The organism is Micromonospora sp. RTGN7, from assembly GCF_033804645.1.
In the GTDB taxonomy this organism is placed as follows: Bacteria; Actinomycetota; Actinomycetes; order Mycobacteriales; family Micromonosporaceae; genus Micromonospora.
The window spans coordinates 229512-286884 of the sequence record NZ_JAPZLF010000001.1 but is presented as its reverse complement, the minus strand read 5'-3'; the positions used below and the strand labels follow the sequence as shown (position 1 = coordinate 286884).

At 72.0% G+C, this 57373-nt stretch carries 52 protein-coding genes (2 of these 52 only partly in view); 35 read left to right on the top strand and 17 right to left on the bottom strand.

Translation table 11 applies throughout. The features are described 5' to 3' along the window. Both SNR22_RS01230 and SNR22_RS01225 read right to left on the bottom strand, forming a co-directional pair. Nucleotides 1-874 carry the 5' portion of a DUF5682 family protein gene (locus SNR22_RS01230; RefSeq protein WP_320064371.1) on the bottom strand. 1499 nt of this gene lie to the left of the window's left edge, so the window shows 874 of its 2373 coding nt (coding positions 1-874); its start codon is at nt 872-874; its stop codon lies off the left edge, out of view. Further along, entirely contained in the window at nt 874-2001 is a 1128-nt protein-coding gene (locus tag SNR22_RS01225) for an ATP-binding protein (RefSeq protein ID WP_413775567.1), read from the bottom strand. The genes SNR22_RS01230 and SNR22_RS01225 overlap by 1 nt, the downstream gene beginning before the upstream one ends. 139 nt (nt 2002-2140) lie before the next feature. On the opposite strand from SNR22_RS01225, the gene SNR22_RS01220 reads away from it, so the two are divergent. Together SNR22_RS01220 and SNR22_RS01215 are read left to right on the top strand one after the other, a co-directional pair. Next, nucleotides 2141-2500 (top strand): hypothetical protein, encoded by a 360-nt coding sequence (locus SNR22_RS01220; protein WP_320064369.1) that lies wholly within the window; start codon nt 2141-2143, stop codon nt 2498-2500. After that, nucleotides 2487-3536 carry a T3SS (YopN, CesT) and YbjN peptide-binding chaperone 1 gene (locus SNR22_RS01215; protein WP_320064368.1) on the top strand — a complete coding sequence of 350 codons (1050 nt, stop codon included), beginning with the start codon at nt 2487-2489 and terminating at the stop codon, nt 3534-3536. The genes SNR22_RS01220 and SNR22_RS01215 overlap by 14 nt, the downstream gene beginning before the upstream one ends. Nucleotides 3537-3610: 74 nt before the next feature. Here SNR22_RS01215 and SNR22_RS01210 read toward each other — a convergent pair whose 3' ends face one another. Then, nucleotides 3611-4093, bottom strand: coding sequence for a MarR family winged helix-turn-helix transcriptional regulator (locus SNR22_RS01210; protein ID WP_320064367.1), 483 nt, complete (start codon nt 4091-4093; stop codon nt 3611-3613). A 103-nt stretch (nt 4094-4196) separates the two neighbouring features. On the opposite strand from SNR22_RS01210, the gene SNR22_RS01205 reads away from it, so the two are divergent. Further along, entirely contained in the window at nt 4197-5108 is a 912-nt protein-coding gene (locus SNR22_RS01205; protein ID WP_320064366.1) for a pirin family protein, read from the top strand. A gap of 350 nt (nt 5109-5458) precedes the next feature. Here the strand turns inward: SNR22_RS01205 and SNR22_RS01200 are convergent, their stop codons facing one another. Beyond that, on the bottom strand, nt 5459-6064 hold the full coding sequence (locus SNR22_RS01200; protein WP_320064365.1) for a hypothetical protein: 606 nt from the start codon (nt 6062-6064) through the stop codon (nt 5459-5461). Between the two features lie 177 nt (nt 6065-6241). Then, nucleotides 6242-7561: a PHB depolymerase family esterase gene (locus tag SNR22_RS01195; protein WP_320064364.1), complete on the bottom strand. Its 1320-nt coding sequence runs from the start codon at nt 7559-7561 to the stop codon at nt 6242-6244. Nucleotides 7562-7844: 283 nt separating this feature from the next. Here SNR22_RS01195 and nhaA point away from each other — a divergent pair, with 283 nt between their 5' ends. Further along, nucleotides 7845-9164, top strand: a complete 1320-nt coding sequence (gene nhaA, locus SNR22_RS01190) for a Na+/H+ antiporter NhaA (RefSeq protein ID WP_320064363.1) — start codon at nt 7845-7847, stop codon at nt 9162-9164. 49 nt (nt 9165-9213) lie between these two features. On the opposite strand, the gene SNR22_RS01185 is transcribed toward nhaA, so the two are convergent. Next, complete coding sequence (locus tag SNR22_RS01185) at nt 9214-9780, bottom strand: STAS domain-containing protein (RefSeq protein ID WP_320064362.1); 567 nt, start codon at nt 9778-9780, stop codon at nt 9214-9216. Nucleotides 9781-10090: 310 nt separating this feature from the next. Between SNR22_RS01185 and SNR22_RS01180 the strand changes: the two genes are divergently transcribed. The 6 genes from SNR22_RS01180 (at nt 10091) to SNR22_RS01155 (ending at nt 16773) form a co-directional block, all read left to right on the top strand. Continuing rightward, on the top strand, nt 10091-11632 hold the full coding sequence (locus tag SNR22_RS01180; RefSeq protein ID WP_320064361.1) for an ABC transporter substrate-binding protein: 1542 nt from the start codon (nt 10091-10093) through the stop codon (nt 11630-11632). A 17-nt stretch (nt 11633-11649) separates the two neighbouring features. After that, on the top strand, nt 11650-12594 hold the full coding sequence (locus SNR22_RS01175; RefSeq protein ID WP_320064360.1) for an ABC transporter permease: 945 nt from the start codon (nt 11650-11652) through the stop codon (nt 12592-12594). A 104-nt stretch (nt 12595-12698) separates the two neighbouring features. Further along, nucleotides 12699-13556, top strand: coding sequence for an ABC transporter permease (locus tag SNR22_RS01170; RefSeq protein WP_320064938.1), 858 nt, complete (start codon nt 12699-12701; stop codon nt 13554-13556). After that, nucleotides 13553-14542, top strand: coding sequence for an ABC transporter ATP-binding protein (locus SNR22_RS01165; RefSeq protein WP_320064358.1), 990 nt, complete (start codon nt 13553-13555; stop codon nt 14540-14542). Before SNR22_RS01170 ends, SNR22_RS01165 begins: the two co-directional genes overlap by 4 nt. After that, on the top strand, nt 14539-15576 hold the full coding sequence (locus SNR22_RS01160) for an ABC transporter ATP-binding protein (protein WP_320064357.1): 1038 nt from the start codon (nt 14539-14541) through the stop codon (nt 15574-15576). The genes SNR22_RS01165 and SNR22_RS01160 overlap by 4 nt, the downstream gene beginning before the upstream one ends. Before the next feature lie 78 nt (nt 15577-15654). Beyond that, entirely contained in the window at nt 15655-16773 is a 1119-nt protein-coding gene (locus SNR22_RS01155; protein ID WP_320064355.1) for a DUF3103 family protein, read from the top strand. A 79-nt stretch (nt 16774-16852) separates the two neighbouring features. Here the strand turns inward: SNR22_RS01155 and SNR22_RS01150 are convergent, their stop codons facing one another. The 3 genes from SNR22_RS01150 to SNR22_RS01140 form a co-directional block, all read right to left on the bottom strand. Then, nucleotides 16853-17866, bottom strand: coding sequence for a LacI family DNA-binding transcriptional regulator (locus SNR22_RS01150; RefSeq protein ID WP_320064353.1), 1014 nt, complete (start codon nt 17864-17866; stop codon nt 16853-16855). A gap of 162 nt (nt 17867-18028) precedes the next feature. Then, a complete protein-coding gene (locus SNR22_RS01145) occupies nt 18029-19219 on the bottom strand; it encodes a hypothetical protein (RefSeq protein ID WP_320064352.1) in 1191 nt (396 codons plus the stop codon). Nucleotides 19220-19222: 3 nt separating this feature from the next. After that, a complete protein-coding gene (locus tag SNR22_RS01140) occupies nt 19223-24850 on the bottom strand; it encodes a hypothetical protein (RefSeq protein ID WP_320064351.1) in 5628 nt (1875 codons plus the stop codon). A gap of 321 nt (nt 24851-25171) precedes the next feature. Here SNR22_RS01140 and SNR22_RS01135 point away from each other — a divergent pair, with 321 nt between their 5' ends. The 4 genes from SNR22_RS01135 (at nt 25172) to SNR22_RS01120 (ending at nt 28296) form a co-directional block, all read left to right on the top strand. Beyond that, complete coding sequence (locus SNR22_RS01135) at nt 25172-26125, top strand: ion transporter (RefSeq protein ID WP_320064349.1); 954 nt, start codon at nt 25172-25174, stop codon at nt 26123-26125. Between the two features lie 95 nt (nt 26126-26220). Continuing rightward, a complete protein-coding gene (locus tag SNR22_RS01130; protein WP_320064347.1) occupies nt 26221-26976 on the top strand; it encodes a dienelactone hydrolase family protein in 756 nt (251 codons plus the stop codon). A gap of 119 nt (nt 26977-27095) precedes the next feature. Continuing rightward, nucleotides 27096-27968, top strand: coding sequence for an LLM class flavin-dependent oxidoreductase (locus SNR22_RS01125; protein ID WP_320064346.1), 873 nt, complete (start codon nt 27096-27098; stop codon nt 27966-27968). Nucleotides 27969-28116: 148 nt separating this feature from the next. After that, nucleotides 28117-28296 (top strand): hypothetical protein, encoded by a 180-nt coding sequence (locus SNR22_RS01120; protein WP_320064344.1) that lies wholly within the window; start codon nt 28117-28119, stop codon nt 28294-28296. 52 nt (nt 28297-28348) lie between these two features. Here SNR22_RS01120 and SNR22_RS01115 read toward each other — a convergent pair whose 3' ends face one another. Beyond that, a complete protein-coding gene (locus SNR22_RS01115) occupies nt 28349-29713 on the bottom strand; it encodes a carbohydrate-binding protein (RefSeq protein ID WP_320064343.1) in 1365 nt (454 codons plus the stop codon). A gap of 135 nt (nt 29714-29848) precedes the next feature. Here SNR22_RS01115 and SNR22_RS01110 point away from each other — a divergent pair, with 135 nt between their 5' ends. Then, the gene (locus SNR22_RS01110) at nt 29849-30415 is read left to right on the top strand and encodes a snapalysin family zinc-dependent metalloprotease (protein ID WP_320064341.1); all 567 of its coding nucleotides are present in this window, start codon (nt 29849-29851) and stop codon (nt 30413-30415) included. A gap of 121 nt (nt 30416-30536) precedes the next feature. Here the strand turns inward: SNR22_RS01110 and SNR22_RS01105 are convergent, their stop codons facing one another. Further along, nucleotides 30537-31466 (bottom strand): diacylglycerol/lipid kinase family protein, encoded by a 930-nt coding sequence (locus tag SNR22_RS01105; RefSeq protein ID WP_320064340.1) that lies wholly within the window; start codon nt 31464-31466, stop codon nt 30537-30539. A gap of 93 nt (nt 31467-31559) precedes the next feature. Here SNR22_RS01105 and SNR22_RS01100 point away from each other — a divergent pair, with 93 nt between their 5' ends. After that, nucleotides 31560-33188 (top strand): alkaline phosphatase D family protein, encoded by a 1629-nt coding sequence (locus tag SNR22_RS01100; RefSeq protein WP_320064339.1) that lies wholly within the window; start codon nt 31560-31562, stop codon nt 33186-33188. A gap of 103 nt (nt 33189-33291) precedes the next feature. Here SNR22_RS01100 and SNR22_RS01095 read toward each other — a convergent pair whose 3' ends face one another. Beyond that, nucleotides 33292-34119 carry an amidohydrolase family protein gene (locus SNR22_RS01095; RefSeq protein WP_320064338.1) on the bottom strand — a complete coding sequence of 276 codons (828 nt, stop codon included), beginning with the start codon at nt 34117-34119 and terminating at the stop codon, nt 33292-33294. A 110-nt stretch (nt 34120-34229) separates the two neighbouring features. On the opposite strand from SNR22_RS01095, the gene SNR22_RS01090 reads away from it, so the two are divergent. The 6 genes from SNR22_RS01090 to SNR22_RS01065 all read left to right on the top strand — a co-directional run bounded on the left by SNR22_RS01090 (nt 34230) and on the right by SNR22_RS01065 (nt 40060). Then, complete coding sequence (locus SNR22_RS01090) at nt 34230-35462, top strand: M20 family metallopeptidase (protein WP_320064337.1); 1233 nt, start codon at nt 34230-34232, stop codon at nt 35460-35462. Then, a complete protein-coding gene (locus tag SNR22_RS01085; protein ID WP_320064335.1) occupies nt 35459-36460 on the top strand; it encodes a Gfo/Idh/MocA family oxidoreductase in 1002 nt (333 codons plus the stop codon). Before SNR22_RS01090 ends, SNR22_RS01085 begins: the two co-directional genes overlap by 4 nt. 14 nt (nt 36461-36474) lie before the next feature. Further along, a complete protein-coding gene (locus SNR22_RS01080) occupies nt 36475-37773 on the top strand; it encodes an ABC transporter substrate-binding protein (protein ID WP_320064333.1) in 1299 nt (432 codons plus the stop codon). A 61-nt stretch (nt 37774-37834) separates the two neighbouring features. After that, complete coding sequence (locus SNR22_RS01075; protein WP_320064332.1) at nt 37835-38794, top strand: sugar ABC transporter permease; 960 nt, start codon at nt 37835-37837, stop codon at nt 38792-38794. Further along, nucleotides 38791-39624, top strand: coding sequence for a carbohydrate ABC transporter permease (locus SNR22_RS01070; protein ID WP_320064330.1), 834 nt, complete (start codon nt 38791-38793; stop codon nt 39622-39624). The genes SNR22_RS01075 and SNR22_RS01070 overlap by 4 nt, the downstream gene beginning before the upstream one ends. Before the next feature lie 79 nt (nt 39625-39703). Further along, complete coding sequence (locus tag SNR22_RS01065) at nt 39704-40060, top strand: L-rhamnose mutarotase (protein ID WP_320064329.1); 357 nt, start codon at nt 39704-39706, stop codon at nt 40058-40060. 96 nt (nt 40061-40156) lie between these two features. Here the strand turns inward: SNR22_RS01065 and SNR22_RS01060 are convergent, their stop codons facing one another. Continuing rightward, complete coding sequence (locus SNR22_RS01060; protein ID WP_320064328.1) at nt 40157-41287, bottom strand: mandelate racemase/muconate lactonizing enzyme family protein; 1131 nt, start codon at nt 41285-41287, stop codon at nt 40157-40159. Between the two features lie 131 nt (nt 41288-41418). On the opposite strand from SNR22_RS01060, the gene SNR22_RS01055 reads away from it, so the two are divergent. From SNR22_RS01055 to SNR22_RS01025, 7 genes are all read left to right on the top strand, one after another. Further along, complete coding sequence (locus SNR22_RS01055; RefSeq protein ID WP_320064327.1) at nt 41419-42354, top strand: thiamine pyrophosphate-dependent dehydrogenase E1 component subunit alpha; 936 nt, start codon at nt 41419-41421, stop codon at nt 42352-42354. Next, a complete protein-coding gene (locus SNR22_RS01050; protein ID WP_320064326.1) occupies nt 42347-43327 on the top strand; it encodes an alpha-ketoacid dehydrogenase subunit beta in 981 nt (326 codons plus the stop codon). The genes SNR22_RS01055 and SNR22_RS01050 overlap by 8 nt, the downstream gene beginning before the upstream one ends. Continuing rightward, the gene (locus SNR22_RS01045) at nt 43324-44160 is read left to right on the top strand and encodes an SDR family oxidoreductase (protein WP_320064325.1); all 837 of its coding nucleotides are present in this window, start codon (nt 43324-43326) and stop codon (nt 44158-44160) included. Before SNR22_RS01050 ends, SNR22_RS01045 begins: the two co-directional genes overlap by 4 nt. Before the next feature lie 44 nt (nt 44161-44204). Continuing rightward, the gene (locus SNR22_RS01040; protein ID WP_320064323.1) at nt 44205-45527 is read left to right on the top strand and encodes a hypothetical protein; all 1323 of its coding nucleotides are present in this window, start codon (nt 44205-44207) and stop codon (nt 45525-45527) included. Nucleotides 45528-45552: 25 nt separating this feature from the next. Next, on the top strand, nt 45553-45852 hold the full coding sequence (locus SNR22_RS01035) for a YciI family protein (RefSeq protein WP_320064322.1): 300 nt from the start codon (nt 45553-45555) through the stop codon (nt 45850-45852). Next, complete coding sequence (locus SNR22_RS01030) at nt 45852-47432, top strand: hypothetical protein (protein WP_320064321.1); 1581 nt, start codon at nt 45852-45854, stop codon at nt 47430-47432. The genes SNR22_RS01035 and SNR22_RS01030 overlap by 1 nt, the downstream gene beginning before the upstream one ends. Before the next feature lie 168 nt (nt 47433-47600). Continuing rightward, nucleotides 47601-47870, top strand: a complete 270-nt coding sequence (locus SNR22_RS01025) for a GlsB/YeaQ/YmgE family stress response membrane protein (RefSeq protein ID WP_320064319.1) — start codon at nt 47601-47603, stop codon at nt 47868-47870. Nucleotides 47871-47924: 54 nt separating this feature from the next. Here SNR22_RS01025 and SNR22_RS01020 read toward each other — a convergent pair whose 3' ends face one another. From SNR22_RS01020 to SNR22_RS01005, 4 genes are all read right to left on the bottom strand, one after another. Next, complete coding sequence (locus tag SNR22_RS01020; RefSeq protein WP_320064317.1) at nt 47925-48584, bottom strand: lysoplasmalogenase; 660 nt, start codon at nt 48582-48584, stop codon at nt 47925-47927. Further along, nucleotides 48581-49408: a sterol desaturase family protein gene (locus SNR22_RS01015; protein ID WP_320064316.1), complete on the bottom strand. Its 828-nt coding sequence runs from the start codon at nt 49406-49408 to the stop codon at nt 48581-48583. Before SNR22_RS01015 ends, SNR22_RS01020 begins: the two co-directional genes overlap by 4 nt. Next, on the bottom strand, nt 49405-50133 hold the full coding sequence (locus SNR22_RS01010; protein WP_320064315.1) for a FadR/GntR family transcriptional regulator: 729 nt from the start codon (nt 50131-50133) through the stop codon (nt 49405-49407). Before SNR22_RS01010 ends, SNR22_RS01015 begins: the two co-directional genes overlap by 4 nt. Before the next feature lie 117 nt (nt 50134-50250). Next, a complete protein-coding gene (locus SNR22_RS01005; protein WP_320064313.1) occupies nt 50251-51420 on the bottom strand; it encodes an FUSC family protein in 1170 nt (389 codons plus the stop codon). 216 nt (nt 51421-51636) lie between these two features. Here SNR22_RS01005 and SNR22_RS01000 point away from each other — a divergent pair, with 216 nt between their 5' ends. From SNR22_RS01000 to SNR22_RS00975, 6 genes are all read left to right on the top strand, one after another. Next, entirely contained in the window at nt 51637-51945 is a 309-nt protein-coding gene (locus SNR22_RS01000; RefSeq protein WP_320064312.1) for a hypothetical protein, read from the top strand. Between the two features lie 108 nt (nt 51946-52053). Further along, nucleotides 52054-52692, top strand: a complete 639-nt coding sequence (locus SNR22_RS00995) for a lipoprotein (protein ID WP_320064310.1) — start codon at nt 52054-52056, stop codon at nt 52690-52692. An 89-nt stretch (nt 52693-52781) separates the two neighbouring features. After that, nucleotides 52782-54422 carry an ABC-F family ATP-binding cassette domain-containing protein gene (locus SNR22_RS00990; protein WP_320064309.1) on the top strand — a complete coding sequence of 547 codons (1641 nt, stop codon included), beginning with the start codon at nt 52782-52784 and terminating at the stop codon, nt 54420-54422. Nucleotides 54423-54543: 121 nt separating this feature from the next. Next, the gene (locus tag SNR22_RS00985) at nt 54544-55827 is read left to right on the top strand and encodes a hypothetical protein (protein ID WP_320064308.1); all 1284 of its coding nucleotides are present in this window, start codon (nt 54544-54546) and stop codon (nt 55825-55827) included. Nucleotides 55828-55908: 81 nt separating this feature from the next. Further along, complete coding sequence (locus SNR22_RS00980) at nt 55909-56454, top strand: hypothetical protein (protein WP_320064307.1); 546 nt, start codon at nt 55909-55911, stop codon at nt 56452-56454. 182 nt (nt 56455-56636) lie between these two features. Continuing rightward, nucleotides 56637-57373: the 5' end (the start) of a PQQ-dependent sugar dehydrogenase gene (locus SNR22_RS00975; protein WP_320064305.1), read on the top strand. Its footprint extends 1351 nt past the window's final position; the window shows 737 of its 2088 coding nt (coding positions 1-737); its start codon is at nt 56637-56639; its stop codon lies off the right edge, out of view.

Below are 57373 nucleotides of genomic sequence, written 5' to 3'. Positions count from 1 at the left end.
CGACTGCACCGTCCGCCGCCTCGGCCGGGCCGACCTCCCAGAGCCGCTGGTAGTACCCGGGGGACGGCATGCCGGCCTGATAGCCGTCGAAGGCGTTCAGCCGCCGGAACGAGTACGGCACCAGGTGGCTGCCGCCGTGCGCGCCCGCCGGCAACCCGGGAACCTCGGGCCAACCTGGCGCGGGGGCGTCGGCGCGCTCCCGCCCGGCCAGCCGCCGCCCCACCAGACGCACCAGCGCCGGGCGGTGGAACCCCCCGGTCACCACCACAACCGGCCGGTCGCCGGCCCGCGCGAGGGCGGCGACGACCCAGTCGGCCATGTACGCCTCGCGCGCCGTGTCCTCCGGGCCCGCGTCGCAGTCCCCACGCAGCGCGTCGAAGTAGGCGGCCAGGTGGGCGCCCCACTCGTCGAGGGAGTCGTCAGGGTCACCGGGGGCTGCGGACTCGAACAGGTGGTCCCAGAGGGCGTCGACGTTGTCGACGACGAACGCCGCGCACAGCCGCTCCACGGCGTCGGCGTACCGCCGCTCCGCGTCGGCGTACCGGTTGCGCCGCCCGGCCAGCGCCGAATGCCAGGACGGCAGGTCGACGAGGCGGACCTGGGCGCCCACGTCGCGCCCCACGGTGAGCGCCACCCACTCCGGGGAGTGCTCGCAGAACGGCGTCCACCCGGCGTGCACCCGGTCCCGGTCTCGGTACGCGCTGAAGACCGCGATCGGCAGGTCATGGCCGAGCAGCAGCTCATCGAGCCGATCGTTGACGTCGGCAGGCCCCTCGACCAGCACGTACGCCGGGCGCAGCCGCCGGATCGTGGCGGCGACGAGGCGGGCGCAGGCCGGGCTGTGGTGACGTACCCCGATGAAGGTCGCGGGCATCAGCCGGGGAGCAGGTTGCGGGCCTCGTGGAGCGCCTTCCACTGCGGGCCGTCGTGCAGGGGTGCCTGCTGCTCCAGGTAACGGCGCAGCCGCGCCAGGTCCTCCGGGTCGTCCTTGGCGGCGGTGCCCGCGAGGCAGGCGACGAGGTCGGCGGCGCTCCCCGCGCCCCCACGCAGGAACCAACCCCGCAGGCCGACGGCGTGCGCGACCGAGACCGCCTCGGCGGTGCTCATCACCGAGGAGAGGCGGTCCATGGCGTCCCCCCGCTCGGTCGTGCCGCTGCGCAGCTCCCGGAACGTGGTGACGAGCACCTCCAGCACGTCGCGGCGGGGCGGGGTGCGCACCCCCGAGCGCTCCAGCAACGACCGGGCCTCGGCCTCGACCAGGTCGAGCTCGGTGGCGAGGTCCGCGATCGGGAAGACGGTCTCGAAGTTGAACCGGCGCTTCAGGGCGGCGCTCATCTCGTTGACGCCCCGGTCCCGGGTGTTCGCCGTGGCGATCACGTTGAACCCCTCGCGGGCGAAGACCAACCCGTCCGACCCGGTCAGCTCCGGCACGGTCAGCGCCCGGTCCGACAGCGGCGAGAGCAGGCAGTCCTGCACCTCCAACGGGCACCGGGTGATCTCCTCGAACCGGACGATCCTGCCCTCCGCCATCCCACGCAGCAGCGGCGCCGGCACCAGCGAACGGGTCGACGGCCCCTCCGAAACCAGCAGCGCGTAGTTCCAGGAGTATTTGATCTGATCCTCGGTCGTCGCGGCGCCGCCCTGGATGGTCAGGGTGGAGCTGCCGCTGACCGCCACCGCCAGCAGCTCCGACAGCAGCGACTTGGCCGTGCCCGGCTCACCCACGAGCATCAGGCCCCGGCTGGTCGCCAGCGTGACCAGCGCCCGGTCGATGAGCGACGGGTCACCGACGAACTTCCTGCTGACGCTGAGCGCGTCGTCCCCCACCACGAACCGGCGGGCCGCGTCGAGGCTCAGCGCCCAGCCGGGAGGCCGCTCGTGCCGGTCGCTGTCGCGTAGCCGCGCGAGCTGATCGGCGTACCGGATCTCCGGTGGTGGCCGCTGGATGGCATCGGTGTTCACGTCCCCGCCCTTTCGCGCTCGTGCGGCGAAGGATCTCATCGCGGTACGACACCCCGCCGGGCGGCGTCCGTCCGGTGGGGACGGTGACTTGTGTCGCCCGACTACCGTGGGCAGTGACGTCGACACCCGCGCGGAGGGCGGCGCGGGGGACACAACACTCGATCGCTAGGGTAGGGACGTGTCTCTATGGATGGCCGCGATGTGGGGAATGGTCGGCAGCGCCGTCGCGGAGGCATTGAACCTCTACGGCATGATGCGCCCGACCACCGAGTCCGAGGGCCGGTGGCAGTGGCCGTGGCGGGACCGGCGGGACCGGCCGATCGTTGTCTTCGCCGTCCTGCTGCGGGCGGTGGCCGGCACCGGCCTGGCCGCCGCGGCCGGCGCGGGTGGCCTGGCGGAGACCGCGTTCGCCAGCTTCACCTTCGGGGTGGCCGCGCCGCTGGTGATCGCCAAGATGTTCGACCAGATCCGGATGGTGGGGCCGCCGGCCGACCCGCCCGCCGGCAGCCCGGGCGGTGAGCACGATGACGGCGCGTGACACCCGGTGGAATCGCCTGGTCGCCGCGCTGGCGGCCCGGCCGGCGGCCACCGCCACCAGCGCCCCGGTGCCCAGGCGCACCAGGTTGGCCGCCGCGCTGGCAGCCCGGCCGGTCACCGTTGCGGGCAGCCCGCAGGTGACCGCGCCAGCGGGCCGGCACGCCGGCGAGGGCAAGCTCACGGAGCAGGTGAAGGCGATCCTGGCCGCCGTTCTCGGCGTTACCTCCGACCAACTCCGGGTCGACGCAGACGGCGACGTGGGCATCCGCGCCGGTTCCGCCATGATCTTCGTACGCGCCCAGGACGACCCGCCCCTGGTGGATGTCTTCTCGCCGCTGCTCACCGGCGTCGAGCCGACGGCGACGCTGTACCAACGGCTCTCCGACCTGACCAACGGGCTGGTCGTCGGCCGGGTCTACTGCACCGGCGGCACGGTCTGGGCGTCGATTCCCGTCTTCGGGCAGGACTTCGTCCCCACCCACCTGCTGCTGGCCGTACGGGCCATGATCGCGCTGGCTGACGATCTGGACGACCGGCTGCGCCACGAGTTCGGCGGCAGCCGGTTCTTCGGGTCGGAGGCCACCGGGCTGACCCCCGTGCCCGATCCCACCGGGTACCTTCGCGACCTCGCCGACTCCGGGGACTCCGGCGCGATGGGCGCCGGCCTGGTCCTGGTCGACCTGCTGGCCGACCGGGGGCACACCGACGAGCTGCGGCTACGCGCCGACCACGGCGACGGGCACGCCGCCGCCCGGCTGGCCGCTCTCCTGGCCGGGCGGGGGCAGGCCGAGGAGGCCGAACGGTACTGGCGGCTCGCCGCCGATCACGGCGACGTGCGGGCGTACGACGAACTGGCCGCCCTGCTCGCCGCCGACGGCCGCCCGGACGAGGCGATCGGTCTGCTCCGCACCTCCGTCGACCAGGGCAACCGGCGCTCCCTGCCGCTGCTGGTCACGCTGCTCACCGAGCACGGCCGGCTCGACGAGGGCATCGACCTGCTGCGCCGCTGGGCGGCCCGCAGCGCACCCGAGGGCTGAGCCTGCGGGCGGGCGGCACTCCCACGACAACGGTACGAGGTGAACGGCCGTGCCTCCTGGTGTCCTTGCCGCAGCTACTCCCGCTCGGCGGTTTCAGGTGCCGGGCGATCCGTCGCCCGATCGAGGACCCGGGTCGCGATCGCCGTCATCGTGTCGACCTCCTCGGGGCTGAGCAGGTCGACGAAGTGCCGTCGGACGTTATCCACGTGCCCGGGGGCGGCGGCCTCGATGGCGGCCCGGCCGGCCTGGGTCAGGTCGATCACCGTGCCGCGCGCGTCCGTCGGGCACTCCCGGCGGATGAGCAGGCCCCGCTGCTCCATCCGGCGGATCTGGTGGGAGAGCCGGCTGCGGTCCCAGCCGACGAGGTTGCCGAGGTCGCGTGCGCGCAGCCCGCCGGGCGGCGCCTCCGACAGCGGGCTGAGCAGGTCGTAGTCGGCGCTGGAGAGGCCGGTCTCGGCGAGCTGGCGTTCGATCACCCGGTCGAGGTGGCGGCGCATCTCATAGAAGGCACGCCACATGCGTGATTCCCGATCGTCCAACCACCTCGGTTCGTTCACCGCGTCAGCCTAGCCGCTTGTTGCTGACACGTCAGCGTCACGAAGTTGTTGACGTGTCAACGGCGGCGCGTTGTCTTTGCTGACAAGTCAACAAAATCGTTCGATGGGGAAGGAACCGCCGCTCATGGACGCCCCCAAGCTCACGCCGGCACGCACCGTGGCCCGGGTCGAGACCAGACGCCGGCTCGGTCCGGATGCGCAGGTGGACGACAAGGCGCTGGTCTTCGCGCCGAGCGACCCGGCGCTGACCGACCCCTTCCTGCTCCTCGCCGAGGACTGGTTCTCCTCGCCCGGCTTCGAGTGGCATCCTCACCGGGGTCTGGAGACGGTCACCACCGTCCTCGACGGTGTGCTCGAACACGGCGACAGCCTCGGCAACGCCGGTGCGCTCCAGCCCGGCGATGTGCAGTGGATGACCGCCGGGCGGGGCATCATCCACCGGGAGCTGGCGTACCGCAACGAGCACGCGCACACACTGCAACTCTGGCTGAACCTGCCCGCCGCGCGAAAGCTGACCGACACCCGCTACCAGGATCTGCTCGCCGCCGGCCGGCCGCGCGTCCGTCGGCCCGGTGTCGTCATCGACGTCATCTCCGGCACCGTCGACGGGGTGACCGGCCCCGCGCTCAACCACGTCGACGTGCAGGGCGCGCTGGTCCTGCTGGAACCGGCGGCCACGCTGCGCTACCCGCTGCCGTCCCGGCACCGAGCGTTCGTGCACGTGCTGGCAGGCCGGGCGACGGTGGCGGGAAAACGCCTCAATGTCGGGCAGACCGCCTGGTCCGACCCGGTAACCGGGGCTGGCCGCGGCAGCGAGCTGCCGCAGGCAGCCCCGGATGGGGACGCGCCGACCCGGCTGATGGTCTACAGCGGCACCCCGCTGCGCGAGCCGGTGGTCCTCGGCGGCCCGTTCGTGATGAACCGGCGTACCGAGATCACCCAGGCCTTCGCAGACTTCCAGGCCGGTAAATTCGGCCGCGTACCCCGAAAAGCCCGACTAACCCACACCCGCTAACACCCCCACCCCATCTCCCCGCCCCCACCCACCCACCTCGCCGCCTCCACCCACGCGCCGCGCCGCGCCGCCACCCACCCTCCTCGCCGCACAGATTCACGGAAAGTGTGGCTATTCCGGCTTGGATAGCCACACTTTCCGTGAATCTGCGGCCTTGTCCGGGGTGGGGGAGTTGGGGGCGGTGGTGCGCCCAGTCAGGACCGGTGCGGGGGAGGGACGACTGTTGGCTGAGGATTCGAGGGGGAGCGCGACATGCGCGACGGGGAAGTGGAGCGCCGTCGGGTGTGCGGTGGCACGGCTGACTCCCTCCGCAGGAAAGCGATGAGCCCCTGGCGGGGTCGGTACCCGGGTCAGGTCCAGCAGACCCAGCTGCGCGCCTGCCACACCCAGGTCGTGATCTGGGTGGCAGACAGGGCGGCCCCGACGATCCAGACGGCGACGTACCACCCCGAGTCGAGCAGCGGGAACGTCGCGACGAGGCTGACCACCGGCACCGCCGGGAAGATCACCAGGTAGGACAGTCGGCCGGAGAGGTTGCTGCCGATGGTGGGGTAGACCGTCGTGCGGAGCTGGTGCTCCCACGCCAGCACCCGGTCGTCCCCGGTGTACTCGGCCAGCATTGGGCGCAGGTGCTCGTTGATGTAGTCGCCGATCTTCTTGGCGTGCACGACATACCACTGGTAGACCAGCCCGATCGCGCCGGAGATCGGCGGCAGCGCCAGCAGCAGGTGGGGGTCGGCGCGATTGGCCAGGACGAACCCGAGGAGGGCAGCGACCACGGTGATGTTGAGGTGCATCATCGTGCGGTGAGCGCCGGCGAGGTTGTCGATCTCGCTGCGAAGCGCCGTGAATTCGGCCAGCGCCACGTCGACCGGCCCCGGCGACCGGTCCGGGCCGGTGAGCCGCGGACGGCGCGTCGGGCGACGTCGGGCGGTAGCCATGCGTGCAGCATTCATGTCGGAATGGTGACGGTGCGGCGCAAGTCGACTGATCGCCCGGGTGGACTCCTCGGAGTCGTCGCCGTGCATGGTCTGCTGCCGTGCGCCGGCCTCGGGCGTGGAACACCGAACCCGGGTGGCCCGGGTGGCGGGTGGCCCGGGGCGGCGGCCGGCGCCCACCGCCCCGGGCCCGGCTCAGACGACGGAGCAGGCGGCCCCGTTGAGGGTGAAGGAGGAGGGTTTGCCGGTGTTGCCGGTATGGGTGGCCTGGAAGCCGATGCTCACCGATGCGTTCGGCGCGATGGCGCCGTTGTACGAGACGTTGCGGGCCGTCACCGCCCCGCTGGCGGGGGAGTAGGACGCGTTCCAGCCGCCGGTGATGCTCTGCCCGCCGGGGAGGGGGAACGCCAGGCTCCAGCCGTTGATCGTGGTGCCGCCGGTGTTGATGATGGTGACGGCGGTGGTGAGGCCGGTGTTCCAGGCGTTGACCGTGTACTCGACCCGACAGGTGCCGGAGGTGGGCGGCGGGGTGGTCGGCGGGGGAGTGGTCGGCGGGGGAGTGGTGGGCGGCGGGGTGGTCGTGGGCGGCGGGGTGGTGCCGTCGAGGCCGAAGAAGCGGACGGCCTGGGCCGCGTCCACGGGCAGGTTGTGCGACACGCCCTGCATGCTGATCGCCTCGATCGGCGCGGTCGGGCCACTGCCGCCGTAGCGGGTGCGGGTGTAGCCCGACTGCGGGGTGTCGGTGTATGTCGGGGTCTGGCTCAGCCCATGCACGTTGGTCCACTGCTTGATCGCCTCCCCGAAGTTGGGGTAGCGCAGCGTCTCGTCGTTCGTGCCGTGCCAGAGCTGCATCCGGGGGCGCTTGCCGGTGTAACCGGGGTAGGCGTTGCGAACCAGGTCGCCCCACGCCTGTGGGGTTCTGGTGATCTGCCCGTTGGCGCACTCGCTGTTCCACTCCGAGCCGTTCGTGGTGGCGAAGCAGCCGAACGGGACGCCGGCGAACGCGGCGCCGGCGGCGAACACGTCGGGGTAGAGACCGAGCAGGACGTTGGTCATCATCGCGCCCGAGGAGATGCCGGTGGCGAAGATCCGGTCCGAGTCGACGGGGTAGCGCGCCCGGACGTAGTCGATCATCGACTTGATGCCCACCGGGTCGCTGCCGCCGTCGCGGCGCAGCGCCTGCGGGGAGGAGACGTCGAAGCACTGACTGCTGCGGGTCACCGACGGGTAGATCACGATGTAGCCGTACCGGTCGGCCAGGGCGGCGAACTGGGTGCCGGAGTACATGGCCGGGCCGGTGCCGGTGCAATAGTGCACCGCGACCACCAGCGCCGGGCGGGGCGCCACGTTGTCCGGGACGTACATGTACATTCGCAGGTTGCTCGGGTTGGTGCCGAAGCCGGTGACCTCGGTCAACGCCGCCGCCGAGGCGGGCGTGGGAACGGTCAGCGCCGCCAGCGCGGTCACTGCGGCGGCCGCGAGGGCGGCGCAGAGAAATCTGATCTTCGTTCTCATGGACAGGTTCCTTCGGAGCGCGCGGATGGGGCAGGGGTTCCGATCGAGGCTGCCCGGCGCCCGATCATGTCCGGCTCAGGAATATCCATCAGTATGGATAGGTGGGGGCCGCCTGGCAACCGTGCGTCGGCGGTGTCCGCCGTCGGGCGGAGGAGGCCACCGCCCGACGGTTTCCGCCTCCGCCGATACGTGTCGGACCGAACCGGCTATCGTTGCCCCTGGTGTGCCGGGAAGTCTGGTCGGCGATGGATGACGCGACCCCGCCGACGAGGAGACCCCCCCCGTGACCGACGCTCCCCCACGCCGTACCAGCCTTTTTGCCCGACGCTCCTGGGGCGAGACCAGCCGCATCTCGGCAATCCTGCGCAAGGAGACCGTGGGCGGGGCGCTTTTGCTCGCCGGGGCGCTGCTGGCCCTGATCTGGTCGAACTCCCCCTGGTCCGACGGGTACCAGGCGTTGCGGGACCTCCGGATCGGGCCGGCTGCGGTGCACCTGGACCTGAGCCTCGCCACCTGGGCAGCCGACGGACTGCTGGCGATCTTCTTCTTCGTCGCGGGGCTGGAGCTCAAGCGCGAGTTCGTCGCCGGGGACCTGCGCGACCCGCGCCGCGCGGCGGTGCCGGTGGCCGCAGCCATCGGCGGGGTGCTCGTACCGGCCGTCCTCTACTCCCTGATCGCCGGGGGCGACGCGGCGAAGGGATGGGCGATCCCCACCGCGACGGACATTGCCTTCGCCCTGGCCGTGCTCGCCGTGGTCGGCCGGTTCCTGCCCTCCGCACTGCGCACGTTCCTGCTCACCCTCGCCGTGGTCGACGACCTCCTGGCCATCGTCATCATCGCCGTGTTCTACACCTCCGACCTGAACGTCGGGCCGCTGCTGGGCGCGCTCGTTCCGCTGGCGGTCTTCGCCCTGCTGGTGCAGCGCCGGGTCCGCTCCTGGTGGCTGCTGCTGCCGCTGGCCGCGGCGACCTGGGTGCTGATGCACGAGTCCGGGGTGCACGCCACCGTGGCCGGCGTGCTGCTGGCCTTCACCGTCCCGGTGATCCGCAGCCGGGCCGCCGGCGGCCCGGACGCCGGCCCGGGGCTGGCCGAGCACTTCGAGCACCGGTTCCGTCCCCTCTCCGCCGGGGTGGCGGTGCCCGTCTTCGCGTTCCTCTCCGCCGGCGTCACGGTCGGCGGCCTCGCCGGGCTGGCCACCGCCCTGAGCGACCGGGTGGCGGTCGGCATCGTCGCCGGCCTGGTGCTCGGCAAGCCGATCGGCATCATGCTGGCCACCTGGTTGGTGTCCCGGTTCACCCGGGCGGACCTCGACGAGGGGCTGAACTGGCTCGACGTCCTCGGCCTAGCGCTGTTGGGCGGGGTCGGCTTCACCGTCTCGCTGCTGATCGGGGAACTCGCCTTCGGCCTGGGCAGCGAACGCGACGGCCACGTCAAGGTGGCCGTGCTCACCGGCTCGCTGCTCGCCGCCGCCCTGGCCGCGGTGGTCCTGCGCCGCCGCAGCCGGCTGTACCGGCGGGTCCACGAGGCCGAGAGCGTCGACCGTGACCGCGACGGCGTGCCGGACATCTACCAGCCGAGGCCGGAGTCCTCGTCCGGTCAGTGAACTCCCCGCCCGGGCCCCAGACACGGCGGCCCGGGGGTGGCGGCGGGGCTCAGCGCGCGGAGGAGACGGTGGGCCGGGCGGTGTCCAGCAGGGCCTCGTGCTGGCTCTCGAAGACCGGGAAGACGCCGTCGAGCCGCATCGTGTGCAGCACCGTGCGGACGAACCGGGACGGGGCGGCGAGGCACAGCACGACCCCCCGGTTCCTGGCCTGCTGGTGTGCGCGCACCAGCAGGCCAAGCCCGGCCGGATTGATCTGCTCGACGCCATGCAGGTCGACCACAACCCGCCCGTCGAACTCGACCGCGTCGTGCAGGGCGGCGCGCAGGGCACCGTCGTCCCGGTCGGTCCCGTCGTGGCAGTCGTCGACCTGGTCGAGCCCGAGGGCCGGCCCGGTGCCGGCCGCCCTGGCCCGGCGCGGGCCGCCCTTCGGGCCGGCGATGCTGCACGGCGGGCAGCGGTGCGGGCCGACGGCGAAGGGTGAACCGCTCCAGCCGTGTTCCGACACCAGCGTCCAGACGACCTCGGCATCGGGCAGCACGCAGGCCGTGCCGGTGGTCGTGTCGCCGCAGTCGTTGCAGATCAGCGTCATCAGGTGATCGTCCGGTACCACCGTCATCCCGGACTCCTCTCGTTGTCTGCCGGCGCGGTCGGGCGGCGCCGCTTGTCGGGGCCCAGGCCCGTCGCGCCCAGATCCCGGGCAGGCCGGAAGGCGACGCCGCGTCCGTGCCTTGTCACCCTGCTACGCGGTCGTGGAGGGGGTGGCCCGGTTCGGTGACAGTTGTGTGACGGATTCGCCGGGCGCCCGGGTGGGCCCGCCGCCGGTCTTCGGCGGGCGAGGCAGGTTTGGCCGTCGGGGGGCCGCGGGCAAGCAGGAGAGGGCCCGTCGAGAGTGGACCACGGGTCAGCGACGGAGGGGGACCGGGTCCATGACCAGATCCAGAGTGGTCGTCAGCGTGCTCGTGCTCGCGCTCGCCGCAGCCGCCGGGTGCAGCTCCGGCGAGAGCGTTGACGTGGGCGGTGCCGGCGACACCGGCGGCGGGGGCACCGGGGGGACGCTCACTGCGGCCATCGGCGGCGAGCCGGACCAGCTCGACCCGCACCGGACGTCGGCCTACTACAGCTTCCAGGTGCTGGAGAACGTGTACGACACTCTCGTGGAACCGGGTGCCGACCTGCGGATGGGCCCCTCGCTGGCGACGAAGTGGGTCACCAGCGACGACCAGCTCACCTGGACCTTCACCCTCCGCCAGGGGGTGAAATTCTCCGACGGCTCGCCGCTGACCTCCGAGGACGTCACCTACTCGTACAACCGGATCATTTCGGAGAAGCTGAACCAGGCGTACAAGTTCGAGACCGTGAAGGCGGTGACCGCGCCGGACCCGAGCACCGTGGTCGTCACGCTCACCAAGCCCACTCCGAACCTGCTGGCCAACCTCGGCGGCTTCAAGGGCGTCGCGATCGTGGAGAAGGCCAACGTCGAGTCCGGGGCGGTCAAGACCAAGCCGGTCGGCAGCGGCCCGTTCGCGGTGGCCGGCTACACCTCCGGGGACAACATCAAACTGGTACGCAACGACGCGTACTGGGGTGGCCGGCCCAAGCTGGACGGGGTCACCTTCACCTTCGTCAAGGACCCGACCGTGGCCCTGCAGAACCTGCGCGGCGGCGAGGTCCAGTGGACCGACAACCTTCCGCCCCAGCAGGTCGCCGCGCTGAAGAAGAGCGGCGGGGACGTCACCGTCGAGTCGAAGTCCTCGACCGACTACTGGTACCTGGCGCTCAACCAGAGCCGCAAGCCGTACGACGACGTGAACGTGCGCCGGGCGATCGCCTTCGCCCTGGACCGGGAGGCGATCACCAAGGCGGCCAAGTTCGGGCTGGCCAAGGCGAACCAGACCGCCATCCCCGAGGGCAGCTCCTGGCACTACGGGTACGCGCCGTACCGCCACGACCCGGGCCAGGCCCGGCAGCTGCTCGGACAGGCCGGCGTCACGGGGCTGACCATGGACCTGATGGTGACCACCGAGTACCCGGAGACGGTCAGCGCCGCCCAGGTCATCGCCGCCCAGCTCAAGGACGTCGGGATCACCGTCAAGATTCGTACCCTCGACTTCGCCCAGTGGCTCGACGAGCAGGGCAAGAGTAACTTCGACGCGTTCCTGCTCGGTTGGCTCGGCAACATCGACCCGGACGAGTTCTACTATGCCCAGCACCGCACCGGGGGGACGTTCAACTTCCACAAGTACAGCAACCCCGCCGTTGACAGGCTTCTCGACGCCGGCCGGACCGAGACCGACCCGGCGGCCCGCAAGCGGACCTACGACCAGGCCGCGAAGCAGATTGTCGACGACGCCAGCTACCTCTACCTCTACAACCCGGAGGTCGTGCAGGGCTGGTCGAAGGGGGTGACCGGGTACCAGGTCCGCTCCGACCGGGCCGTCCGGTTCCGCGACGTCGGCCTCGACCGGTGAGCTGACGGGAGTCTCGCGTGGCGCGCTTCGTCCTCCGCCGGCTGCTCCAGTCGGTCATCGTCCTGCTCGGGGTGACGCTGGTCGTCTTCCTCCTGCTCCAGCTCGTCCCGGGCGACCCGGTGCGGGTCGCCCTCGGAACCCGCTTCGACCAGCAGACGTACGACGCCCTGCGGGCCCGGGCCGGGCTCGACCAGCCCCTGATCACGCAGTACCTCAGCTACGTCGGCCAGGCGTTGACCGGTGATCTCGGGGTCAGCTTCCGCAGCGGCCAGCCGGTCACCACCACCGTGCTGCAACGGCTGCCGGCCACCCTCTCCCTGGCGGTCACGGCCGTGCTGCTCGCCCTGTTGGTCGCCTTCCCGCTGGGGGTGCTCTCCGCCGTGCGCAGCGGCTCGGCCCTGGACCACGTGGCCCGGGTGTTCAGCCAGATCGGGGTCTCGGTGCCCGACTTCTGGATGGGCATCATGGGCATTCTGCTCTTCGCCGGGGTGCTCGGCTGGCTGCCGCCCTCGGGTTACGTCGCGCTGACCGAGGACCCGGCGGGGTGGGCGTCGCACGTTCTCCTCCCGGCTGCGGCGGTGGGGCTGGTCACCGCCTCGATCCTCACCCGGTTCATCCGCTCCTCGGTGCTGGAGGTGCTCTCCGAGGACTACGTGCGCACCGCCGAGGCCAAGGGGTTGCGCCCCCGGATCGTGGTGCTGCGCCACGTGCTGCGCAACGCGCTGATCCCCGTGGTCACCGTGGTGGCGGTGCAGTTGGCCAGCCTGGTCGGCGGGGTGATCGTGATCGAGGTGCTGTTCGCCTGGCCGGGCGTCGGCCGGCTCACCTACGACGCGGTCCAGGCCCGCGACTACCCGGTGCTCCAGGGCGCGGTGCTCTTCGTGGCCGCGCTGTTCCTGCTGATGAACCTGCTGGTGGACATCCTCTACGCCCGCCTCGACCCGCGGATCGGCGTCCGGTGAGCGTCCGGAAGAACGCCCCGGCGAACGCCCCGGCGAGCAGCCGGGAGGACGCCCCGGCGAGCGGCCGGGAGGGCGGCCCCGCGAGCGGCCCGGGGGACGGCACGCTGCGCCGCGCACTGGCGGCGTTGCGGTACGACCCGCCGGCCGTCGTCGGCGCGGTCGTGCTGGCCCTGCTGCTGGTGGTCGGGGTGGCCGGCCGGTGGCTGGCGCCGGACGGGGTCAACGACGTCGACGTGGAGGGAATGCTGCGCCCGCCCAGCGCCGACCATCCCTTCGGCACCGACGAGCTGGGCCGGGACGTGCTCAGCCGGGTGCTCGTGGCCGCCCGGGTGTCCCTGCAGGTGGGCCTGGTCAGCGTCGGGATCGCGCTGCTGGTCGGGGTCACCGTCGGGCTGCTCGCCGGCTGGTACCGGGGTTGGGTGGACAACGTCCTCATGCGCGGCATGGACGTGCTCTTCGCGTTCCCGGTGCTGCTGCTCGCCGTCGCGATCGTCGCCGTGCTGGGGCCGGGTTTGCTCACCGCGATGGTCGCCATCGGGGTGGTCTACACCCCGATCTTCGCCCGGGTCACCCGCGCGGGCGTGCTTTCCGTGCGGGAGCAGGTCTTCGTCCGGGCGGCGGTGTCGATCGGCGCGTCCGACGCGCGGATCATCCGCCGCCACGTGCTGCCCAACATCGCGGCCCCGCTGATCGTGCAGACGTCGCTCTCCCTGGCCTTCGCCATCCTCTCCGAGGCGGCCCTGTCCTTCCTCGGCCTCGGCATCCAGCCGCCCGACCCGGCGTGGGGCCGGATGCTCTACGACGGACGCGGGTTCGTCACCGAGGCGTGGTGGCTCGGCGTCTTCCCCGGCGCCGCCATCTTCCTCACCGTGCTCGCCTTCAACCTGGTCGGCGACGCACTGCGGGACGTGCTGGACCCGCGTCAGCTCACCGTCGACGAGGCGAGAAGGAGCGGAGCATGAGCGAGCGGACCGGACCCCCGGTGCTGGCCATCGAGGACCTGACGGTGACGCTCGGCACCCGCCGGGGCCCGGCCCGGGCGGTCGCCGGCGTGAGCTGGTCGGTGCGGGCCGGGCAGACCCTCGCCCTGGTCGGCGAGTCCGGCAGCGGCAAGAGCATGACCGTGCTGGCCGCCACCGGGCTGGCCCCCCGCACGGCCCGGGTCACCGGCCGGGTCCGGCTGCTCGGCGAGGAGTTGACCGCGCTGCCCGAGCCGCGCCGTCGCCGGCTGCGCGGCCGGCATGTCGGCTTCGTCTTCCAGGACCCGATGACCTCGCTCAACCCGGTACTGACCGTGGGCCGGCAGGTCTCCGAGGGCTGCGAGGAGCACCTGGGCATGACCCGCCGCCAGGCCCGGGAGCGGGCCGTGGAACTGCTCGACCTGGTCGGCATCCCGTCGCCGGGGCGGCGCGTGGACGCGTACCCGCACCAGTTCTCCGGCGGGATGCGGCAACGGGTCGTCATCGCGATGGCCCTGTCCTGCGAGCCGGCCCTGCTCATCGCCGACGAGCCGACCACCGCGCTGGACGTCACCACCCAGGCGCAGATCGTCGAGCTCGTCACCGACCTGCGCCACCGGCTCGGCACCGCCGTCGTCTGGATCACCCACGATCTCGGCGTGGTCGCCGGGGTCGCCGACACCGTCGCCGTCATGTACGGGGGGCGGATCGTCGAGCAGGGGCCGGTCGACGCCGTGTTCGAAGCGCCGTCGCACCCGTACACCCGGGCGCTGCTGGCGGCCCGGCCCGGCCCCGGCGTTCGGGACGGGGACCTGCCGGCGATCCAGGGGGCGCCGCCGAGCCCTCTCGAACTGCCCGCTGGCTGCGCCTTCTGGCCCCGCTGCCCGGTCCGCGGTGACGTCCGCTGCGAGCACGAGCTGCCGCCGCTGATCCCGGTCGCCCCCGGACACCAGGTGCGCACCTTCTACCCGCTCTCGGAGGACGCATGACCGCCGACACCGCCCGGGGCGTACCCCTTCCCGCCGCCGGACCGGGCGAGCCCGTCGCCGAGCTCGACCAACTCAGGGTGTGGTTCCCCGCGCCCGGCGGCAGCGCCGTCCGTGCCGTCGACGGGGTGTCGCTGCACATCCGGCGGGGCGAGACGCTCGGGCTGGTCGGTGAGTCGGGCAGCGGCAAGTCGACCGCCGGCCTGGCGCTGCTGCGCCTGGTCGACGCGACCACCGGGTCGGTCCGGGTCGGTGGCCGGGACGTGACGTGGTGGTCCCGTCGCCAGTTGCGCGGCCTGCGCCGCCGGGTGGCCATGGTGTTCCAGGACCCGCAGGCGTCGCTGGACCCCCGGCTCACGATCGGCGCGAGCGTGGCCGAGCCCCTGGTGGTGCACCGGCTCGTCGACTCCTCCGACGCCCGCCGTCGGCGGGTTGCGGAGCTGCTGGAGATGGTCGGCCTGCGCGCCGACCTCGCCGGTCGGCACCCCCACGAGCTCTCCGGCGGCCAGCGTCAGCGGGTCGGCATCGCCCGCGCGCTGGCCGGGGAACCCGACCTGATCGTCCTCGACGAGCCGATCGCCTCGCTCGACCTGAGCGTGCAGGCGCAGATCATGAACCTGCTGCGCGGGCTCCAGCGCGACCTCGGGCTGACCTACCTGTTCATCGCGCACGACCTGGCCGCCGTCGAGCACATGAGCGACCGGGTCGCCGTGATGTACCTGGGCCGGATCGTGGAGACCGGCACGCCGGCGCAGCTCTTCGGGGAGCCCGCCCACCCGTACACCGCCGCACTGCTGTCGGCCATCCCGGTGGCCGACCCGAAGGTGGAGCGGCACCGCCGGCGGATCATCCTCAGCGGCGACATTCCCAGCCCGGTCGACCCGCCGAGCGGCTGCCGGTTCCGCACCCGGTGCCCGCAGGCCCGCCCCGACTGCGCCGAGACCGACCCCGCGTTGGTCGAGGTCACCGCCGGGCACGAGGCCGCCTGTCTGTACGCGGGGGAGGCCGTCCACGCGATGCGCGCCGACAGCCATTGATGTTTGCGCCTGCATCGATGTATATCTTCTCTGCGCCGCCGCCACGAGCCGGCGGCCGGTTCACGCAGAGGAGCCCACGTGCACACTCGTACCCCTCGCCGCGCCGCGCTGGCGGTCGGCCTCGCGGTGGCGGTCCTGGCCGCCTCGGTGGCCACCCCCGCGTACGCCCGCCCCGAGCACCGTGACCCGGCGGGCACCGCCGCACCGGCCGATGCCGTATTCCCGGTCACTGACGGGCTGGCCCGTCGGCTCGCCCGGTCCCTCGCCGACCCGGCCACCACCCGGACGGTCGTCGCGGCCACCGCCCACGGACCGACCGACCTGCTCGCCGTGCCGTTCGCCGCCCCGGGTCTGTCCCGCGCCGCCGAGGCCGCCAACCTGCGGGTGCTCGTGGCCAAGGGCCTGCCCGTCACGGCGGGCTCGCTACTACGGCTGCGCTGGGCGCACCCGGACATGCCGGCGGCGCTGGCGCGGGGCGCGGCCCCGCTGGTGGCGGCCACCCCGACCGACGACGCCCCGAGCGGCGTGACCGCCTACGACCGGGGTGGCGCCCCGGTCTCCCTCGACGCGGCCCGGGTGCCCGCCCGCCCGGTGCTGCTGGTCGAGGTCGACATCGACCGGGCGCTCTCCGCCGGCCTGGCGCTGATGCGCGGTGAACTGGCCCGCCGGGGCGTCGCCGACACCGCAGCCATGCGGGCGGCGGCGTCCGGCTACTGGGCCACCAGGGTCGACGCGGTACGGCTCGACGACGACAAGGAACCCTGGCTCAAGGGCGACGCCGAGATCTACAGCATCGTGGCCGGGTTCGGGCTCGACGGCAAGCCCACGGTCGACCTGGTCCAGATGCCGTACCTCGACTCCGACGGCAAGACCTACTACCCGAACCAGCTCCTCGTGCACTTCTCCAAGTACAAGTACAACCTGGCCGACGTGGTCATGATGGAGGACGACGGCGACACCAACTACCAGGCCCTGGTCCAGGCGATCGTGGGCGCGCTGCTGGTGATCGTGGACGGCGGGGTGTACCAGCCGCTGGTGAGCGCGATCCTCGACGCCATCCCGAGCTCCTGGTACACCGACGACCCGGACTACGTGGACTCCTGGTACACCCTCTCGACCGCCAGCAGCGGCCGGCTGCACGGCGCGGCCGGCAACGGCTGGCTCGACGTCTCCCCGTACTTCGTCCAGCCGCTCTGACGGCGGCCGGGACTCGGCGCCCCCGGCCGGCCCGGCCGGGGCGCCGAGCGGCGGCGTGCGAGGGGTGCCTGCTTCGCGGTCAGCGGGCCCGGGTGCTGTGCCGCACCACCAGCGGGGTGGCCAGCTCGATGCGGTGGCTGGCCAGCTCCTCGCCGTCGACCAGGCTGAGCAGCATCCGGGTGGCCATCGCGGCCATCTCGGTCAACGGCTGCCGGACGGTGGTCAACGGCGGCACGGCCCACCGGGCGGCGTCCAGGTCGTCGAAGCCGACCACACTCATGTCCTCCGGTGCCCGCAGCCCCCGCTCGTAGAGGGCCTCGTAGGCGCCCAGCGCCATCTCGTCGGAGCAGGCGAAGATCGCGGTGGGGGGACGGCCCAGGTCGAGCAGGGCGTGCGTCTGCCGGTAACCCGAGGGTGCGAGGAAGTCGCCGGCCCGGACGTAGCCGGCGGGGATCTGTTGCCCGGCGGCGTCCATGGCGGCCCGGTAGCCGTCGACGCGGGCGCGGCTGCACGGCACGGCGGGCGGCCCGCCGATCACGGCGATCCCCCGGTGCCCGAGGCCGAGCAGGTGTTCGGTGGCGGCGACACCGCCGGCCCAGTTGGTCGCGCCGACCGAGGGGATGCCCGGTGGGGGCTGCCCGGCCGGGTCGATGATCACCACCGGGATGCCCAGCTCGTCGAGTTGGCCCCGCTGGTCGGTCGAGATGTCGGAGAGGACAAGGAGCACCCCGTCGCAGCGGCGGGCGGCGAGCTGCTCGGTCCAGCGGCGGTCGGGGCGGTTGCGGTGCCGACTGTGGACGGCGGAGACGACCACGCCGAAGCCGGCCTGGTAGGCCAGTTCCTCGACGCCGTCGATGATCTGCATGGCCCACGGGCTGCCGAGGTCCCGCAGGACCAGGTCGATCAGCCCGGCCCGGCTCGCCGAGCGGGCGGTGCCGCGGGCGGTGTACCCGCGCTCGTCGAGCAGCGTCTGCACCCGCTGCCGAGTGCTCGGGGCGACGTCCGGTCGGCCGTTGAGGACCTTCGAGACGGTGGGGATCGACACCCCTGCGGCCCGCGCGATCTCCGCCAGCGTCGCCCGCTGCCGCTGCATGGCATCTCCCTCATCAGGTCGCCGGCCCGGCCGCAGCATATCCCGAAAGTTTCGACGGCTCGGTTCGGCGGGTCGAGGAGGTCGACGCGTCGGCTCAGCGCAACGCGCCGCACGCGGGGGAACCCCCGCACAGAGAAGGCATGGCGCGCCATCACCTCCTCATCACTGACCTGACTGGAGATTCAGCTTGGCGAATGCGGCGACGAGATCGCGCTGCTCGTTGGTGGTGAGGGCCTGTAGATGAGCGAGCTTGTTCCGCGCCTGGCGGAGCAGATACACCGCATCGCGCAGCGCCGGCCGGGCCCGGCCGGACAAATTGTTCACCGCCACGAAGAGCGGCCCCACTTCGAGTACGTCGGACCCGCCGTCGAGGACGGCCTGCACCGTTGCTTTTCCATGGGTCCGGAGCAGGCTCGCGGCGACCAACTGGCGGCGCGTCTCGATCCAGGGCAGCAGAACCCGGGCCTGGGCCGCCCAGACGGCGTGCCGGACCACCTCCGCCTTGGTGGTGGCGGCTCGGACCGCTGCCACGCACTCGTCGTGCCACAGGTCCACCGTGCCGGCGTCCCAGTAGTCGGCCATCTCGCCGCTGGGCCGCCGGCCGGAGTTTCGCGGCAGACCGGCGGGCGGACGCTTCACGGCGGACGGCGAGGTGGCCTCGTCGATCAAGATCGGCAGGGAGTGGGGGTCACCGTCCCAGCAGTCGGCCAGGTGGGCGGCCAGGCGGATGTCCCACCGGCATACCTCGATCAGGGTCTCCAGGCGTACGTCACGCAGCACCCCGGGCGCAGACCGTGCCTCGATCGCTGGCTGGATCCGCGCCGCGACGTCCCACCTGTTCAACCGGCCCCACCACCAAAGCGGCTCGAACGTCACGTCGGCGTAGTCGGTACCGAGCTGTGGCAGGGTGTCGCGGGTGCAGATCAGCAGCACCCGGGGCCGGTCCTCCGCGCGGCGTGGCCGGGACTCGGCCACCAGGCGGGTGACGATGGCGGAGACCTCCTGGCGGTGTTTCGGGTGCAGCCCGGTGCAGTCGAGAACGGCCGTGCGTCCCGCTGCCTCCGGATCGTCGAGTATTCGGGCCGTGCTGAGCGGGCCGTCTCCGACGTTGAGTGCTTGAGCGAGCCAGAGCAGCGGTCCGCTGTCCTCCCCGTCCGTGGTGACCCACTGTGGAAGCTCGTTGGCCGCCCACAGGGCGGAGCTCAGGGCACCGGTCAGGCCGGCTACGAAGTCTTGGTCGTCGCCGAGGACCACGGGGAGGACCACCGCGGCGTGGCGACCGCGAGTCACCTCCCGGACGGTCTCGGCGATCAGGCGTGCCGGTCCGGGTAGCCGCCAGATGTCATCGTCCATCGCTTATCCGGCACAGCGGAGCAGCGCGGCCGCCACGATGCGGTCCAGGACCCATCCTTTGCCCGTGGCGTCCTGCTCGACGATGTCCAGGTTGACCAAGCGGTCGACCAGGTGTTTCGCGTCATGGTTCCAGATGGCTTCCAGGTCGTCGTGGGTGACCGCCTCCACGACGATTCGGTGGGTGACCGGATCGATCGTGGCACAGTACTGTGCCCACAGAACCGCCTCATCAAGGTGTTCGCCGAGCCCGGCCTGGGACAGGAAGGCTGCGGCCGGCTGCGGATCGGGGAAGGGGACCGCGAGGCTGTCCAGCACATCCTCGGTGGAGCGCCCCTCCGAGACCAGCAGGACGGCGTTCTCGACAAGGGCCGGCCAGCCGGAGGTCAACTCGTGCAGTCGGCCTCGTTCCTGAGGGTTGTCGAACGGGAAGTCGTGCCACGCCCGCAGGCCCTCGACCGACCAGCGGCGCAGACTCAACCGCAGCATCTCGCCCGAGGCCTCGGAATTCTCCTCCGGCACCGGGTACTCGGCTGAGTTGACGACCACGATGGCACGGACGGTGCGCAGCGCGGCGACCGCGCGTAGCGCACGCGCGTACTCAGCCTCGAACTGTTGCTGCCGTCCCGGTGGGCATTCCACCAGGAGGAACCGGTGTCGTCCCCCGCTGTTGTCGGAGAGGAGCCGGGGCACCTCCGCCAGCGTTGTGCTTTCAAATTGGAGCCGTCCGCGGGCATCGGCGCTGATGGTGAGGGCCTGCACCACCCGGTCGATTCCCAGCGCGGATGAGCCGGTCACCAGGGCGGTGGAGTAACGGCTACCGGCACGAAGGACGCGTGAGGTGTTGCCGCTGTCGTGGTTGCGCTCGCCAATCAGGTCGGCGATGTCCGCGTCAGTCAGCGGAGAGCGTCGCGGGGCGGACCGGCGGCTCGCTGCTGGCATCGCCGCGCGGCTCATCGTAGGGTTGTACTCGTAGGGCAGCTCGAAGTGCACGGATGCCTCACGCAGTTCGTGATCGAGCGCGCTGGGCGTGCCGAGCATGGCGACCACGTTCGGCGAGCGCATGCCGTAGGACTCGCCGATGCGTCGCAGCACACCCAGCCCGACCATCTCGTCGAGGTATCGGATGAACTCCTTCCGGGTGAGAACGTCGCTGGAGAACGCCTCCGGCCAGTACGCCTCGCAGTACTCACGCAGGTCTTCCGGATTGAATCGGGCACCGGCCGGTGAATCGTTGCTGAGCAGGGCGACCACGATGGCGATGACCCGATAACGATTGTCCAGATTGATGGTCCAGCGGAAGCGTTGCCCGATGAGGTTGCGGACGTCCCGGTTGGTGTACACCGCATCGATGTCGTAGCTGGTGATGGTGATTCGACCGCCCGAGGGCGGAAGCGAGCGTTCGCGGAGGTGATTGACCAGTGCCTCGCAGAAGATCTGCACCAGACTGGCCTGGTAGTTGGTGAATGCCGCGACGCGCCAGACGAGTTCGTTGCGTTCGAACTCGTACCCGATTGCCCGCAGCGGCTCCACGACCAGCTTGCGCACCTCGGCGGCCCGCAACGGTCCGATGAGAATGTCGGTGCCGCCATGCGCCACGGGGGTGTTCGCCGAGTCGTGGAAGCGCTGGACCTGGTGCAGACCCGCGAACACCGGCTTGAACCTGCGCCCTGAGGATTCCATGAGGTTCTTCAGCCCCTGCAGGGTCTGGAAGCGGGCCCCGGACTCCGAGGGGGTGAAGTCGGCGGTGAGGAACAGGTCGGCCTCGTCCAGCAGCAACAGCAGCCGATTCGCCTCGTCCTGGCCCAACCACTGCTTGATGCCGTCGGAGACGACCTGCGGACCCGCGTTGGCCGGTATCGCGGACGGAAGCACGTCCAGCGACTTGAGGTGCCGATTGAGCAGGGCCCAAAGCTCCTTGGGCTCGTGCGACTCGCCGATGCCCTCGGACTTCAGATCCAGGTAGAGGGCCACCCGGCGACCGGTGGACGGCTGGCTCGTGCTCTCGGTGAAGAGCTTCTCGACGCGGCGCAGCAGTGCCGACTTGCCCAGCTGCCGACCGCCGTAGACGAACATCGAGCCGGTGGGTGACTCCAACTCGGCCCGTTCCCGGTCCCGACCGACGAAAACCTCGTCGGGCACGTCACCACCGGCGAACGGCGTGTAGGGATTGATGGAGCTGAACGGCAGCGTGATGCGCTGGGTGAGGCGGAAGTCGGGCTCCTCCCGAGAGGCCAGCCAGCCGATGACCGCCTCGTCGACGAGCAGCACCATTCCGTTGGTGTCACGGCCGGGGCTGCTCAGGCTCCGCAACTGGAGGCGCTGCTGAGCCGGCAGAGTGCCGAAGTACAGGATGATGTTGGGACCGGTGCGGAGCCGGTCCGGAAGCAGGCCCAGCAGACGGCCGGGCGTCGCCCGCTCCCACATGATCGCCACGTTGTAGCGGCCGTTGGCCTGGGTACCGAACTGCGGGACGTAAGAGCGGCCCGCCGGCTTCGCCCGCACCTGGAAGAGCGCCGATCGGGTACGGGGTGCGTCGGAGAGGGTGTTGAGGTAGTTCCCCTCGGCCGGAACGAGACCCAACATGCGCAGGACGTCGGCGATCGAACGGCGCAGGTGCGGGGTCTGGGTGTTCGCGATCCGGTGCTGGCGCAGCGTTCGCCACGAGGCGATGCCATCCCTGATGATCTCGGACATCGAGTCGCCGGTGCCCTGCTTGCGCCGCAGTTGCGCGATCACGTCATCCTTCGGATCGCTGGCCTCGGCCGTTGCCGCGGTGGCCAGCTCGACGACGCGAGGGAAGAATTCCGTGAAGTCGTCGTCGGTCGACTCGGCATTGTCCTCGGGTAGCGGCTGACCGGAGTCCAGCAGGGTGAGGAATTCCTCTGCGGTGACCTCGTCACCGTTGTCCAGTAGCGCGCTTATCCGGGCCTTGTCGGTGTCCGAGGGGGAGTGCCGATCGATCCGCTCGCGTAGTTCCTCCTGGTGCTGCTCGAGATTCCCTTCGGCCTCTTCGAGTACCCGGTCGAGCTGCGCCCTGGTCAGGTCGAACCGATCGACGTACGTGTCGTGAAGTTCTTCCAGCTTCTCCTCGATCTCGTGTGCGGGTTCGTCCCGGCCCACCGAGCGGAGCTTGGCGATCGCGGCCTCCACCTTGGCGACCTTCTTACCGTGCTGCTGCTTCAGGTCGCGCCTGGCCTGCTGGCACTCGTCCCGAAGCATGTTGGCCTGCTCAAATTCCGGGGCGCCGTCCAGCAGTCGGAGGGCCATCGCGACGTTTCCCCGCTCGAGATGCCCGCGCACCGCCTGGGTGAGCGTCCGCCCGTCGAGCACACCCTGCAACTGGCGCAGCGTCACCCGATCGTTCGGACGGCCCTTCTCGTCCCGGCCCATTTCGAACACGAGTCGGGCGGCGTGCTGTTCAAAGGCCTCAACCGTGTACGCGCCGACCGGAGCCGGTTCCTCGGCGAGCCAGAGTGCGAGCTGGTGCAGTGCCGCAGAACCGACCGTGCGTATCTCCGTCGGCGGCTGGTACTGGCCCGCAGCGCGCCGCAGCGCGTCGATCTGAGTGAAATCGGTCGTCGGTACGGCCTGACGGATCGCTGAGTACAGCCCCAGGCTGCGGTCGATGAATCCACGGACATCGTCGATCGACTCCTCCAACCGGGTCCGGGCGTTCGCCACTATCTCGTTGCGCAGTTGAGAGTTGGTGCTGACGCGGGAGTCCGCCTTGTCGATCAGCGCGCGCAGCTTCGACCGGTCCTGTAGCTGGGTGGCGAGCCGCTGAAGTTCCTTGACCCGTTCGTCTGGACTGCCGCCCGCCGGGGGGCCGGCGTTCGCGAGCTGTCCGATGTGGATCAGGGCGGAACCCAGCTCGTTGCCGTCCTTCACCAGATCGTGCAGGATGCGCGATGCCCGGGGGAGCTTGATGTTGCGCTGCAGCAACGTTTTCCGCAGTTCTTCCGCGGCGGCGGCGAGCCCATCCCACTGCTTGAGCAACTGCGGGAAGCTGGAGTTCTCAACCGTGGGCCGAATCTGTCCCCGGTGAACCGTCTGCACCGCCGGTGCGATCAGGTCGTGCGACGGAGCGGACTCGATGCTGGCCCGATCCACCAGTTGCTGGAGTCCTACCGGGGAGTAACCGGCGGTCAGCCCGAAGCGCAGGCATGCCGCGAGCAGCACCCGGGCCTCGTCGGCACCTGCGGAGTTGAGGTCCTCCTCGTCCGGGACGAGGCCCGCTTGCTTTGCCGCGAGATCGGCCGGATCACAGCTCATCGCGGCGGCGAAGAAGCGGATGGCCTGCCGTCGTACCTTCGACTCGCCCGCCGCCTTGGCCAGCAGGCAGGCCAGGCCGTACTCCCCGGCGAGGACCAGCGAGACGATCCGTGGCGGTTCACCCTCGTCCCAGGGTGACGCTGTCGCAACGGTCTCCCCAGCTTCGCGGGTGGGCAGTTCGGGCGCCTCCACCACGGCGTCGGCCGGCCTCGGTGCTCCGGCCGGGGTTGCGTCCTGGCCGGGTGCCTCGCTCTCGGGGGCGGTGCCGGCCTGTTCGGTGCCCTCGTCCGCTGTCTGCTTCGGGGCGGACGGCGGTCGGTCAGGCTTCTCGACCGGCGGGGGAGCCGACGGCCACTCGGCGACGGCTTCGTCGATCTGCTCGGGCGCAGGGCTGTTCGGCGCATCGCCGGGCACTGCGGCCGTGCCGGATTCTCCGGATGCCGGGGATTCCTCGATGCCAAGCCTCGCCAGAATCTCCTCGGCCTGGTCGTACAGGCCGACTTCGCGCAGCCGGGCTGCGGCATCCGTCAGGATGCGTCGGCCCGCCTCCCGTTTGCGGCGCTCCTCCTCGGCCTGCCGGGAGCGGTGCTCCGCCTCGCGGACCGCTTTCTGTCGGTCATCCAGCGCTGCTGCCATCTCAGCCAGCGATGCCGGTTCCACCCCCAGTAGCGCACCGACGGACCTGGCGGCCCCGTCCGCGCGCGCGAACCAGGCTGTGACGTCGGCAAGCGAGTTCGCCCTCGGCCGCACGGAATCGATGGTGTCGGCCGCAACCTGCAGAGTACGGGCCACCTCGCCGCTCTCGAACCGGATCCGAGCCACGCTCGCGGCGAGGTCGTGAAGTTTCCTGCCGAGATCGGAAGACCCGAGATCCGACGATGTGGACGCGAACGTTCCGGGATCGTATTCATCGGAGGTAGACGCTGTGCCGGTCTTGCCGATCAGGCGTGCCATGACGTCGGTCCAGCGATCCTCCAGGAATTCACCCCCCCGCTCGCTGCGGTCGGCCACTGCGGCGAGGAAGATCAGAGTCACCGCGGATGGCTCATGTCGGCGGAGGTGACCGAGCAGGGCATCCAGATCTTCCTCGGAGACCACCCGTTTTCCCTGCAAGTGTCGCGGTAACCGGTTTTCGACATCGTGCAGGAGCGGCTCCAGCCAGGACCCCAGGCGGTTGGTGTCGGCAGCCATCGCCGCCGACCGGAGCGAGCGCAGTGCACGAGTCCTTCCCTCCGTCAGGTCGGTGGCCATGACTCGTGCCATCGGCGCGACTGCCGAAACGAGCGCCGGGCTGGCGATGAGAAGCTCACGGAGATCATCATCAGTCAGGCTGGTGAAGGCTATTTTCAAGCGCGGCACGATGCGTTTCCTTCGGACTCCAGTTGGCCTCACCATTCGTGAGGCAGTCAAGACTGAGAGGTCGGAGGTTATCCGAGGCCGGTGGAGATCACCAGGGGTGGAAGAGGTGGAAAAACTAAAGATCATGTCGGAGTCCTGAGTGTCCCCGCATTCGTTCCCGACACCTATTTCGTCGGAGGACGCGCATCGAGCGGCCACGACGCTACCGGCAACCCCGGGGAACATGTGCGAATCCTGTCCGGACGCTTCTCCGTTTACACAGGTCGTGGCGCCCGGGGCCGTGCGGCGTCACGCCCCCTCGGCCCCGGTAGGGTGGTGGCCATGCTCGACGCACTCCGGCCGGCGTCGGGCGAGGACCGGCCGCAGCGCTCGCAGCGGCCGTGGGGTCCGCAGCGGCCGTGGGGCCTGGCCGGCCGGTGCGCCCGGATCGCCGGGTCGCGCCCCTTCGAGATCGTAATCGTCGTCGTCATTCTGGCCAACGGGGCGGTGCTCGGCGCCGAGACGTACTCCGAGCTGGGGCCGGGGCGCGGGGTGCTGAGCTGGCTGGAGTGGGCCTTCCGGGCCGCTTTCGTGGCCGAGATCGCCATCCGGATGGCGGCGTACGGTCGTCGGCCGCTGGACTTCTTCCGGCATGGCTGGAACGTCTTCGACTTCCTGGTGATCGCGGCGATCTTCATTCCGGGTCTGCACGGCGACTCCGCGCTGTTGCGAATCGTACGGGTGGCCCGGATGGTGCGGCTGGTGCGCTTCTCGCCCGGTCTGCGCACCATAGTCGCGGCGCTGTGGCGCAGTCTGCCGGGCGTCGCCGGCTTCCTCGCGTTGGCCGGGGTGACCCTCTACGTGTACGGGATTGCCGGCTGGCTCATCTTCGGCAGGGCCCAGCCGGAGCAGTACGGCGACATCGGCCGGTCGCTGCTGACCCTGTTCGTGCTGCTCTCCCTGGAGACGCTGCCGGACCTCGTCGAGCAGGGCATGGCCCTGTCTCCGTGGACATTGGTCTACTACGTCAGCTACGTCATCATCACCGTGAACCTGTTGCTCAACATCCTGATCGCGGTCATCGTCAACTCGATGGAGGAGGCCCGCCGCCTGGAGATGACCGAGCGGCTCGGGCCCGGCTACGACGAGGACGGCGACGGAGTGCCCGACGAGTTGGACCGGATCGCGCTCACCCAGCGGCTGGACGACCTGCGGGCCGTCATCGGCGAGCTGGAACGGGAGCTGCGCATCGACCGGGACGACCGGCCACCCCGACCGCGCCACGGCCCGGGCTGACCGGGCCGGCGGGCCGGAGCGGGGCCGGCGGGCCGGAGCGGGGCCGGCGACCGGGCGGGTAGGGTGCGGCGGGCTGACGACCGATGGAGGATGACGTGGCGCACACGACGACGGTGGACGTGCCGGTGGGCGACGGCGTCGCCGACGCGATTCTGGCCCGGCCGGACGGCGACGGCCCGTTCCCGGCCGTGCTGTTCTTCATGGACGTGTTCGGCCTGCGGCCCCGGCTAATCGAGATGGCCGAGCGGATCGCCTCCCGGGGGCACGTCGTGCTGGCGCCTAACCTGTTGCATCGGGCCGGCCGGGCCCCGCTGTTCGACCTCTCCTGCCTGAACGACCCGGCGGAGCGCGGCCGGGCCGTCGAGCGGATCATGCCGCTCGTCGCCGCGCTGACCCCGGAGGTGGTGGCCGGGGACACGGCGGCCTACCTGGACTTCCTGGCCACCCGGGCCGACGTCGCGCCCGGACCGGTGGCCGTCACCGGCTACTGCATGGGCGGCATGAATGCCCTGCGCGCCATCGAGGCGCATCCCGACCGGATCGCCGCGGTGGCCAGCTTTCACGCGGGCCGGGTCGTCACCGACGCGCCGGACAGCCCTCACCGGGGCGTCGGCTCCGTGACCGGCGAGCTGTACTTCGCCCACGCCGACCAGGACCGGTCCATGACGCCCGAGCAGATCGCGACGCTGGAGGCGGCGCTCGAGGTGGCCGGGGTCCGGCACCGCTCCGAGCTGTACGTCGGTGCCGCCCACGGGTTCACCATGGCCGACACCGCCGCCTACGACGAGCGGGCCACCGAGCGGCACTGGGCCGCCCTGTTCGACCTGCTGGACCGCACCTTCCGCGGCTGAGCGACGTCGAGAAGGTGGGGATCGGTTTCCGGTGTCCCGCGGCACCCGCCGACCCTTCGGACGCCGCGACGAACGTCAGTGTTTGGCTCACCCCGCCGGGCCGGGAGACGATGACCGGCATGACGAATCTCGGCGTGGTGTTCCTGCCGCAGTCGCCGCCGGAGCGGCTGCGCGACATTGTCCTGGCCGCTGACGAGGCCGGGCTGGAGGAGCTGTGGCTCTGGGAGGACTGCTTCCTGGAGAGCGGGGTCGCCATGGCGGCCGCCGCCCTGGCCTGGACCGAGCGGGTCCGCGTCGGGGTGGGCCTGCTGCCGGTGCCGCTGCGCAACGTGGCGCTGACCGCGATGGAGGTCGCCACCCTCGAACGGCTCTTCCCCGGCCGGTTCCGCGTCGGCGTGGGCCACGGCGTGCAGGACTGGATGGGGCAGGTGGGTGCCCGGGTCGAGTCGCCGTTGACCCTGCTGCGGGAATACCTCACGGCGCTGCGCGCGCTGCTGGCCGGGCAGCGGGTGACGACCGGGGGCCGGTACGTGCAGCTCTCCGAGGTGGCGCTGGACTGGCCTCCGCCGGCCCCGGTGCCGGTGCTGGCCGGGGCGACAGGACCGAAGTCCATGCGGCTGTGCGGCGCCGTCGCCGACGGCGTGGTTCTCACCGGCGGCACCACCCCGCAGGGGGTTCTCCACGCGCGCGCCCTCGTCGACGAGGGCCGCGAAGAGGCCGGGCGGCCCGGCCCGTACCCGGTCGTCGTCTACCTGCATGCGGCCATCGGCCCGGACGCCGACGCGCGGTTGGAGCGGGAGCGGGAACGCCAGGGCTACTCGACGATGGCGGACCGGGCAGTCTCCGGCGACGCCGAAGCGGTGGCGGCCGGGCTGCGGCGGTGGGCCGAGGCGGGGGCGGACACGATCGTCCTGCAACCGACCCCGGACGATCCCGACCCGGAGGGCTTCGTGCGCTTCGTCGCCCGAGACGTCCGTCCGCTGCTGGCCTGATCGACGCACCGGCCGGGGCGCGTCCGGGGCCCGGTCCGACGCCGCCTGGCACGACCGGATCGCTGCCGTTGAGCGCGGCCTCGACGCCCGGCTTGTCGCCGAGGAGGCACCCCGGCGGGACTGCTGGCCCGCGGTCCGGCTCGGTGTGATGGCCGCGCTGCTACGGGACAAGTTCGACCGGCATCCGGCGATGGCGCAAAAGCTAAGGGAAACCGGCGACGCCCGGCTGCTCTACCGCGATTGGGGGTCGCGGTACTGGAGATCGGACGGCGCCAACTGGCTGGGGCGGCTGCTGGAGCTGGTGCGTTCGGAGCTCGCGGGGCGGTGAACGGGATCACCGGCCCGGAAAGGTCCGGGCCGGTGATCCCGGAGCCGCTCGGTCAGCGACCCTGGAGGGCTTTCACGTTGTTGCCGAAGGTCCAGCTCTTGGAGCCGTCCCAGTTGATCGACCAGGTCATCAGGCCCTTGATCCCGCTGACGCTGTTGTACGCCTGCGACACCAGCGACGGGCTCATGTAGCCACCGCCCGCTCCGGGCTGCGCGGGAAGGCCGGGCACCTGCTTGTCGTACGGAACCTTGATCGTCACGCCTTGGATCGTCAGCCCGTTGTTGAGGCACTGGGTCTGCACGGTGAAGCCCTGCACGGTGCCGGCCGAATAGGAGTCGCCGGAGCAGCCGTACATCGAGCCGTTGTAGTACTGCATGTTCAGCCACCACAGCCGGCCGTTGTCGGCGTACTTCTTGACGATCGGCAGGTACGCGCCCCAGATCGAGCCGTAGGTGACGCTGCCACCGGTGACGTACGCGGTCTCCGGCGCCATGGTGAGGCCGAACCCGGCGGGCATCTGGGCGAGCACGCCGTCGATGATGCGGATCAGGTTCGCCTGCGACGTCGAGAGTTGGTTGATGTTGCCGCTGCCGGTCAGGCCGGTCTCGATGTCGATGTCGATGCCGTCGAAGTTGTAGCGCTTGAGGATCGGCACGATGGTGGCGACGAACCGGTCGGCGACGGTCGCCGAGCCGAGGTCGATGCCGGCCGCCGCGCCGCCGATGGACATCAGGACGGTGAGGCCGGCGGCCTTGGCCCGGCACATCTCGGCCGGGGTGGGCACCTTCACGGTGACGTCCATGCCGTCCTCCCACAGCGCGGTGCCGTCGGCGCGGATCACCGGGAACGCGGTGGTGACCACGTTGTATCCGTGGGCGGTGATCCGGGAGTCGGTGATCGGGATCCAGCCCAGCGGCGGGTGCACGCCGTTGGCCGCGCCGTCCCAGTTCTCCCAGTAGCCCTGGAGCACCTTGCCGGCCGGCCTCGGCTTGACCGCGCAGGTCTCGCCCGGCGGGGACGTGGTCGGTGGGGGCGTGGTCGGTGGAGGCGTGGTCGGCGGGGGTGTGGTCGGTGGAGGTGTGGTCGGTGGGGGCGTGGGCGTGGGGGTGGGGGTGGGGGTGCCGTCGCAGACCCCGAGGTCTTTCCAAAGGGCGGGCGCGGCAACGGGGTTCCAGCCCGCGCCGGCCGGCGGGGTGTGCGTCACGAGGGCCTGGTAGAGCCGGCCGGCGTAGCTGACCCGGGTGCCCGCCGGATAGCTGGTGCCCTCGGCCCAGCCGGGGGCGGAGCAGGCCACGGCGGCGGCCCTCGCCGGGTCGGTGGCCGCCGCGGCGAGACCGCCCGTGGCGCTGAGGGCCCCGGTGGCGACGGCCAGCGTCGCCCCCGCCAGCAGGGCGGTGGCCCCGCGTCGAAGTCTCATGACATCTCCTCTCGTCGATGGGCGGGAGCGTATCAGTAAAGAATGTTAAATAAAAAGAGGCGTTGCTATCGATCTATGTCGATGAATACGCTGACCCGGTCCCCGCTCACCCCGTCACCCAGTGGAGCGTGACTCATGCGTCTGTCCAAGGTGTCCCGGATCCTCGCCACCCTCGCCGCTGCCGCGATGGCGACGCTCGGCCTCACCGCCGTGCAGGCCGCGCCGGCCTCCGCCGCCGTCCGCAACGTCTGCTACAACACCAGTCAGGCTGGCCCCTTCGCCAGCTACGCCAACCAGGCCGCCACGATCTGGAACAACTACACCAACAACATCAACATGGCCCAGTGCGGCTCGAACCTGATGATCTACTACACCACCGGCGGCGGCTCGTACGCCCAGCGTACGAGCCTCGGCAACGGCCGCGTAGTCATCGACACCATCCAGGCCCAGCAGTACAGCCCGCTGCGGATCATGACCCACGAGATCGGGCACATCCTCGGTTTGCCGGACAACTACAACGGCAACTGCGCCCTCCTGATGTCCGGCGGCAGCGCCGGCACCTCCTGCACCAACCCGTACCCGAGCGCCGCCGAGGCCGCCAGGGTCGACTCGTACTTCGGCTTCGCGCCCCTGAGCGTGACCGGCGCCGGGGTCTTCACCGGCAGCTGGCCGGCCCCGGCGACCGTCGGCGCCCAGCGCTGACCTGACCCCCGCCCACCCACCACCGGGGCCGGGCTTGGCGCGCCGCGCCGGGCCCGGCCCCACCCCGCTTCCAGCACGTACGGCCGGAGGGCGTGCGGCCTGGGAGCGGTGTGGCGACTGGTCAGCGGTCCGGGCTGTCGGCGGGGGCCATCACCCGCAGCGCGTTGGCGGCCAGGCCGATCCGGATCGGGGTGTGACCGCACAGCTCGCCGTCGACCTCGACGCGCGCCGGTCGGTCGGTCTCCAGCCACAGCTCGCCGACGGCGAGGAACGGGGCCTCGGTCAGCGTGCGGCGGTGACCCGTCGCCGCGTTGCGGGCCGTGTCCCGCAACAACTCGCGTCGGGTCGGCCCGCCGACCGGGTACGCGACCAACAGTCGGTCGTCGGCGTCGGCGTCCGCCGTGATCGGCCGCCCGGCGTGGAAGCCGCCGTTGGCCACGTAGATCTGGTGGGTGTGGAACTCGTGCGTCGTTCCCTGCGTGCGGACGGTGGCCCGCAGCGCCCGGTGCCGGGCCAGCAGCGCCAGCGCGGTGGCCGGGTACGCCAGCCGACCGGTGACCCGCTTCAGCGCCGGTGGCGTTCGGAGCATGATGTCGGCGGACAGCCCGACGCCGACGTGGTTGGCGAACGGCACGTCCCCGGCCAGCCCCAGGTCGACGTCGATCACCTTGCCGTCGGCGAGGACCGCCACGGCGGCGTCGAGGTCGAGCGGGAGACCGAGGGTGCGGGCGAAGTTGTTCGTGGTGCCCAGCGGCAGCAGACCCAGGGCGACGTCGCGGTGGGCGAGCAGCCGCGCGGCGGCACTCTGCGTGCCGTCGCCGCCGCCCGCCACGAGCAGGTCCGGCCCGAGGGCGAGGGCCTCCTCCAGGCTCTGTTCCAGCTCACCGGGGCGGTCGGTCGGGTAGCAGCCGAGCAGGGTGAAGCCGGCCTCCACCAGCCGGGTGCGGGCGTGCTCGTAGAGCCGGCGGCCCTGGCGCGAACGGGCGTTCACCACCAGCGCCGCCCGCCGCTGTCGCCGGATGGCCGCGCCCAACTCCTGCTTCGTCCGCATGGGTGCCGACCCTATCTCCGCCCGGTGAAGACTCGGCAGCTACTCGCGGCACGGGGCAGCGGATCGGCGCTGATGACGGTAAATACATCAGGCATGACGAACACTATCGACCGTCGTACCATCCTGCGGATGGCCGGCGCGTCGGCCGGCACGGCTGCGCTCGTGGGCGCCACCATGTCCGGCCAGGCCCCCGCCCGCGCGGCCGGCGGGGCCTTCCGGCACGGCGTGGCCTCCGGCGACCCGCTGCCCGACGGCATTCTGTTGTGGACCCGGCTGACGCCGACCGACGCGGCGCAGCCCGGCTCCGGTGTCGGCCCCGAGGCGATGGTGACCTGGCAGGTCGCCGCCGACCCCAACTTCTCCACGGTGACGGCGCAGGGCACGCTTAGCACGGGACCGGCCCGCGACCACACCGTGAAGGTGGCGGTCACCGGCCTGGCCCCCGCCACCACCTGGTGGTACCGGTTCGGGTACGCGGGGGCGTGGTCGGCGACCGGGCGGACGATGACCGCGCCGCCGGCCGACGCCGACATCGACCGGCTCCGCCTCGGGGTGGTCTCCTGCTCGAACTGGGAGGCGGGCTACTTCTCGGCGTACCGGCGGCTGGCCGACCGGGGCGACCTCAACCTCGTCGTGCACGTCGGCGACTACCTCTACGAGTACGGCACCGGTGAGTTCGACGCCGGCGGCACGGTGGTTCGCCCGGTCCTGCCGGCGCACGAGGCGCTGACCCTCGCGGACTACCGGATCCGGCACGCGCTGTACAAGACCGATCCGGACCTCCAGGCGCTGCACGCCTCGGTGCCCTGGGTGATCACCTGGGACGACCACGAGGTGGCCAACGACCAGTGGTCCGGTGGCGCGGGGAACCACACCCCGGGAACCGAGGGCGACTACGCCGACCGGGTGGCCGCCGCCCGGCGGGCGTACGTGGAGTGGATGCCGGTGCGCACCGGCGTCGACGAGGCCATCTACCGGCGGCTGCGCTTCGGGAAGCTGGTCGAGCTGTCCATGCTGGACCTGCGGACGTACCGGTCGCAGCAGGCGTCCGGCACAGCCGTCGACGATCCGGCGAGGACGATCACCGGGGACGCCCAGATGTCCTGGCTCAAGAACGGCCTGGCCGCCTCGACGGCCCGGTGGAAGCTGGTCGGCAACCCGGTGATGATCGCCCGGCTGGACGTCGGCGCGCTCCCCGCCTGGCTGCTCGGCCCGCTCGGCAAGCTGCTCGGCATTCCCGAGAACGGCGCGGCGCTCAACGCCGACCAGTGGGACGGCTACAACGCCGACCGCAACGAGCTGGTCAACCACCTGCTTGCCACCGCAACCCGCGACGTCGTCTTCCTGACCGGCGACATCCACACCTCCTGGGCCAACGAGGTGACCACCCGGGCCACCGGCGGGTCCGCCCCGATCGCCGCCGAGTTCGTCGTTCCGTCGATGACCAGCGACAACATCAACGACTTCCTCGGCCTGCCGGAGCGCAACCCGCTCAGCACCCTGGGGGCCTCGCTGCTGCGGGCGACCAACAAGCACGTGCGCTGGACGGAGCTGGACGGCCACGGCTACGGCGTTCTGGAGGTGACCCGGCAGCGGTGCCGGATGGACTGGTACCACCTGGCCGACCGGACCCGGCCGAACAGCGCCAGCCGGTGGGCGGCCGGCTGGTCCGTTGGGGTCGGCTCGTCGGTGCTGCGCCAGGAGGCCGCGCCCCCGGCGTAGAGCCCGTCGCGGGGCGGGCGTGATCGATCCGCCCGCCCCGCATCCCGCCGCCGATCCCCGGCGCCCCGTCCCGGCCACCGGAGGCGTGTCGGGGATCGGCGGGTCAGCGGCGGCCCAGGGCGCGGCGGAGGTTGCCGCCGTGGACGTCGGCGGTCTCGGCGGCGGTGAGCCCGCCCAGCCCGACCGGGTGCAGCGTCTGGGCGAACGACACGTGGTCCAGGCTGGGGGAGAAGTCCGAACCCCAGTACAGCCGCGCCGGGCCGAACCGGTCCAGCACCAGCTCGACGAAGGGCCGGGCGGCGGCGTGCGGGTACGCCTCGGCGGGGTCGCTGACGGCGTACAGGCCGGAGAGCTTGACCCCGACGTGGGGCAGCCGGGCGAGGCCGGTGAGGGGTGCGAGCCGCTCCTCGGCCGCCTCCGGGGTCGGCACTGTCGCGTGCAGGCCGGGCAGGCCGAGGTGGCTGAGAAGCACCGCGCACCCGTCGAGGGCGGCCAGCGCCCGGCCGAGCCGGCCGGTGGCCTCCGGGGTGGCGTTGAGGCTGATCACCGCCGCCGCGTCGTTGAGCGCCCCGGCCGCCGTCGCGGCCCAGTCGGCGAACGCGTCGGCCGAAGCCGGATCGGGCAGGTACGCGGCGATGCCGGCGAACCCGGCCGACCGGAGTCGGTCCAGCCCGGCGGCGTCGGTGCCGGTGGCCGAAACGTACGCCAGCGGTGCGATCCAGTCGTGCGCGGCCGCGAGCCGCGCCAGGTGCCGATTGTTATCGGCGAACTCCGGCCCGCCCTCGTAGCCGACCACGAGCGCCAGGTCGATGTCGTGTTCGCGGCGCAACGTCTGGTAAATGGCGAGTTCGTTTCCCCCGGCCGGTGACCTTCCGTAGCGGCCCGGGTAGCCGTCGGCGAAGAGGTGCAGGTGTGCGTCGGCGCGTGGCATGGCCGGACCCTAACCGATTCCGGCCGGACCATTGACGCCGGAGGAGCCCTCGCCTAGGTTCTTGTCTCAATTAGGTCCGGATTATCGGCCGCAGGCGAGGGGTGGACCGCGTGGTGCAGGCGCACGAGGATGTTGACGACGATCTGGTACGGCTCCGCCGTCAGTTCCATCAACACCCGGAGCTGCGGTTCATGGAGAACCGGACGGCGGTGACGCTCGCCGGAAGGCTCGCCCCGATCGCCCGTGTCCGGTCCGGAATTGCCGGCACCGGCCTCCTGGCCGAGATCGAAGGGCGTGCTCCGGGCCTCTCCGTTTTACTTCGGGCCGATATGGACGCCTATCCGGTTCAGGACGCCAAGCAGGTGCCCTGGGCATCGGGCAATCCGGGTGTCTGCCACGCCTGCGGACACGACGTGCACATGAGCGTCGTGTATGGCGTCGCGGCCCGGCTCGCGGCCGACCCGCCCGCCAACGGCTCGGTGACCGTGCTGTTCCAACCGGCCGAGGAGATCCCGTTCGGCGAGGAGTCCGGTGCCGCCGCGGTGCTCGCCGACGAGGCGCTGCGTGGCCGGCGCTTCGACGCCGTCCTCGGTCTGCACTGCTGGCCCGACCTGCCCGCGGGCACGGTCGGGGTGGACCGTGCGATCGCGATGGCGGCGAAGGACGCGTTCCGGATCGAGGTGCTCGGCCGGGCCGCGCACGCCGCCACCCCCGCGCTGGGTCGGGACGCCATCCTCGGCCTGGCCGGCATCATCAATATGCTGCACGCTGGAGTGGCCCGCTCCCGTAACCCCCACGAGCTGGTCGCCTTCAACATCGGCACGATCGCCGGCGGGGCCAGCCAGAGCCAGGTCGCCGAGCGCGCGGAGGCGACCGGCACCCTGCGCACCCACGACGAGACCATCCGCGAGCGACTCAAGCAGGTCATTGAGCGGATCGCCCGACAGCAGGCCGCCGCACTCGAGCTGGGCCTGCGGTTCACCTGGGCCAACGAGATGCCCCCGGTGCGCAACGCCGCGCCGCTGGTGGCGCTCGCGCACGCCGAGCTGCCCGGTGTGGTCGAGGTCGCCGATCTGACCGAGCCACCGCTGACCACCGATGACTTTGCCCTGCTCGGCGCACTCGGCCCCAGCCTGTACGTCAAGCTCGGCGTTACCGGCGAGCGGGGCGGGGCGTCGCTGCACTCCGGTGCCTTCGACGTCGACGAACGCTGCATCGGTGTGGGCGTGACCGCCCTGGAACGCCTCACCCGGGCCGTCCTCGCCGGCCGGCTCGCTCCGGCCGCTGCGGTTGCTGCTGCTCCGGCCGTGGGCACCGTTGGCGTCGAGGCGGTCGGGGCATGAGCCGCCCGTCCGTCGCGGTGATCGGCGCCGGGGCGTTCGGCGTCCGGCACCTGGCCGCGTACCGGTCGCTCGGGGTGCCGGTGCGGGCCCTGGTCGAGCCGGACGCCGCGACCCGCCGGCGGGTGGCCGCCGAGCACGACGTGCCCGAGACGTACGCCTGCGTGGCGGATCTGCTCGCGGCCGGCCCGCCGGACGCGGCGTCGATCTGCGTGCCGGGCCCGGCGCACCGCCCGGTGGCCGTGGACCTGCTCACCGCCGGGGTGCCCGTGCTGGTGGAGAAGCCGCTGGCGGCGACCGGCACCGACGCCGCCGCCATCGTGGCCGTCGCCGAGCGCACCGGCGTGCTCTGCCAACCGGGCCACATCCTGCGGCACAGCGCCCCGTACCGGGCGCTGCACGACGCGGTACGCGCCGGACGGCTCGGCGACGTGCTCGCCGTCTCGTCCCGCCGCGACCGGCCCCGGACGCTGAGCCGGATCTTCCCGCGCGAACACCCCGCGTTGCTCACCGCCGTGCACGACATCGACCTGGCCCTCTGGTACGCCGGAGCGCCCGTGGTCGAGGTCCGCGCGACGGCCCGGACCCGACCCGGATCGGCGACCCCGGTCCTGGTGTGGGCGGAGCTGCGGCACGCCAACGACGTCGTGTCGTCGATCCGCAACAGCTACCTGCTCCCCGAGCACACCCCCAACCACATCTCGGACCTGGTCGAGGTGTACGGCACCGACGGTGTCGCGCACGTCGACCTCGGCCATCCCACCCTGCTCATCCAGGGCGAGTCGACCGACGCGCCCGACTGGCTCCTCTCCCCGGTCGACGGTGGCGGAGCGCTCGCCGCCGAGCTGCGGCACTTCCTCGGCCAGGTCGACGGCACCGAACCGACGCCGGTCGTCCCGCTCGCCGACGGCCTGCACGTCGTGCGGGTCGCCGAGGCCGTGGTCGACAGCGCCTCCGCCGGCGGCGCCGTCCGCCGGGTCCCCCCGAGCCCTCACTTCTGACAGGAGCTATCCCGATGTTTCGACGGAGATTGGCCGGCGTCCTCGCCGCCGGCATGGCCGCCGCCGCACTACTGACCGGCTGCGGCGGTGACGACGCCGCCGACGGCGGCCCGGTCACCCTGAAGGTGCTGACCTGGGAGCCGGGTGGCACGGAGTACTGGAAGCAGGTCAAGACCACCTTCGAGGCCGCCCACCCGGACATCAAGCTGGAGATGCAGTCCGTCCCGTTCGACAAGTACCCCGAGGTGCAGGGCCCGTACATCACCTCGAAGTCCGGGCCGGACGTGATGGCCAACAACGCCGGGCTGGAGCTGTTCGACCGGCGCGGCGCGTACGTGCCGCTGGGCGACAAGGCCGCCGAGATCAACAAGGACCTGGTCACCTACAGCGGTGCGTGTGAGGGCTTCGACACGGCCAAGTCCTGCTACGGCGTGCCTTTCTCCTACCAGGGCAACGTCCTCTACTACAACAAGGCCGTCCTGACCGCCGCCGGGCTCGACCCGGAGAAGCCCCCGGTGACCTGGGACGAGTTCGGCGCCGCCTGCGACGCCGTGAAGAAGGCCGGCAAGACCTGCCTGGCCCTCGGCCTGTCCGGCACCTTCCCGGCGTACTGGGACTTCCCCGAGATCGCCCGTAACTACCTCACCGAGGATGACGTCCGGGCCCTGCTCGCCGGCAAGCTGTCCTGGAAGGACCCGAAGCTCGTCGCGGTGCTGGAGAAGCTCGCCGAGATCACCACCAAGGGCTGGGCGAACAAGAACGCTCCGTCGATCACCATGCTCCCGGACGGCGCCGACATCTTCCAGCGCGGCGACGCCGCGTTCGCCGGCACCATCATCTCCGACGCGGTGAACTGGGACGCGTTCGGCAAGGCCCTCGGCGAGGAGAAGCTCGGCGTCACCCGGTGGCCGGCGGTCGACCCCTCCGCGCCGCTGGCGCAGAAGTTCTCCGGCATCGAGGGCGCCGTCTACGGCGTCACCCAGTGGAGCGAGAAGAAGGAAGCGGGCCTGGAGTTCATCTCCTGGCTGGCCGGCAAGGAGAACGGTGAGCTCTGGGTGAAGCTCGCCAAGGGCCAGCCGCTGAACAAGAACGTCGACAAGGCGCTGCTGCCCTCGTCGCCGGCATTCCGCAAGATCCAGGAACTGGTCGCCCAGCCGACCCTGCACGCCGGGGTGATGCTCTCCGGCCCGGAGGCCGACGCCCTGGCCCGTGGCTGGCAGCAGGTCACCCTCGGTCAGCTCACCGTCGACAAGTGGGCCGATTCGATGCAGCAGGCGCTGGAGCGCAGCCCCACGAAGAAGCAGACCAAGTAGTCACCTCCGGGCGGGGCGACGTGGTGTCGCCCCGCCCGGTCCCACCCGGGGAAGGACCCTGATGACGATCTCCACCGCGCCGGTGTCGGAGCCGGTGGCCGACGACACCCCGCCCGCGTCGGCCCGCCGTTCGCCACGGCCCGGGCGGGCCCGGGAGTGGTGGCTCGGTGCCGCGCTGGTGCTGCCCGCCCTCGTGCTGGCCGTGCTGTTCAAGCTGGTGCCCCTCGGGCGGGGCGTGATTACCAGCCTCGAGTCGTCCAGCGGATTCGGCGGCAGCGAGTTCGCCGGGGCGGACAACTACACCCGGATGCTCGACGACCCGATGGTGCTCACCAGCTTCCGCAACGCCCTGATGGTGGTGGCCACCCTGCCGGTGTGGATCGTGCTCCCGCTGGTGCTGGCGCTGCTGATCCACCAGCGGTCGCCGGGGTGGAAGTTCTTCCGGGCCGTCTACTTCGTGCCGTACACCATCGCCCCGATCGTGGTCGGCATCATGTTCCGGCAGATCCTCGCCCCCGACGGGCCGCTGAACGCACTGCTGCGCACCGTCGGCCTGGAGCCGCTGGCGCTGGAGTGGCTCAACGGCCGGTACAGCGCGCTGTTCTCGCTCGTGGCGGTCGCCCTGTGGAGCATGTTCGGGCTCGGCGTGATGACCTATCTGGCCGGGCTGTCCACCATCCCCGAGGAGCTGCTGGAGGCGGCGCGCCTCGATGGCGCCGGGTTCTTCCGGCAGCTGTGGTCGGTGGTCGTGCCGATGCTGCGCCCGACCGTGGCGTACTGGAGCGTGCTCTGCGCCTCCGGCGTGCTGATCTGGCTCTTCCCGCTGATCTACGCGCTGACCCAGGGCGGGCCGGGCGACGCCACCATGCTCCCCGAGTACCTGGTCTTCCTCACCACCTTCCAGTTCCTGGACCGCGGCTATGGCTCGGCCATCGGCATCGCCCTGTTCGTCTTCGTCGCCGTGCTGTCGATCTTCAGCGTGCGGCACATGTTCACAGAGGGGACCCGGAAGCCGCGATGAACCCGCGCCACTCCGCCCGGATCGGGCGTTACCTGCTGACCTTCGCGCTGGTCGTCGTCGCCGTCGCGGCAATCTACCCGCTGCTGTTCACCGTGGTCAGCTCGCTGAAGACGCAGTCCGGCTTCGCCAACGACCCGCTGGGCCTGCCGGGCGGGATCACCCTGGACAACTACCTCGAGGCGTTCCGCCGGATGAACATGCCCCGGCTGCTGCTCAACTCGCTGATCACCACCGTCGGCGGGCTGGTGCTGTCGATGTTCGCCGCGTTGCTGGTCGCGTACGCGGTGACGAAGCTGCGGTTCCGAGGCGGGAAGGTGGTCTTCCTGCTGATCATCGTGACGCTGACCATTCCCAGCCAGGCGATCATCTACCCGCTTTACCAGACGGTGCTGGACCTGGGCATGTCCGGGGAGTACCAGGGCCTGATCCTGGCGTACGCCGCGTTCGGGTTGCCGCTGGGGACGTACCAGCTCGCCGGGTACTTCCAGCAGATTCCCGACGAGCTGATCGAGGCGGCCCGAGTCGACGGCGCGGGACACCTGACGATCCTGTTCCGGCTGCTCGCCCCGATCGCCGCCCCGGCCCTGGCGGCGCTGGCCATCTTCAACTTCGTCTGGATGTGGAACGACCTGCTGCTGCCTCTGGTCATCATGGGTGGCTCGGACAGCAAGACACTGATGGTCGGCGTCTCCCTGCTCAGTGGCCAGTACGACGTGTCGGTGCCGCTGGTCAGCGCCGGCCTGATCGTCGCGCTACTGCCGGTGCTGATCATCTACCTGGTCTTCCAGCGGCAGCTCGTCGCCGGCGCGCTCGCCGGCTCCGGCAAGTGACGGTCCCCGGTACACCCAGGGTGGCCTCCTGTCCACCCGGGCCGGTGGCGCCCCTGCCCCCGGCCCAGCGGGGCGTCCGGTGAGTGCGACCGCCGGGCCGGGGGAGCAGGTCTGCCACCTGTACCGGCTGCACCCCGGCGCGGAGGCCGAGTACGAGCGCCGCCACGCCGAGGTGTGGCCGGAGCTCTCCGCGCTGCTGGATGAGGCGGGCATCTACGACTACGCCATCTACCGGCGTGGCCCGCTGCTGATCTGCGTGCTGCGCACCCGCTGGGGTTTCGCCCGCGCCGGCGCGGTCACCGGCGCCTCGGACGTGCAGGCCCGCTGGACGGCGTCGCTGGCGCACCTCTTCGCCGAGATCGCCGACGCCGACGGCGAGCCCCTGTGGGCGTCGCGCGTGTTCCACCACCCCGGTCACCCGCCGCCTGCCCCCTAGCTACGCCACGTGGCCCGGCGCTCGCCCGCCGGGCCACGTTCCCTGCGGTGAGAGGGGTTCCCTTCTCTACCGGAGGCGTTAACAAGGGGCCCTTCCTTACACCGCGTAGGCGATGGAGCCGTCGGCGCGCAGCGGGATGCGGGTCAGCGGCCGGCCGGTCAGGTCCAGCGGACGGGTGTCGGTCAGGTCGAGGGTGACGCCCAGCCCGGGGGCCTGCGGCACCGGCAGGAATCCGCCCTCGCGGCGGACGCAGGCCCGGGCCGGCCCGTCGGCGAGCTGGTCGTCGATCGGGGAGTACTCCTGGGTGACGAAGTTCGGGATGACCGTGTCGAGCTGCACCGAGGCCATGGTCAGCAGCGGGCCGAGGCAGTTGTGGGTGACCACGGCCGCGTGGTACGCCTCGGCCAGTGCGGCGATCTTGCGGGCGTGGCTGAGCCCGCCGGCCAGCCCGACGTCGGGCCGGACGTACTGGGCGCCGCCCTGGGCCAGCAGCTCCTTGAACTCCCAGATGGTGTGCAGCCGTTCCCCGTTGGCCATCGGCACGCCGAGGGCCCGGCGGGCCACCTCGGCCTGGCTGCTCACGCTGTCGATCTGGATCGGGTCCTCCACCAGCAGGGGGTGGTGCCGGGCCAGCGCCGGCACGACCGCCTCGGCCTGCAACGGGGTGAGCTTGCGGTGCAGCTCGATGAGCAGGTCGACGTCCTTGCCGACGGTGTCGCGCACCGCCGCCGTGGTGGCCTCGGCCTCGGCTACGAGGCGGGCCTGCGACAGGTCGGCGTAGTTCGCCGGCAGCGGGTCGAACTTTACGGCGGTGAAGCCGTCGGTGACGGCGGCGGCGGCCTGGCCTGCGAGGGTCTCCGCACCGGTGCCGCCGAGCAGCAGGTGCAGCCGGATGCGGTCGCGCACCCGCCCACCGAGCAGTTGCCACACCGGCACGCCGAGCCGCTTGCCCAGCAGGTCCCAGAGGGCCAGGTCGACGGCGGAGACGGCGGCGGAGAGCACCGAGCCCCGGAACGGGCCCATCCGGTAGAGGTGGTGCCAGTGGTGCTCGATCCGCCCCGGGTCGGTGCCGAGCAGGTAGGGCCGGAACGTCTCGACCACGGCGTGCACGGCCGTCGGGTAGCCCCAGCAGGCGGACTGGCCGACCCCGGTCAGCCCGTCCGACGCGCGCACCTGGACGAAGTGGGCGTCACCGCGCACCACCGACTGCACCTCGGCGATCTCCATGCCTGCTCCCCAAATTAGAGACCAATAACGGCCACAAACTTGCTTCCGCACTCTTCCATAGCCTTGTACTGCTGGTCTAGGCTCCACAACCAACGAGCCAGAATAAGGCTCAATTATCTCTGGGGGGTGTGATGGGTCTGCTGGACGACTTCCGGCTCATGGCCCGGATCCGCCGGTTCGAGGAGCGGCTGACGGCCCTCAAGGACGCCGGCGAGATCCCGGGCTCGATCCACCTGTGCAACGGCCAGGAGGCCATCCCGGTCGGTGCCAGCCGGGCGCTGCGCGACGGGGACTACGTCACCGCGACCTACCGGGGGCACGGCTGGGCAATCGCCCGGGGCGTCGACCTCACCGGCCTCTTCGCCGAGATGATGGGCCACGACTCGGCCCTGTGCGGCGGCCGGGCCGCCTCGCCGTACCTGTCGGACCCGGGGCGCTGGTTCGTCGGCGAGAACTCCATCGTGGGCGCCGGGGTGCCGATCGCGACCGGCGCGGCGCTCACCGCGCAACGCACCGGCAGCGGGGCCGTGTCGGTGGTCAGCATCGGCGACGGCGCGATGAACCAGGGCAACGTGCACGAGGCGATCAACATGGCCGCCGTGCTCGACCTGCCGCTGGTGCTGGTGGTCGAGAACAACGTCTACTCCGAGATGTCGCCGATCTCCGACATGGTGCGCATCCGGCAACTCGCCGAGCGCGCCCCCGGCTACGGCGTTCCCGGCCGGGTGGTCGACGGCAACGACGCCGACGCCGTCGCCGAGGCGGTCGCCGAGGCCGTGGACCGCGCCCGGGACGGCTCCGGACCGTCCATCGTGGAGGCTATGACCGAGCGCCTCGTCGGGCACTACAGCGGCGACGCGCAGCAGTACCGCCCGGCCGGTGAGATTGCCGCCGCCCGGGAACGCGAGCCGCTGGCCCGCATCCGCCGGGCCGCCGACGCCGCCCTGACCGCCCGGCTCGACGCCATCGACGCCGAACTGGCCGACGAGATCGAAGCCGCCGTCACCGCCGCCCGCGCCGTGCCCACCCCGGACCCGGCGACCGCCAAGGAGCACGTCTATGTCTGAGTCGCTGCGCTACATCCAGGCCGTCAACGCGGCGCTCACCTGGGCCCTGGACAGCCGGACCGACACCGTCTACTTCGGTGAGGACGTCGCGCTGCCCGGTGGGCCGTTCGGCGCCACCAAGGGGCTGCACAAGCGGTTCGGCTCCGACCGGATCTTCGACACCCCGATCTCCGAGACCGGCTTCCTCGGCATGGCCCTCGGCGCGGCCATGACCGGGCTGCGGCCGATCGCCGAGATCATGTACGCCGACTTTTCGTTCGTGGCGATGGACCAGATCGTCAACCAGATCGCCACCATTCACTACTCCAGCGCCGGCCGGTGGAAGGCCCCGCTGGTGATCCGGATGCAGCAGGGCTACTCGCCCGGCGCGTGCGCCCAGCACTCGCACTCGCCGGAGGCGTACTTCGCGCACACCCCCGGGCTGCGGGTGGCGCTGCCGGCCACCCCGGACGACGCGTACCAGATGCTGCGCACCGCGATCGTCAGCGACGACCCGGTGGTGGTCGCGGAGGCCCGGATGCTCTACCCGACCCGGGGCGCGGTGCGCATCGACGCCCCGGTCGAGGAGATCGGCGGGGCCCGGGTGGTCCGGTCCGGCGCCGACGTCACCGTCGTCGCCTGGTCCCGGATGGTGTCGGCGGCGCTGGACGCCGCCGCTACCCTCGCCGAGGAGGGCGTGGACGTCGAGGTGATCGACCTGCGCTGGCTCAACCCGCTGGACTTCGACACCGTCGCCGCGTCGGTGGCCCGCACCGGCCGGCTGGTCGTCGCGCATGAGGCGAACCTGACCGGCGGCTTCGGCGCGGAGATCGCCGCCCGGGCGGCCGGCGAGTGCTTCGCCGACCTGCGTGCCCCCGTCGCCCGGGTGGCCGCCCCGGACGTGCCGATGCCCGCCGCGCCTGCCCTCCAGGCCGTCGTGGTCCCGGAGGCGGCCACCGTGGCCGACGCGGTGCGCCGAACGGTCCGGGCGTGAGCGGCACCACCCCGTCGGTCGGTCCGCGCGGCGACGGCACATCGTCGCCCGGACCGGGCCTGGGCGGCGGCTCTCGGCCGACCGTCCCGTCGGTCGGCCTGCTGGCCGGCCGGCGGGTGGTCGTCGTCGGCGGCGCCTCCGGCATCGGCCGGGCCACCGTACTGGCCGTCGCCGCGGCTGGCGCGGCCGTCGCCGTGCTCGACGCCGACGCCGCCGGCGCGCACGCCGCCGCCGCCGAAGCCCGGACCGCCGGGGCGAGCGCCTGCGCCCTCGGCGTGGACGTCACCGTCGAGGCCGAGGTCGCGGGGGCGCTCGACGCCGCCGCTGCCGAACTGGGCGGCGTCGACGCCGTGCTGCACGTGGCGGGGGTCATGCGCGGCCAGGGGCTGGACGTGCGCGACGTGCCCGTCGAGCTCTGGGCGCGGGTCATCGCCGTCAACCTCACCGGCCCGTTCCTGGTCGCCAAGCACGCCGCCCGGCACCTGAGCCCCGGCGACGGGGTGCTCGTGCTGGTCGGCTCGAAGGCAGGCGTGCAGACCGGCTCCGGATCGGTACCCTACGGCGCGAGTAAGGGAGGGTTGCACGGTCTGGCGCTGACACTGGCCCGACAGCTCGGTCCACAGGGGATCCGCGTGCACGCGCTCTGCCCGGGCGACATCGACACGCCGCTGATGCGGCGGTCGCTGGACGAGGCACGGGCCAACGGCAGCGAGGGCGGGCGGGTCGCCGCGATCGAGGCCACGCTGGGCCGCCCCGAGGACGTCGCCTCGGTGCTGGTGCTGCTGGCCTCGCCGGTCAGTGCCGGCCTCGCCGGCACGATCTGCACGGGCTGAGCACCCACCCTCTAGGCCGGCGGCACACACGTGGAGGCAGCATCGTGATCGGGATCATCGGCCCGGAGGACTCGATCCGGCTCGTACGGGAGGTGGCGGCCGGGGAGGGCCGCGCGGAATCGGTGACCACGCGGGCGTACACCCGGCCCGAGCAGGCCCCCGCGCTGGCCCGCGAGCTGGACGAGGTGTGCCAGGTGCTGCTCTTCACCGGGCGCATCCCGTACGCGTTCGCCAGCGCGGGCCACGAACTGCGGGCCGAGATCGACTACGTGCGGCACGCCGGCATCGACCTCTACCGGACGCTGTCGCGGATGCTGCTGGCCACCGGCGGGAAGCTGCCCCGGGTCAGCGTCGACACCATAGAGGCCGAGACCGTCCGGGAGACGTACCACGACATCGAGGTCGAGCCGCCCACGGAGATCCTGCCAATCGCCGACTCCTCCGGGCTGCTCTTCTCCGGCCTCGACGAGATCACCGCCTACCACCGCGAGCGGTACGCCTCCGGCGCGGTCGAGGCGTGCCTGACCTGCCTCGGCGCGGTACACCGGGAACTCGCCGACAGCGGGGTGCCGGTGTGGCGCGTCGAGCACACCCGGGCCTCCGTGCGCGACGCGCTGCGCCGGGCCTGGCTCGCCGCCGAGGTGCGCCAGTCCCGGGGCACCCAGATCGCCGTGATGATGGTCGACCTGAGCTCCTCGGTGCCCCGCACCCAGGACCCGTACCAGGCCGAACGGCGGCGGCTGCGGGTGCGCGAGGCACTGCTGGAGCATGCCGAGCGGATGCGTGGCCGGCTCGCCACCGTCGACGACCGGACGCTGCTCATCACCACCACCCGGGGTGCCGTGGAGAGCGCCATCGCCCGGCACCGTGACGGCCACGCCTCCCTGCTCACCCTGCGCGGGGTCGACGTCGAACACGCCGTCGCTTTCGGTGCCGGCCCCACCATCGCCGCCGCCGAGGACAACGCCCGCAAGGCCCTCGCCCTCGGTCGGCACAACGGCGACACCCACGTGGTCTTCCCCGACGGGGAGGTCTACTCCAGCGGGGAGACCAACGTGCGTCCCCGGCTGCGGGAGACCGGGCCCGGCGTGCTGCGGGTCGCCGAACAGCTCGGGATCGGGCCGCTGTCCACCCGGCGGCTGCTGGAGGCCCTGCACCAGATGGACCCCGACGAGGTCACCGCCCGAGGGCTGGCCGACGCGTACGGGGTGGAGGCCCGTTCGGCCCGCCGGCTGCTCACGGCGCTGCGCGCGGCCGGCTTCGCCGAGGAGGTCGGGGTGCATGTCAGCACCGGCGCGGGCCGCCCGCAGGCCGTCTACCGGGTCGCCATGCAGCGCCTCCTCGGCGCGATCGGGGCCGAGGCGTGAGCCCGGCGAGCAGGGGAGCCCGCCCGTGAGGTTCGAGCCCACCTACCTGGTCACCGCCACCTTCGCTGGCGACGCCGCCGTCACCCGCGAACCCCACCGGGACGCGCACCTGGCGCACATGCGCGCCCTGCTCGCCGACGGCACCGCCCTGATCGTCGGGGCGCACGCCGACCTGAGCGCCTCGGTGCTGGTGCTGCGGGCCGCCAACGCGGCCGCCGCCCGCGCCCACGTTCAACAGGACCCCTACTGGCGGCACGGGGTGTGGACCGCGCTCGACGTGACCCACTACCTCGCCGCCACCGGCCAGACCATCGGGAGAACATGATGTCGTCGTACCGCCAGGTTCCCGGCGTGCGGGTGCTCGGGGCCGAACACGCCCCGTTCGCCGCCGGCCTGCTCCGCGAGGCGTGGGGCGAGGGTGGGGCGGACGCCGTGCCGGTCCGCCTCGCCGTCGACCCGGCGCTGCCCGAGGGCGGCCACCGCATCGACGTGCCCGCCGAGGGGGAGCTCCGACTGACCGGCGACCCGTTCGCCGGCCTGGTGTACGCCGCCCGCCAGTTGGTCGCCTCGGCCACCCCCGCCGGCCTGCCCGTCGGCGCGTCCACCGCCGCCCCCGGGCTGCCGATGCGCAACCTGTGGACCTGGGACCACTCCACCAACTGGGACACCCGCCAGCTCGGCCAGCAGGAGATCGGGGCGCTCAACCCGTACGCGAAGTCCGCCGACGCGTTCGGCGCCGACTACCGGCGGCTGGTCGACTTCTGCAGCCGGGAACGCATCGGCGGGATCGTCGTGTACGGGCTGTTGCGCGACGCCCACGGTGGCGTTGAGGCGGCCCGCGACCTGTGCGACTACGCCAACGCCCGGGGCGTGCGGATCATTGCCGGGGTCGGGATCAACGCCTACGGCGGGATCTACTTCGACGGCCGGCACCAGTTCAACCTGGCCACTTGGCTGCGCCGGCGTCCCGACCTCGCCGCCGAGCTGCCGAAGAAGGTCGGCTTCGACATCGACGACTTCGGCGACCTGCACTTCCCGGCCAGCGAGTACATGATGGCCGCCTGCCCGTCCCAGCCGGACAACCTTGCCTGGCACCGAGACGCCATCGACTGGCTGCTGGACACCCTACCGGTGGGCGGGATCAACTTCGAGACCGGCGACTACGGCAGCTGCGCCTGCGCCCGGTGCACCACCCACGCCGGGGGCGAGCGCACCTCCTGGTCGTACGAGGCGATGCGCTCGGTCTACCCGACCCTGCTGGAGACGGCCCGCCGGCCCGGCCCGGGCGGGGTGCCGCTGCGCCACCTCGTCGAGGTGTACTGGGACAACATCTTCGACCTGGACGCCCAGAAGCCCCTCGCCGACCTGCCCGACGACGTGGCGTACCAGTACTGCGTCAACCGCGGTTTCTGGTACGACCAGCGGGACCGGTTGACCGCCGAGCACGTCGACGGCCTGCCGCACACCACCAATGTGCTGCGCACCCACGCCGGTTCGCAGTGGAACCGGCAGCGCCACTCCTGGGTTCCCGAGATGTACGCCGACATGGCCACCCGGTCCGGGGCGGCCGGGATGCGCGGGCTGACCATCTTCGCCGAGCCGTCCGCGTACCACCCCCCCAACGAGATCAGCTACCTGGCGTACGCCAGGTTCTCCTGGGATCCGGAACTACCCTGGATGGACTTCTGGCGCGACGAGGTGGCCCCCCGCTTCGGTGGGTCGGCCGAGGCCGAGGCGTTCCGCGACGGCGCGGCCCTGCTCGACGACCCGGCGGCCGGCGGCGCGGCCCTCACCGCCGTGCGCGGTGATGCCCTCGCCATGGTCGCGTCGACCGGCGGGGAGGTGCAGCGCCGCTGGTTGTGGCTAGCCGAGCGAGCCGCCCGGTACGCCCACTCGGCCGGCTGACCCGTCGTCCAGCCGACGGCACGGTGGTGCACGGCGGTGCGCCGCGCGGGAGCATGACGGTTCGATGACAAATTCGCCGGATCGGCCGTCGGCGGTTTGGCGGGCCGGCCGAACCGGGCATGTGCAGGGCGCCCAAGACGAAATGAAGCTTGAGAGGAACGGCTTACTGTGGAAGTTACCGGGATCTTCACCGCCATCATCATCGGCCTGATCGTCGGCGCGCTGGGTCGGCTGGTCGTGCCGGGCAAGCAGACCATCCCGATCTGGCTCACCCTGCTGATCGGCGTGGTGGCCGCGTTCCTCGGCACGCTCGTCGCCGCCCTGCTCGGCGTGGACGACACGTCGGGCATCGACTGGATCGAGCTGCTCATCCAGGTTATCTTCGCCGCGATCGGCGTCTCGATCGTCGCGGGCATGTACGGCCGTCGCCGACACTGACCCGTCCCGCCCCGCAGGCCCGCCCCGTTTCACGGGGGCGGGCCTGCGGGCGTTTCAGGACGCGGCGGTCTCGCCCGCCGGGACGGCCGGAACGCCGCCGGCCCGCCGGCCCGCGTCGCGGTCGCCGGCCGCCGCCCACGCGGTGGTGAGCAGCAGCAGCGCGGTGATGTAGGTGCTCATCACGAGCAGGCCGCGGCCGGGCAGCGTGATGCCGGCCGCGTCCACGCCGATCAGCAGGTCGGAGACGAGGAAGAACGCCCCGCCGACCGCCGCGCGGGCCGACACGCCGGCCGCGGCGGCGGCCATCAGGCACAGCGCGAGGCTGTAGCCGAGCACGGGTAGCCGCAGGTCCCCGAGCGGCCCCCAGAGCACGACGTTGGCCAGCGCCCAGGCCGCGAGGTAGCCGGCCACCACCGCCACCGGCGGCCGGCGGTGCCGGGTGAACGCCACGATGAAGCTGATCTGGGCGCCGAGGAAGAATCCCATCCCGACCAGGAACGCGGGCCCGTCGGGCAGCAGCAGCGCCACGTCCCCGGCGGTGGCGAAGATCAGCCCCAGCGCGAAGGTGTCGAAGCGTCGGCCGGAGCGCAGCAGCCAGAGCAGCAGCAGCGGGGCGAGCAGCGGCTTGGCCAGCCACTGCAGGACGGTGTTGTCCGTGGCGACGCCGACGAGTTCGACGGCGGCGGCCACGCCGAAGGGAATGAGGCGCCTCATCGGGCGGGCTGCCAGCCGGGGCGGCCGAACACGTGGCCCAACCGGTGCCGCCAGGACGCCGCCGAGCGCACGTCGGCCCAGATCGCCCCGTACTCGTGGGTCGCCACCCGCAACGGATGGTAGCTGCCGATGTTCGTGGTCAGCCCGTACCGGGCGGGGGCGCGCTCCGGTTCGAAGGTGCCGAAGATCCGGTCCCAGACGATCAGGATGCCGCCGTAGTTGCGGTCCAGGTACTCGGCGTTCGCGCCGTGGTGCACCCGGTGGTGTGACGGGGTGTTGAAGACCCACTCGATCGGCCGGGGCAGCACCCGGACCCGCTCGGTGTGCAGGAAGAACTGGTAGAGCAGGCTCACCGACTGCTGGAGGAAGATCATCCACGGGGGGACGCCGAGCAGGGCCAGGGCCAGCCAGAACGGCAGCGTGGTCATCGGCGTCCAGCTCTGCCGCAGCGCGGTGGAGAGGTTGTAGAACGTGCTGGAGTGGTGCACCACGTGCCCGGCCCAGAGCAGCCGCACCTCGTGGTGGGTGCGGTGGAACCAGTAGTACGCCAGGTCGTCGGCGAAGAAGAGCAGCACCCAGGTCCAGACGCTGGTGGGGGAGAGCTGGACCGGGGCGACCGTCCACACCGCGGCGTAGAGGCCGACGGTGAGCAGCTTCCAGGGGAAGCCGATCACCTGACTGGCGGCGCCCATGGTGAGGCTGGTGGTGGTGTCACGCAGCTCGTAGCCGCGTTCGTCGTCGTCGGGGGCGAACCGGTAGGACACGGCCTCCACCACGATGAGCAGCAGAAACGCGGGTACGGCGTAGAGCACGGCGGGGATCATGCTCGGTATTCCCTTCCGGATGTGGTGGGGGTGGGGGTGGTGAGTGGGGCGGTGAGCAGGGCCCGGGCCTGCTCGGCGGCGGCGTCGCCCTGGCCGGCGGCGATGGCGTCGGCGAGCCGGTGGTGCCCGGCCACGTCGAGCAGTTCGGCGGCGTGCCGCTCGGGCGGCACCTCGCCGACGGCGAGCGCGCCGGCCACCAGGCTGTTGAAGCTCAGCAGGTACGCGGTGTTGCCCGAGCCGCGCACGACGTGCCGCCACAGCGCGATGTTCGCCTCGGCCATCCGGGGCAGGTCGGGCGCGAGCGCGGCGTACTCGTCGGCGGCCCGGACGATGGTCTCCCGGGTCGCCGGGTCGGCCCGCTCGGCGCAGAGCCGGGCCGCGTCGACGCCGATGCAGGCGCGCATCTCCAGCATGTCCCGCACGAGCGTGTCGACCGGCAGCACATCGCCGTGACGCACCAGGGACAGGGCGAGGTCGAGCCCGGCGTGCACCCGCCAGTCCAGCACCCGGGTCGCGCCGCCCTGGCTGACCAGAACCAGGCCGAGCTGTTGCAGGCGGCGCAGCGCCTCCCGGACGGCGTGCCGGTTCACCGCGAAGGCGGCGGCCAGCTCCCGTTCGCCGGGCAGGGTGTCCCCGGGCCGGTACGCGCCGCTGACGACTGCGTCGCGGAGTTGCCCGAAGACGTGATCGGAGACGGAGCCACGGGGGACGGGGACGAAGGCCATGCGGTGCAGTGTGGTCCCGGCCACATCAACCCGTCAACTGGTTGTACCAGCCGCTCGCCCGCGCCGCCGCCATCCTCCTTGATCAGGAGCTTCGCGGTCCGCGCCCAGACCCGGTGGTCACCGGGGGGAGAGGGCCTCGTCCACCCGGGTCAGCACCGAGTCGTCCTCTCCGTCGATGCCGCGGAGCAGGTCGATGGCGGTGGCGCGGATCTGTCCGATGATCAGCACTACCGGTAGCGGGGGATCGGAGCTGAGCAGTCGGGCGGCGGTCCGGACCGCCTCCAGCGCCGTGGCGTCCGCCTGCTCGGCGTGCCGTGCCGCCGCCTCCCGGTCGACGAGGTCGGTGGCCAGCGCCGCCCCGGCGGCCCGTACCGCCTCGGCCAGCGCGCGGATCGCGGCACCCACCTCGGGCGGGGTGGCCCCGTGCAACCGGGCCAGCGTGACCCCGGCGCGGGCCAGCACCCGGATGTTGCGGGCCGCGTAGTCGAGCTGCCGGACGGTGGCCTCGACGTCCCCGACCCGGCCCAGGTGCCGGCGGCGGCGCACGCCCAGCCGCAGCGTCTCGCCGCAGGCCTGCACCGCCGTCCGCAGCCGATCCACGCAGTCGTCGACCTGGCGGGCCCGCTCCAGCGCCGCCCGGGCCGCCGCCTCGTCGCACCGCGCCAGCGCCTCGTCGATGTGGGTGAGCACCTCGGCGAGATCGGCGAACGTCCGCTGCGCCTCGGCGACCAGCGGCGCGAGCGGGTTGCGGCCCACGGTGAGCTGGCTGGCGACGAGCGCCACCGCGCCGCCGATCAGCGCGTCGACGAAACGGAACGGCACCAGGTCGCCCTTCGGCGCGGCCACCGCGACCAGGTACAGCGCGGAGATCGCCGCCTGGACGACGAGGGTGCTGCTCGCCCCGATCGTCACCATCAGACCGATGGTCAGCACCAGGACCGCCAGCAGCGTGCCGCTGCCCGGGCCGAGGGCCTGCACCACCAGCTCGGCGACCAGCACCCCCGCCGCGACCCCGAGGACGATCTCGATCGTCTGGCGGATCCGCTGCCCGCGCGCCTCGCCGAGGACGACCAGGGCCGCGGTCGGCGCGAAGAACGGGTCCGGGTGGCCGAGAAGCCGGGAGGCCACGAACCACGCCACCGTCGCCGCGAGGGCCGCCTCGACCACGCTCATCCAGTCCCGCCGCAACCGGCCCCCCGCCGACCGCGCCCAGTCCCACGGCCGGTTCACCGCCGCCCGCACCCGTTGCGGTGACCGGCCCACCACAGCGCGTACCCCGCTTCGCATCCCCGCGCCTCCTGTCCGTCCGCCGCCACGGCGCACCCGGGGCACGACTCGCCGCAACCCGGCCAACGCAGTACCCCAGAGGAGTGGACGTGACGCGCAAAGTGATCACCCGCACGGCCACCGCCCTGACTGTGAGCAACGCCCCTGCCCAGGGGAGGTTTGCCGAGGCCGCTAGTGGTGAACGTTTATCGTTAGCGACGACGAGAGGGGCTCCGCGTGTCCGGCACAACGCACCACCGGTCCAGTCACGACGCAGTGGCACCGAGCGACGTCACCGACCCGCTGTTGTGGCGCCTGGCGTACGACGTTGCCAACGCACACCAACCCGACGACAACGGCCACTGCCACAACCTTCTGTGCGATGGGCAGGAGGCGCCGTGCCAGACGATGCTGAACGCCGAGCGCGCCATGCAGCTCGCCCGGGGAGCCGCCCCGGCCGAGTCCCGGCGCCCCGGGGCTCAGGACCGGTCCGCCGCGCCGGGCCTGTCGCCGCGTGACACCCGAACCCACCGCAACGCCGCCTGACGACCCCCCGCGCCCCGTCGTCGGCACGGGCAGCCCAGCGGGGCGCGGGCGGGTAGCATTCGTCGGCCGCCGCACCGGCGGCGCGAACCACGACGGGGGCTACGACAGATGTTCCGACGGGTGGCCGTACTGGCCGTGCTGGCCGTACTCACCCTCACCGCGACGGTCGGCTGCGCCGACACGGCAACGCCCGTGTCGCCCTCGCCCTTGCCGTCGGCCAGCCTGACCGCGTCGCCGGTCGCGGCCGGCGCGCCCTGGTACGACGAGGTCACCCCGGCGACGGCCGGCACCACGGTCGGCCCCGAGGGCACCGCCTGCCCGCTGTCGATGACCTTCTCGGTGCCGCCGAAGTGGAAGGTGAAGGCGGTGAAGGCCGGGACGGACTACCGGGCCGGCCCCGCCCTGCTGCTCTGCGAGATCGACGCGAAGCCGGCCGGGAACATCGGTTTCCTCCGGATCTGGCAGATCGAGGGAGCCCGCCCGCTGAACCCGCAGGTCACGGTGGACAAGTTCCTCGCCGAATACGGCAGCAAGGCCGAGGACCAGCAGTACCGCCGGACCAAGGCCGGATCGCTGGACTCGTTCGAGGCGGCCTGGACCGAGGACGGCACCCGCAAGCGGGCGATCATGGTCTCCACCCTGTACGGCCAGCTCATGCTCACCCTCGGCGGTCTGGACAACGAGGAGTTCGAGGAGATGTTCCCGGCGTACCAGTTGGCCAAGTCGAGCGTGAGCCTGCCGAAGTGACCGGGCGTGCGCCCGGGCGGCCCGATAGGGTGATGGCGGTCTACCACGGGTAGCCCCCGGCGGCCCGTGTCTTTCCCGAGGATCCCACCGTGTCTGATGCCTGCGTCGTCTGCGCGAACCTGTCGTTCTCCTGGCCGGACGACACCCCCGTCTTCCAGGACCTCTCCTTCACCGTCACCGCCGGCCGCACCGGCCTGGTGGCCCCCAACGGTGCCGGCAAGACCACCCTGCTGAGGCTGATCGCCGGCGAGCTGCGCCCCTCCGGCGGCACGATCACCGTCGACGGGGTGCTCGGCTACCTGCCGCAGAACCTGCCCTTCGCCGGTGACCTGACCGTCGGCGACGTCCTCGGGGTCGCCCCGACCCTGGCCGCCCTGCGCGCCGTCGAGGCCGGGGACGCCAGCGAGGAGCATTTCACCACCATCGGCACCGACTGGGACGTCGAGGAACGTACCCGGGCCGAGCTGGACCGGCTCGGCCTGGGCGACGTGGCGCTCGACCGGTGCCTCGACACGGTCAGCGGCGGCCAGGCGATCACCCTCGGCCTGGCCGCCCAACTGCTGGCCGGGCCCGATGTGCTGCTGCTCGACGAGCCGACGAACAACCTCGACCTGACCGCCCGACGCCGCATCCACGACGTGGTCGACGGCTGGTCCGGCTGCCTGCTGCTGGTCAGCCACGACCGGGCGCTGCTGGACCGGATGGACCGCATCCTCGAACTCGACCGGGGCGAGGTCCGCTCCCATGGCGGCAACCACGCGGCGTACGAGGAGGCGGTGCGCGGCGAGCGGGAGGCCGCCGAGCGGAACGTCCGCCACGCGGAGCAGGAGGTGAAGCGGGAGCGGCGGGACATGCAGCTCGCCCGCGAACGCGCCCAGCGCCGGGCCGGCACCGCCTCGCGTAACCTGAAGAACGCCGGCCTGCCCCGGATCGTCGCCGGAGGGTGGAAGCGCAGCGCCCAGGAGTCGGCCGGCCGGGCCGCCGACACGCATGCCGCGCGGGTCGGCGAGGCCCGGTCCCGGCTCGACGAGGCCGGCCGGGCCCTGCGTGACGACCAGCGGATCGTGCTGGAACTGCCCGGGACCAGCGTGCCCGCCGGGCGTACCGTCTTCGTCGGTGAGCGGATGCAGGTGCGCCACGACAGGCAGCCCCTGTTCGCCGAGGGCGGGGTGGACCTGACCATCCGGGGGCCCGAGCGGATCGCGCTGACCGGCCCGAACGGCGTGGGCAAGTCCACCCTGCTGCGGCTGGTCAGCGGCGACCTGACCCCGCATGCCGGCGGGCAGGCGCGGCGGCACGACGGGCGGATCGCGTACCTGTCCCAGCGGCTGGACCTGCTGGAGCTTGACCGTACGGTGGCGGAGAACCTGGCCCGGTCCGCGCCCGGGCTCGACGCGGCGCAGCGGATGAACCTGCTCGCCCGGTTCCTGTTCCGGGGCGCCCGCGCCCACCTGCCGGTGGCGGCGCTCTCCGGCGGGGAGCGGCTGCGCGCCACCCTGGCCTGCGTGCTGTTCGCCGAGCCGGCGCCGCAACTGTTGCTGCTCGACGAGCCGACCAACAACCTCGATTTGGTCAGCGTCGCTCAGCTGGAGACCGCGCTCGCCGCGTACCAGGGGGCCTTTGTGCTGGTCAGCCACGACGAACGGTTCCTGGCCGACGTCGGGGTGGACCGCTGGCTGCGGCTGGCCGACGGCCGGCTCCGGGAGGTCGCGGGCCCCGGCGGCGACTGAGCACCTTTCCGGCGCTGGTGCCACCTCTTGGCAATAACTGGCAGGGGCGGGTGACATTGCGACTGCGGTGGGTTACGGTCCGACATGGTCGCGGGTTGGAGCCTGGCCGAGGAGGCAGCTCATGCAGCGAGGTGAATGCGGCCTGCTCGTGATCATGGGCTCCGGCGAGACGAGCCCGACCATGGTCAGCGTCCACCGGGCAGTGGTCGACCGGCTCCAGTCGGACCGGCCGAACGCGGTGCTTCTCGAGACGCCGTACGGCTTTCAGGAGAACGTCGCCGACATCTCCGCCCGCGCGCAGCAGTACTTCCACCGCAGCGTCGGGCTGCGGGTGTCGGTGCCACCAGGCATGCGCGGTCGGACCTCGGCGGGGGTGGACGCCGACCGGGGACTGGCGATGGTGCAGACCGCAGACTGGATCTTCTCCGGCCCGGGGAGCCCGTCCTACGCCCTCGACCACTGGCATCGACAGCCCATCGCCGCCACCCTGGCCGAACGGATCCGACACCCACGAGGCGCGGTCGTGTTCGCCTCGGCCGCCGCCGCCACGATGGGGTGCCTCGCCGTGCCGGTCTACGAGATCTACAAGGTCGGTGCCGCACCGCACTGGCGCGAGGGGCTGAACCTCACCGCCTGCCTTGACCTCCAGGCGGTGGTGATCCCGCACTACGACAACACCGAGGGCGGAACCCACGACACCCGCTATTCCTACCTGGGAGAGCGCCGGCTGAGCATCCTCGAACGGGAACTGCCGGCCGACGCCGCGATTCTCGGGGTGGACGAGCACACCGCCGTGATCGTCGACCTGCTCCGCAGCCGCGTCGAGATCACCGGCCGCGGCGGCCTGACCGTACGCCGCGCCGGCCGCAGCCGCGTGCTGACCGCCGGCGCTTCCCTGAGCCTGGCCGAGCTGCACGCGCTGACCCGCGGCGACCGACTCGCCTCGACGAGGGCCGACGGCGTCCCCGCCCCACCGTCACGGACGGCCCGACCGGCGCCCCTGCCGGAGGTGACCCTGGACTGCGAGCGGCGCTTCGAGGCGGCCCGGGTCGCCGGAGCGGCCGACGACATGGTGCAGGCCGTCCTCGACCTCGAGGAGACGATCGACGTCTGGGGCGCGGACACCGACGAGGACGAGGGCACCACGCAGGCCCGCGCGGTGCTTCGAAGCCTGATCGTGCGGCTCGGGCACACCGCCGCGGCAGGTCTGCGAGACCCACACGACCGGCTCCGCCCCCTGGTGGAACCGCTCCTCGCGCTCCGCGAGCGGCTCCGCGGGGAACAGGCGTACCAGGCCGCGGACAGCATCCGGGCGGCGTTGACAGCCGCCGGCCTGATCATCCACGACACCCGGGTCGGTACGGAATGGGACGTCGCCGTCCCCGCCGACGCCTCCGTCGCCTGAGCGGCCCGCCCCGGCCCTCGGCAGGGGTGAATCCTCAGGGACCGACCGAGGTCCGGAAGATCGTCTCCCTAAGCTGATCAGGTGCCACCGTTACCGCATGTCGCCGCCGCACTGACGACGACGCTGCCGCTTCCGACCGTCGTCGTCGAGGTGCTCCTGATCAGCGCCGACCAGGACGGGTTACGGTTCCGGGCCACCTCCGCGCCGCTGCGCGACGAACACCCCGACGTCGTCGCGCGGTCGTTGGCCGAACTGCCGCCGGGGCGCTCCGACGGGCTCCTGCACTCCACCTCGTGGCGCTTCGCCGGCCGCAGCCTGACCGTCACCTACGTGGCATTACCCGACCCTTCTCCAGGCGCTCCCACGACGCAGATCGCACCCACGCCGGTGCTCAATTCCGGCGACCCGCTCGCCCCGTCTCCCGCCGAGATCCGGCCCGTGGACGTCGCCGTTCACGCCTGCCGTCACCTCGCCTTCCTGCGGCAGACCGATCCCACCGTCGCAGCCGTAGCGGCTCCTTCCGGTGCTGGTGCGCCCCTGATCTGGCGGTTCATCAGCGAATTCACGCCCGCCGTGGCAGGCGCGCTCGCTCCGAACGCCACGTCGGTGCTTGCCCGGACTGGTTGAGCACCGACTCCCAGGACCGTGCTGCTCCAGACGCCGGTGTCGGCGATACCGCGACCGCGCGTATCCCCTCACCGGTCCGACAAGTAGCGTGACTACGAGCTACCGACCCTGTCTGTCAAATCGGATCAAGCCCACGGAAACCTATGTAGAGCCGACTGTTTGCTCCTGGAAGGACATCCGAGATGCCCCGGTCCGTCGAACGACGAAATCTGCCCCGGCGGGTGCTGGCGAGCCTCGCCGCGCTGGGCCTGATGACCATGCTGGCTGTTGCCCTGGGCTCGCCGGCCTCGGCGGCGGTGACCACCGTCGTCGGAGTCGGCTCCGGCCGCTGCCTGGACGTGATTGGCAACAACAACGCCAACGGCGCCGGCGTCAACATCTACGACTGCAACGGCCAGCCCAACCAGGCCTGGAACCTCACACCGGCGGGCGAGCTTCGGATCTTCAACGACGCCCGCTGTCTGGACGTCAAGGGTCAGGACACCACCGCCCCGGCCGTGGCGCAGATCTACACCTGCAACGGCGACACCAACCAGAAGTGGCGCATCAACACCGACGGCACGATCGTCGGCACCCAGTCGAACCTGTGCCTGGACGTTACCGGCGCAGGCACGGCCAACAGCACGGTCGTCGGGCTGTGGACCTGCAACGGCCAGAGCAACCAGCGCTGGACGACATCCGTGGGCAGCTCCGACACCCAGCCGCCGACGGCGCCCGGCAACGCCAGGGTCAGCAACCTGCTGTGCGACTCGGTGACGTTCGCCTGGAACGCCTCGTCCGACAATGTGGCGGTCGCGTTCTACGACATCTACCACGACGGCCAGCAGATGAAGTCGGTCAGCGGCGGCACGCTGTCGACCAGCCTCACCGTCGTACCCGGCGCCACCTGGGGCCTGTACGTGAACGCGCGGGACGCTGC

Coding starts and splice junctions, on each gene's coding strand:
- SNR22_RS01225 (WP_413775567.1), bottom strand. CDS start 2,001: ATGAGATCCTTCGCCGCACGAGCGCGAAAGGGCGGGGACGTGAACACC.
- SNR22_RS01215 (WP_320064368.1), top strand. CDS start 2,487: ATGACGGCGCGTGACACCCGGTGGAATCGCCTGGTCGCCGCGCTGGCG.
- SNR22_RS01205 (WP_320064366.1), top strand. CDS start 4,197: ATGGGGAAGGAACCGCCGCTCATGGACGCCCCCAAGCTCACGCCGGCA.
- SNR22_RS01200 (WP_320064365.1), bottom strand. CDS start 6,064: ATGAATGCTGCACGCATGGCTACCGCCCGACGTCGCCCGACGCGCCGT.
- SNR22_RS01195 (WP_320064364.1), bottom strand. CDS start 7,561: ATGAGAACGAAGATCAGATTTCTCTGCGCCGCCCTCGCGGCCGCCGCA.
- SNR22_RS01185 (WP_320064362.1), bottom strand. CDS start 9,780: ATGACGGTGGTACCGGACGATCACCTGATGACGCTGATCTGCAACGAC.
- SNR22_RS01180 (WP_320064361.1), top strand. CDS start 10,091: ATGACCAGATCCAGAGTGGTCGTCAGCGTGCTCGTGCTCGCGCTCGCC.
- SNR22_RS01165 (WP_320064358.1), top strand. CDS start 13,553: ATGAGCGAGCGGACCGGACCCCCGGTGCTGGCCATCGAGGACCTGACG.
- SNR22_RS01160 (WP_320064357.1), top strand. CDS start 14,539: ATGACCGCCGACACCGCCCGGGGCGTACCCCTTCCCGCCGCCGGACCG.
- SNR22_RS01150 (WP_320064353.1), bottom strand. CDS start 17,866: ATGCAGCGGCAGCGGGCGACGCTGGCGGAGATCGCGCGGGCCGCAGGG.
- SNR22_RS01145 (WP_320064352.1), bottom strand. CDS start 19,219: ATGGACGATGACATCTGGCGGCTACCCGGACCGGCACGCCTGATCGCC.
- SNR22_RS01135 (WP_320064349.1), top strand. CDS start 25,172: ATGCTCGACGCACTCCGGCCGGCGTCGGGCGAGGACCGGCCGCAGCGC.
- SNR22_RS01125 (WP_320064346.1), top strand. CDS start 27,096: ATGACGAATCTCGGCGTGGTGTTCCTGCCGCAGTCGCCGCCGGAGCGG.
- SNR22_RS01120 (WP_320064344.1), top strand. CDS start 28,117: ATGGCCGCGCTGCTACGGGACAAGTTCGACCGGCATCCGGCGATGGCG.
- SNR22_RS01115 (WP_320064343.1), bottom strand. CDS start 29,713: ATGAGACTTCGACGCGGGGCCACCGCCCTGCTGGCGGGGGCGACGCTG.
- SNR22_RS01110 (WP_320064341.1), top strand. CDS start 29,849: ATGCGTCTGTCCAAGGTGTCCCGGATCCTCGCCACCCTCGCCGCTGCC.
- SNR22_RS01105 (WP_320064340.1), bottom strand. CDS start 31,466: ATGCGGACGAAGCAGGAGTTGGGCGCGGCCATCCGGCGACAGCGGCGG.
- SNR22_RS01100 (WP_320064339.1), top strand. CDS start 31,560: ATGACGAACACTATCGACCGTCGTACCATCCTGCGGATGGCCGGCGCG.
- SNR22_RS01095 (WP_320064338.1), bottom strand. CDS start 34,119: ATGCCACGCGCCGACGCACACCTGCACCTCTTCGCCGACGGCTACCCG.
- SNR22_RS01085 (WP_320064335.1), top strand. CDS start 35,459: ATGAGCCGCCCGTCCGTCGCGGTGATCGGCGCCGGGGCGTTCGGCGTC.
- SNR22_RS01080 (WP_320064333.1), top strand. CDS start 36,475: ATGTTTCGACGGAGATTGGCCGGCGTCCTCGCCGCCGGCATGGCCGCC.
- SNR22_RS01075 (WP_320064332.1), top strand. CDS start 37,835: ATGACGATCTCCACCGCGCCGGTGTCGGAGCCGGTGGCCGACGACACC.
- SNR22_RS01070 (WP_320064330.1), top strand. CDS start 38,791: ATGAACCCGCGCCACTCCGCCCGGATCGGGCGTTACCTGCTGACCTTC.
- SNR22_RS01060 (WP_320064328.1), bottom strand. CDS start 41,287: ATGGAGATCGCCGAGGTGCAGTCGGTGGTGCGCGGTGACGCCCACTTC.
- SNR22_RS01055 (WP_320064327.1), top strand. CDS start 41,419: ATGGGTCTGCTGGACGACTTCCGGCTCATGGCCCGGATCCGCCGGTTC.
- SNR22_RS01050 (WP_320064326.1), top strand. CDS start 42,347: ATGTCTGAGTCGCTGCGCTACATCCAGGCCGTCAACGCGGCGCTCACC.
- SNR22_RS01030 (WP_320064321.1), top strand. CDS start 45,852: ATGTCGTCGTACCGCCAGGTTCCCGGCGTGCGGGTGCTCGGGGCCGAA.
- SNR22_RS01020 (WP_320064317.1), bottom strand. CDS start 48,584: ATGAGGCGCCTCATTCCCTTCGGCGTGGCCGCCGCCGTCGAACTCGTC.
- SNR22_RS01015 (WP_320064316.1), bottom strand. CDS start 49,408: ATGATCCCCGCCGTGCTCTACGCCGTACCCGCGTTTCTGCTGCTCATC.
- SNR22_RS01010 (WP_320064315.1), bottom strand. CDS start 50,133: ATGGCCTTCGTCCCCGTCCCCCGTGGCTCCGTCTCCGATCACGTCTTC.
- SNR22_RS01005 (WP_320064313.1), bottom strand. CDS start 51,420: ATGCGAAGCGGGGTACGCGCTGTGGTGGGCCGGTCACCGCAACGGGTG.
- SNR22_RS00995 (WP_320064310.1), top strand. CDS start 52,054: ATGTTCCGACGGGTGGCCGTACTGGCCGTGCTGGCCGTACTCACCCTC.
- SNR22_RS00985 (WP_320064308.1), top strand. CDS start 54,544: ATGCAGCGAGGTGAATGCGGCCTGCTCGTGATCATGGGCTCCGGCGAG.